The organism is Halothiobacillus sp., assembly GCF_028710545.1.
GTDB lineage: Bacteria > Pseudomonadota > Gammaproteobacteria > Halothiobacillales > Halothiobacillaceae > Halothiobacillus.
Genome location: NZ_JAQTTX010000014.1, coordinates 1 through 56,691 on the forward strand (window position 1 = coordinate 1; position 56,691 = coordinate 56,691).

Below are 56,691 nucleotides of genomic sequence, written 5' to 3' on the forward strand. Positions count from 1 at the left end.
CCTGTGCCCGAAGAAATGCGGCCTTGTGCGGATCGACCCGAGGTAGCTTCTTATGACCCAGCAGCACCCCATCGACTGGGGAACGGTGGCCACGCTCAATGTAGTCTCGATATTCTCGCAACTGGGGCAGTTCGGTATCGGGTTCGTGGTGCTGCCGGTTTGGCTGGCGCAGCACGGGCTCAATGCCACCGAGCTTGGGATTCTTGTCTCGGCGCAATGGCTGGGCATGTTGTTGGGGCTTGCCATCGCACCCCGGCTGAATGTCCTCTTCGGCCATGCGAAGGTCATTGCCATGGGTTTGCTGGTGGCGATGGTCGCGTTTGCGCTGATGTTGAGCTTGGGGCAATCCGCCTGGCTGCCCGCGGTGGTGCTGATCGGATTGGGCACGGGGCTGCGCTGGATTGGTCTGGAACCCTGGCTGTACGGGATTGCCCCCACGCAGGGTCGGGGGCGTTTGGTCGGTTTTCACGAGACCATGATCGGGATCGCGCCCATCGTGGCCCCGCTTATGACCAATTGGGTTGGTATTGAAGGGACAGGGCCGTTGGTGCTGGGCTTGGTGTTCACTGGCATGGCCTTTATCCCACTTGCATTTGCAGGCGTGGCGCCGAAGGCCAAGCTGGCGCAGGTCAAGCGCGCCCCGGGTCAGGGCCCGTCGCCGCGCAATTTCATTCTGGCCTTGGGTTTGGCAACCGCGGCCATTGGTGGTATCACAGAAGCGGCATTCTCGGGCCTGTTCCCCATTTTCGGCGCGGGGCGTGATCTGGGCGCAGACCAGATGGTCAGCCTGTTGACCTATTTCGGGTTGGGCGGGTTGCTGCTGCAATATCTCATGGGCTGGCTTGCCGACCATCGAGGCCTGGTATTCGCGGTGTTGGTGAATGCAGGCATGACCATCCTGATGGCGATTGTGACCAGTTTTCCGCTGGGATTCACCGGTCTTGCCGTCACGTTCTTTGTGATGGGCGGCACGATCACGGGTTATCTGACGTTAGCGATAGTGGCTTCGACCAAAGCCGGTCACGGGGAGTTGTCGGTCAATGTCCGGCTCATTTCCATGGCCTATACCGCCAGCGCCATTTTCGGGCCGCTGCTTGCGGGTTTCGCCATGAAATCCTCCACCAGCGAGGCACTGATCTGGCTGGTGGGCGCTCTGGGCGTGACCTTGTGTGGCTACGTGCTGATTCAGTCGCGACGGCGTGTCTTGCCGGATCGGTTACCCGACGCCTGAGTGCCGTTGAGCGTCATTCGTCGCGGGATGTGATGACGTTTGCTGATCGCATCGGTTAGTTTGCCGTCAACGTCGTCAGGCAGTCGTCGAGCACCGTGAGCAGTGTGTCGATATCCGCCGGACGTGTTTCGGGACAGACCAGCATCATGTTGTGGAACGGGGTCAGCAGCACGCCGCGATTGAGCAGGTAGAGGTGGATGGCATGTTCCAGTTCGTCCTGCTGTGCTGCGCGCGCTTCTCGGGCATTGACCGGAGCGGTCGGGCAGAACTGCAATTCAAGTCGTGCGCCGATCCGGGTGATGCACCACGGCAGGGCATGACGTTCCAGCAAGGCAGTCAATCCTTGTTCGAGGGTCGCGGCCAGCGTCAGCATGTGTTCGTAGGCCGCGGGTGTGGCGACCTCGGTGAGTGTGGCATGCAGGGCCGCGAGGGTCAACATGTTGCCGGACAAGGTCGTGCCGATACCGGAGTGACCGGGTGGCGCCGCGTCCTTGGCCGCTTGCATGCGTTTGGCCAATGCCGCGCCAAAGCCGTAGGCCGCCGCGGGCAATCCGCCGGCAATCGGTTTGCCGAAGACGATGAAATCCGGCTCGACACCGGCATTGCGCGCCCAGCCGCCGCGTCCACTGGAAATGGTGTGGGTCTCGTCCAGAATCAGCAGTGTGCCATACCGCGCGGTCAGTTCGCGTAGGCTGGCGATGAACCCGGGCTGGGCCGGAACCATGCCGCAGTTGGTGAGCGCGGGTTCGGTGAGCAGGCAGGCGATTTCCCCGGTGGCGAGTTCGCGTTCTACAGCCGCCAGATCGTTGAAATCCACCGCCACGGTATTAAGGCCGAGATCGACCGTTTGCCCGAGTAAGCTGGCCCTGCTGACGGTTTGGTTGACCGTCTTCCCATCCTCGATCACACAATCAACCAGGGTGTCGTCCACCGTGCCGTGATAGCACCCATCGAATACCAGCAGTTTGGTTCGCCCGGTGACCGCCCGCGCCCAACGCAGCACAAAGCGGTTGGCGTCGGTCGCGGTGGTCGCCAGTTGCCAGTAGGGCAGGCCGAACTGATCGGCCAGCGCCGCACCGACATCCGGTGTGTTTACACCGGGCAGCATGGTGGTGAAGCCGCGCCGCGCCTGTGCTTGCAGCGCGCGGGCCACTGGTTCTGGGCTATGACCGAACATCGCCCCGGTATCGCCGAGGCAAAAATCCGTGTAATCGATACCGTCAGCACAGGTGAAGTGCGCACCCTGTGCTTCACGCACGAACAGGGGCGTGGGGGTGCCCCAGTCGTTCATCCAGTGCATGGGCACGCCGTACAGGAAATGTTTGTGCGCTTCCTCGGCCAGTCGCACCGACGTGGGATGCCGTTGCAGGAATTGCTGGCGCTCGCTTTTCAGCAGGCGTTCGGCATGGGCAATCAGGGCGTCGTTGGTCGAATGCATGTCGGGCCTTTATCGGGGGCAAATGGCCCCATCTATTTGTGCAAAATGGCCCTGTCGATTGGACCAATGTCTGGGTTAGTATCCTACCGAAATCAACGCGCTTGATAATAAATTTTTGATAAAAACCCTGTTCGACGCCGTTCGGACAGGGTGGGAAAAAAGTGTGCCGCATAAGCGGTAGCGCGTGCGCTATTTGTGATTGATCTGAATGGAGTGACGCCATGAATCATACGTTTGCCTATTTGTCTGCCGGCGGGTTCCTCGGGTTGCCGATTACGCCGGATGCGCCGCCCTCCTCCGAGTCGGGCAAACCCTTTGCCATGGCCGGTGTAACCTGGGATTGCAGCGTGACCAATCACCCCGGTTCGCGACTCGGGCCCGGCGCGATTCGTCAGGCCAGCCGGATGCTGTGTGATGCGACCCACCCGCTGTTCGATACCTCGCCGCTGGATGAACTGGTCGATCTGGGCGATTTGCTGCTTCCCAACACGAGTCTGGAAACCATGCGCGCTGCGTTGATGCCGCAGGTAAACGCACTGCTGGATCGGCATGAAATGGTCTGGCTCGGCGGTGACCATTCGATCACCTTGCCGTTGTTGCGTGCCTATCGTGCGCATTTCGGCCAGCCGTTGGCCTGCATCCATTTCGATGCGCACTGCGATACCTGGACGGACCATTTCGGCGAGCCTTCAGGGCATGGCACCTGGGTGTATGAGGCCTTCAAAGAAGGGCTGGTCATACCGGAAGCCTTTGTTCAGGTTGGCATTCGTTCATCTGGCGTGCGCGAGGCGCGCGAATTCGTCAACGATCAGGGCGGTCGCATTTATACCGCCCGCGAATTACGTGGCCGCGATGGTGCCGGTTTGCAGGATGTCATCGATGAGGTGCGGGCACGTCTGGCGCAGAACGGAAATCCGCCGGTCTATCTGTCCTTCGATATCGATGTCTTCGATCCGGCCTTCGCGCCGGGTACGGGCACGCCGGAGCCGGGCGGCCTGACCACCGCGCAGGCCATGACCCTGCTGGAGGGCTGGCACGATCTTAATTGGGTGGGCATGGATCTTGTCGAAGTCGCCCCGCCGTACGATCACGCCGAGCTGACCAGCAATGCCGCATCGACCATGATCTGGACCTGGCTCTGCGGTCGTCTGGCCGCGCGCGCCTCAACTTGAACGGAATCCACTATGCTCGCCTGCGAACAAAAACTGATTCAGAACGCCTATTACACCGCCAGTGCCAACGCTCATCCGGGCTACCCGCCACTGGATGGCGATGCCGCAGCGGATGTGTGCATTGTCGGTGGGGGGCTCGCCGGGTTGTCTGCGGCCATCGAGCTGGCGGATCGCGGCTATTCGGTCATCGTGCTGGAAGCCCAAACCGTCGGTTGGGGCGCAAGTGGCCGCAACGGCGGGCAGATCATCTCGGGCCTCGCCTGCGATCAATCGGTAATCGAAAAGGCATTGGGGCTTGAAGCCGCTCAACAGGCATGGGATATCACCATCGAGGCGCTCGATTTGGTGCGCGAACGAGTCAAGCGGTTCGATATTGACTGCGATCTTGTCGATGGTTTTCTCGGTGTGGCCGTCGGCAAGCGCAAAGGCGCCGCCCTGCGAGACTGGTTTGAGACCATGGCGCAGCGTTACCACTACGATTCTGACGCCGAATTAATCGAACCGGATGCCCTGAATCAGTGGATCGATAGTCCGCGCTTTCATAGCGGCTATTACGATCGTCGTTCGGGGCATCTGCATCCGCTCAACTACACGCTGGGCCTGGCGCGCGCGGCGCACAGTCTGGGTGTGCGGATCTGCGAACACACACCGGTGCGCACGATGACCAGGGGCGAGCCTGCCGTGCTGAATACGGACAAGGGCAGCGTCACGGCGCGTTATGTCGTACTGGCGGGTAACATGTACCTACCCGAAGTATCACCGAAATTGGCGCCTTCGCTCGCAAGTCGAATCATGCCCGTGGGTACCTATATCGTCGGCACCGAACCCTTGGACCCGGAATTGGTTTCACGCCTGATTCCCACCAAGTCAGCGGTTTGCGATACCAATGTCGTGCTCGATTACTTCCGGTTCTCCGCGGACAACCGGATGTTGTTTGGCGGCCGGGTCAGCTACAGCACCATGACGCCGCCCAACCTCAAGCAAGACATGCACAAGCGGATGCAGCAGGTTTTCCCCCAGCTGGCAGATGCCAAGGTGGAATACGCCTGGGGCGGGTTTGTGGACATCACCATGAACCGAGCGCCGGACTTCGGCCGAATAGCGCCGAACGTGTTCTATCTGCAAGGTTTCTCCGGTCATGGCGTGGCGCTCACCGGCATGGCGGGCAAGCTCGTCGCCGAAGCCATCAGCGGTCAGGCGGAGCGACTCGATCTGATGGCGCGCATTCCGCACCACGATTTTTTCGGCGGCAAGCTGTTGCGAACACCAGCGCTCGTTCTAGGCATGGCGTGGTATCGACTGCGCGACGCGCTGGGTTAAACGCGCCGCACTACATTAATTGCTCAATGCCGCCTGAATCACATCGGCAAGGATGCGGCCATAGGTCGTGATGCGATCCGTGGCGGCATAGGCATAGCCGATAATCAGCCCTTTCTCGCGCTTGTCTCCCACGCTGTAATGGGATAACGGATAAACGCGCAGGCCTTGTTCTGCGGCCAATTCGGCAACGCGCACATCGTCACAGGTCGGGGGGAGTTCCACCACCAGATGCAGTCCGGAGCCAGCGGGCGGCAGGCGAGCGCCGACGTTGGTCACAGGAGCCAATGCTTTTTGCAGCAGGTAGCGCCGTTCCTTGTACAGTTGCCGTAGTCGGCGGATATGCGTTGAGAAATGGCCTTCTTCGATAAAGTCGGCCAACGCCGCCTGAATCACGACCTGACCGGGGCGTTGCAGTTCATACAGCCCGCGCTTGAAGCGTTCCGCCAAATCGGGCGGCACCACGATGTAACCCAGTTTGATGCCGGGATACATCACCTTGGAAAAGGTACCCATATAGAGCACGCAGCCGCTTTGATCCATGCCTTGCAGTGAGGAGAGCGGCCGTCCCTCGAAGCGAAATTCGCTGTCGTAATCATCTTCGAGAATCCAGGCTCCTCGGCTGGCAGCGTAATCCAGAAGCAGGCGACGACGTCCATAACTCATGGCAACGCCCTTGGGGTATTGGTGGGATGGCGTGGTATAGATCAGACGCGGTGGATTTCGAAAATCGGTGTTACTTGGTGCCATTCCTTCATCATCCACGGCAACAGGGTGAAGTGTCAGGCCGTTGACCTCCAGAACGCGTCGCGCGCCCCAGTAGCAGGGATTCTCAACCCATACGCGGTCCCCGTAATCGGTGAGCATGCGGGCGCACAGGTCGATGGATTGCTGTGTGCCCGAGGTGATCAGCACCTGTTCCACCGTCAAGTTGACGGTGCGGGACATGCGCAGATAGTTGGCAATGGCGTGCCGGAGCGGCAAATGGCCACCGGCATGGCCATAGTCCAGAAAGGCGGGCTGCGGATCGCGCCATTGGCGGTTGAGCAGGCGGCGCCAGATCTGGGTCGGGAAGGCGGAGAAATCATCCTCCCCGGGCGTAAAAGGCTGCACTTCATAACTGGGTTGATCCGACGGCCCTGCCGCGATAGTGCCCCGTTTGGAGAGACTGGTTGTATTCCTTGCCGTTTCGGTTTGCGGTGTCGCGCCGGATTCCTGTGTTGTGACAAAGCTCTCCGGTAACGTGGCGGCAACGCGGGTACCACTACCGATCTGCGACACGACATAACCTTCTTCATGTAGTTGTTCGAATGCGGCCAGCAGCGTGTTTCGGGACAGGCCGAGTTCTTCCGCCAGGCTGCGTGTGGACGGCAATCGGGCGCCGGGCGTGAGATGCTGCGTGGCAATGGCGCGCCTTATGGCTTCGTAGACACGGCGATGTGTCGGCATCCGGGGCGGGAATCGCCCTTGTTTGAGCTCGGTGAGCAACCATTCCGAAATGGTTAAAGATTCCACGGCCCGTCTCCTCGTTTAAAGTGGTTCCATGCAGAACAAGCAAATGGCTCTTGTTGGTTTGCCTTTCTGGGTTAAGAATAAACCCATTATAGATGTTTATGTGAAAATTATTTGAAAAATAAACACATATATTATTGATTTATATGTTTATTTTTAGAATATGATCTTTTGGTTTGCTTTGGTGCACACAAGGTACCATTAGACGCTTAGAATGACCGGTCAGTACCAATTAAGAGAGTGTCGGATAAATGATTTACCGCAGTAAACCGGTTGTTCTGATGGCCGCGGATATGAGACAAATCGACGGTCAAACATTTCATGCCGTCGGTCATAAGTATGTTGCGGCGGTTGCCGGGGCGGCGCAAGCGGTGCCGCTGGCGATCCCTGCGCTGGGTTCGGACAGTGAACTTGAAGCCTTGATTGCATTGGCCGATGGCATCCTGTTGCCGGGCGCGGTATCCAATGTGCACCCATCCCATTTTGATGAAGACGTGCTGGACCCATCCCTGCCGCTTGATCCGGCGCGTGACAGCACGACCCTACGGTTAATCAAAGCGGCCGTGGCGGCGGGCGTTCCCCTGTTGGGGATTTGTCGCGGGTTCCAGGAAATCAACGTGGCGTTTGGCGGCAGCCTGTACCAGGCCGTTCATGACACCGAAGGATTTGCCGATCATCGGGAAGTCGATAGCACGCTGCCGGAAGCGCAGTATGGCCCCCGGCACCTGGTTTCGACCGTGCCCGGCGGTCTGCTGGCCGGGATTACGGGATGCGGCGAGTTCATGGTCAATTCGCTGCACGGCCAGGGCATCGCGCGGCTTGGCTCGGGATTGGTCGCCGAGGCTTATGCACCCGACGGGCTGATCGAGGCGATCCGTATTTCCGATGCGAAAGCATTCGCGCTGGCGGTGCAGTGGCACCCGGAATGGGATGTACTGAACAACCCGCCTTACTTGTCGATATTTCGCGCTTTTGGCACAGCCTGTCGTGAACGCGCTGCGTCACGCGGTGCCGAGTGATAAAACGGATAAAACGGAGAACGATATGATTGAGCGTAAAGACTTTTCTCACAAGGATATGGACCAGTGGCTGGCCGCTCACAATGTCACGGAAATCGAGTGTCTTGTTCCCGATCTCACTGGCGTGGCGCGCGGCAAGATCCTACCGCGGGAAAAATTCACCGCTGAGCGTGCCATGCGTCTCCCCGAAGCGGTTCTGGGTGTGACGGTGACCGGTGAATCACCTGAAAACCGGCCGGCTTACGACAATGTGTTCGGCTTTACCGACAAGGACATGGTGCTGGTTCCCGACCCCGGTACGGTTCGTTTGGTGCCCTGGGCGGTTGATCCCACGGCCCAGGTGATCATGGATTGCCTGTTCCACGATGGCACCCCGGTGGACTTTGCGCCACGCAATGTGTTGCGCAAGGTAACCGAGCTGTACAAAAGCATGGGCTGGTCGCCGATTGTGGCCCCCGAGCTGGAGTTTTACCTGCTGGCGCGAAATACCGATCCCAACCAACCGCTGGTGCCGCCGATCGGCCGCAGTGGCCGCGCTGAAACCAGCCGTCAGTTGTACAGCATCGATGCGGTGAATGAATTCGATCCGCTGTTCGAGGAAATCTACGAGTACTGCGACATCATGGGGCTGGAACTCGATACGCTGATTCACGAGTTCGGTGCCGGGCAGATGGAAATCAATTTCCTGCACGACGACCCCATGGTTCTTGCCGACAAGGTGTTCTTCTTCAAGCGCACGCTGCGCGAAGCGGCACTGCGTCACAACATGTATGCCACCTTCATGGCCAAGCCGATGGCCAACGAGCCCGGCTCGGCAATGCATATCCATCAGAGCGTGCTCGATACCGGAACCGGCCAGAATATTTTCAGCAATCCGGATGGTAGCGAATCCCCGTTGTTCCTGAATTACATCGCGGGCCTGCAAAAATACCTGCCCTCAGCCATGGCGTTGCTTGCCCCTTACGTGAATTCGTACCGCCGCATCGTGCGCGGTGGCGCCGCCCCCATCAACATCGAATGGGGTTACGACAACCGTACCGTCGGTATCCGGGTGCCCCATTCCGGGCCGGAAGCGCGCCGCGTCGAGAACCGGGTCGTGGGTGCCGATGCCAACCCTTATCTGGCTATGGCGGTCACGCTTGCCTGTGGTTATCTCGGCATTGTCGAGAAATTACAGCCAAGCGACGTGACAACCGGCAGTGCCTATGACTCGAACTATCAATTGCCCCGAGAGCTTTCGGAGGCTCTGCGCCAATTGGATGCATCCAAACCGCTGCGTGAAGTGCTAGGCGACAGCTTTATCGATGTTTATGTGGCGGTTAAAGAAACCGAATACGAAGAATTCATGCGTGTCATCAGCCCGTGGGAACGCGAGCATCTGTTGATGCACGTTTGATTTGAACAAAATGAAACAGAATCAAAACGAGGAGAACACCATGTTGGCTACGACCCGTGCAAAGACCGATGAAATCCAAGCACTGGATTCGGCACATTACATGCATCCCTTTACGAACCATAAAACGTTGGCGAGTAAAGGGGCGAGGGTAATCACCCGTGGCGAAGGTGTTTATATCTGGGATTCAGAAGGCAACGAAATTTTCGATGGCATGTCCGGATTGTGGTGTGTCAACGTGGGCTACGGCCGCAAGGAACTGGTTGATGCCGCAGCGCAGCAGATGCAGGTGCTGCCGTACTACAACAGCTTTTTCCAGACGACCAACGAGCCAGCGGCCAAATTGGCAAGGCGAATTGTCAGCCTGGCCGGGGAGCGATTCTCCCATGTATTTTTCAGCTCTTCCGGATCGGAATCGAATGACACAAATGTGCGCATGGTGCGCCATTATTGGGCAACGCTTGGTCACCCGGAGCGCAATGTCATCATCAGCCGGAACAACGCCTATCACGGCTCGACGGTGTGTGGCGCCTCGCTCGGCGGCATGGCGGGCATGCATGCTCAGGGTGGCTTGCCTGTTCCGGGCATCGTGCACATTGAACAGCCTTATCATTTCGGGCTTGCGCCGAATCAGGACAAGGATGCCTTCGGTATCGAAGCAGCTGGTTGGCTGGAGCAGAAGATTCTGGAAGTGGGCCCGGAAAAAGTCGCCGCTTTCATCGGCGAGCCGGTGCAGGGAGCCGGTGGCGTGATCATCCCACCAAAAACCTACTGGCCCGAGATTCAGCGAATCTGCGACAAGTACGGGATTCTGCTGATCTGTGACGAAGTCATCTGCGGCTTCGGTCGGTTGGGTGCGTGGTTCAGCTCGGAAATGATGGGTGCGAAACCGGATCTGATTACCTTTGCCAAGGGTGTGACTTCAGGGTATATCCCGCTCGGCGGCGTCGTGGTCGGCAAGCGCGTGGCCGAGGTGCTGATCGAGCAAGGCGGAGAGTTCAATCACGGCTATACCTACTCCGGGCACCCTGTCGCCTGTGCCGTGGCGATGGCCAATCTGGATATTATCGAACGCGAGGGCCTGGTGGCGCGGGTTCACGATGAAACCGGTCCTTATCTCGCCGAGCGGTTTGCCGAATTGTCCGACCACCCGTTGGTCGCCGCGCCTGAGACGTTCGGCATGGTTGGCGGATTCGAATTGATGAAGGACAAGGCCAAACACCAGTCCTTCGATGCATCGCTGGAAGTTGGCATGATCTGTCGCGATCACTGCTTTGCCAACGGGCTGATCATGCGTGCGGTGGGCGATCGGATGATCATCGCGCCGCCATTGGTGTGTACCAAGTCGGACATTGACGAACTGATTAAGCGGGTGCGCATCTGTCTGGATGCCACCCTCAAGGACATACAGTCGCGAGGCTGGATGGATGCAGCGCACTCGGCCAAAGTGACTGCATGAGCGGCAACGCTTGTAAACGGTTTGCAGAAGGTGTGCCGGCAACGGTCGCCGAATGTGACCCTTTGTTGGATGTGCTTGTGTTGGATTTATTTGTTTTGGACGTATTTTTTCGAACTTGCCAATGACCCTAAGGAGAACTTCGCATGAAATCAGTGTTCAAGAAACAATTGCTCGGCGGCATGATCGCCGTCGCATTTACCGCCGGGCTGGTTCCAGTCGCAGGCGCGGCAGAGGAGAAGGTCCTCAATATCTACAACTGGTCGGATTACATTGCCCCGGACACCATCAAGAACTTTGAAAAGGAAACCGGCATCAAGGTCAATTACGACAACTACGACAGCAATGAAACACTCCACGCGAAGCTTGTTGCCGGTCATACCGGTTATGACATCGTTGTGCCCTCAGCCAACTGGGCCGAGCTGCAAATAAAAGGCGGGCTGTTCCAGAAAATCGACAAGAGCAAAGTACCGAATCTGGTCCACCTCAACCCGGCCATTCAGAAACAGCTGGCGGTGGTCGACCCGGGCAACCAGTACCTCGTCAACTGGCTGTGGGGCTACACCACGGTGGGTATCAATGTCGACAAGGTCAAGGCAGCACTGGGTGACACGCCGATGCCCAAAAGCGCATGGGATCTGATCTTCGATCCGAAGTATGCGAGCAAACTCAAGTCCTGCGGTATTTCCGTGCTGGATTCGGCCTATGAAGTGCTACCGGCTGCCCTGCATTCAATGAACTTGCCGCCATTTAGCAACAACAAGGCCGATTACGAGGCAGCGTTCAAAAAAATCGAGAAGATTCGCCCGTATATCAAGCTGTTCTCATCTTCCAGCTACATTGACGATCTGGCGAATGGCTCATTGTGTGTTTCCCTCGGCTGGTCCGGCGACATGAGCCAGTCCGCGCAGCGTGCGATCGACAGCAAGAACGGTCAGAAAATCGAGGTCCTGATTCCAGAAAACGGTGGCCTAGCGTTCTTCGACAGCATGGCGATTCCAAAAGACGCGCCGCACCCGGAAAATGCATACAAGTGGATGAATTACATCCTGCAACCGAAGGTGGATGCCTCTCTGACCAACGAGGTTCTGTACGCGAACCCCAACAAGGACTCCCTGCCGTTTGTTACTCCTGATGTCGCCAACAATAAGTCCGTGTTCCTCTCCGATGCGGATTTGGCGAAACTGGTCACACCCAAGGCCGTCAATAGCGACACCCGTCGTCTGATGACTCGTCTGTACACCAAGTTCAAGACAGGTTCTTAATGTTCCTACACTCTGTCCGTTCAGCACGGGCGGAGTGCTTTTCTACCCAAGTGGATAGTTTGGCGGCTCGTTCGGCAGCCAGTTAGACTTGCCGGTTGGTTAGAAAAGTTGAATCTCATGAGGAGATAGGTATGGCATCGGTAACGGCCACTACAGATCGAGAAGTGTTATTGAAGATCGATGGCGTCAGCAAGATATTCGACGGTGTCGTCAAGGCCGTGGACAATGTTTCCCTGTCTGTGAAAAAAGGCGAAATCTTTGCCCTGGTGGGTAGCTCGGGCTGCGGCAAGTCGACCTTGCTGCGGATGCTGGCCGGGTTTGAAACCCCGACGAGTGGGCGTATCTATCTCTCCGGTCAGGACATCACTGATCTGACGCCCTATGAGCGTCCGGTCAACATGATGTTCCAGTCCTATGCGCTGTTCCCGCACCTGAACGTTTGGGACAACGTGGCGTTCGGCCTGCGGCGCGATGGCCTGAAAGGCGCCGAACTCGCCGAGCGCGTGGACGCCATGCTCAGCCTTGTGCAGTTGTCCAAATACGGCAAGCGCAAGCCGCATCAACTCTCTGGCGGTCAGCAACAGCGGGTGGCGTTGGCACGAAGTCTGGCCAAGCGGCCCACGCTCTTGCTGCTCGACGAACCGCTGGGCGCGCTCGACAAGAAACTGCGCGAAACCACCCAGCTCGAATTGGTCAACATCATCGAACAGGTCGGCGTGACCTGCGTCCTGGTCACGCATGATCAGGAAGAAGCCATGACCATGGCCTCGCATATTGCCGTTATGGACGAGGGGTACTTCCTGCAAGTGGGTACGCCCGATGAAATCTACGAGACGCCCAACAGCCGGTTTGTCGCCGGTTTCGTGGGCAACGTGAATATTTTCGAAGGCAAGGTCGATGAAGACGAGCCCGATCACATCACCGTGATCTGCCCCGAATGCACGCATTATGTGGGGCATGGCATTACCGGTACATCCGGGATGCGTGTGGCGGTCGCGCTGCGGCCGGAAAAAATCCAGCTTTCGTCGGTGCAACCGAACAAGAACCATAACTGGTGCGCGGGCGAGGTGGTCGAAATCGCCTATCTCGGGCCGCATACGACCTATCACCTCAAACTCAAGACGGGCATGGTGCTCAAGGTTCAGCAGCCCAATCTGACCCGCAAAATGGCGGACGACCTGACCTGGGGGGATCATGTGTTCGCGCATTGGACCCGTGATGCCATGGTTGTGCTGACAGAATAAGGAGGGCCCGATCATGAGAAAGCAATCCATCATGCCTCGTCTGCGACGGCTGTTCACCGTTCGCAATCTGGTGATCGGCATCCCGATGATCTGGCTGTTTGCCCTGGCCGCAGCCCCCTTGTTGCTGGTGCTGAATATCAGCCTGGCGCATATGGAAGTGACTTCGGTGTCCAGCCTGTGGCACTGGGCCGATAATGAGCTGACCCTGAAATTCAATTTCGGCAACTACCTGTATCTGGGTGAGGATTCGCTCTATTTCGACACCTATGTCTCCTCGCTGAAATTCGCGGCGCTGACGACGCTGTACTGTCTGATCGTGGGCTACCCGTTCGCGTACTTCATCTCGCGGGCGCCAGAGCATCTGCGCACGATGCTGCTCATGCTGGTCATGCTGCCCTTCTGGACCTCGTTCCTACTGCGCATCTATGCGTGGAAAGCCCTGCTGGCCGATAACGGCGTTGTGAACAACGGGTTGATGGGTCTGGGTGTGATTGCCTCCCCGATCCACATGATGCACACCTCGTTTTCGCTCACCATCGGCATGGTGTACGCCTATCTGCCGTTCATGGTGCTGCCGCTGTACGCAACGCTCGTGAAACTGGATGGCCGCATGCTCGAAGCGGCGGCCGATCTCGGGGCCAGTCCGTTCAAGACCTTCTGGCTGGTCACGGTGCCGCTGACCAAGCGCGGCATCATTGCGGGCTCGCTACTCGTGTTCATCCCGGCGTTCGGCGAGTACGTGATCCCCGAACTGCTCGGTGGCCCAAGAACACTCATGATTGCCCGCGTCCTGTGGGATGAGTTCTTCAGCAACAACGATTGGCCCATGGCCTCTGCCGTCACCATCGTGATGATCCTGCTCATTCTTGTGCCCATGGCCCTGTTCAATCGTTACAACGATGAAACCAGACTGGGAGAGAAGTCATGAGAAACATGTTTGGCCGATCGCTGTTTGGTCGCAGCTGGCTGATCGCCGTATTCATCTTTCTGTATATCCCGATCGTCACGCTGGTGGTGTACTCGTTCAACGATTCACGGCTGAGCACGGTCTGGACCGGCTTCACCTTCAAATGGTATGTGGATGCATCGCACGACCGTGAGTTGATCGACGGCTTGATCATCTCGCTCAAGCTGGCATTCATGAGCGCCACCCTGTCGGTGATCTTCGGCACGTTCACGGCCTTTGTGCTGGTGCGGTACGGGCGCTTCAAGGGGCGTGGGCTTTTAACCTCTATGGCCAACGCGCCGCTGGTCATGCCGGATGTCATCGTGGGTATTTCGCTGCTGCTCATGCTGGTGGCCCTGCAGAAGTGGTTGGGCTTTCCCGAGCGCGGCATTGGCACGATTCTGTTGGGGCATGCCCTGATCGGTACCTCGTTTGCGACCGTGGTGATCATTTCAAGGCTGCGCGAAATCGATCTTCGGCTCGAAGAAGCCGCAATGGATCTGGGCTGCAAGCCCTTTCAGGTGTTCTGGCTGGTCACCCTGCCCTTGATCGCATCCGCACTGGTTTCGGCCTTCCTGCTCACGTTCACCCTGTCGTTCGATGACGTGGTGATCGCAGCCTTCCTGTCCGGGCCGGGATCGACCACGCTGCCGCTTGTGATCTTCTCGCGGGCACGCTTGGGGCTCGATCCCTCCATCAATGCCGTCGCCACCGTCATCATCGTGGTCGTCAGCATCGGGGTCATTGCCTCCAGCCTGTACCAACTTCGGGCGGAACGTCGACGACAGCGCGAAGTTGCCGATGCGTATGCCCAAGGAAAGAGTTAAGGGAAAGGGTCAAGGGAAAGGGTCAAGGGAAAGGGTCAAGGGAAAGGGTCAAGCGAAAAGGTTAATCGGGCCGAGATTGAATGTTGACTGGATAGGCTGATAGGGCTCGCGCCAAGCGAATCAAATCCCCCCTGCCCCCCTTTTTCAAAGGGGGGGAAGTCAGCCCTTTTGAACGAATGCGCATCCCCCTTTGTAAAAGGGGGAACGAGGGGGATTTAAAGCTGCCACGATCTGATGTCTACTCAAATCAAACCCAACAGTACACTAGGCTTTCCACCAAATCTGGAGAATTTATGTCTATCCAACTCAAATATCCGGCACTCCTCAAACAAGGCGTTGCCTGGTTGGCGGGTACATGGGTCGGTGCTGATTCCGGCGCGACCCTGACGGTGACAAACCCGGCCACGGCGCAACCGATTGCCACAGTGCCCCTGATGGGGCGGATCGAAACGGAGCGTGCGATTGCCGCCGCAGCCACTGCACAAAAAGAATGGCGTGCCTTGACGGCCAAGGATCGCGCCGCACGTTTGAAGGCCTGGTTCGTGCTGATCATGCAACATCAGGAAGATTTGGCGCGGATTCTGACCGCAGAGCAGGGCAAGCCCTTGGCCGAAGCGCGCGGTGAAATCGCGTACGGCGCCAGCTTTATCGAATGGTTCGCCGAAGAAGCCAAGCGGGTGTACGGCGAAGTGATTCCGGCACCGCAGGGCGATCGTCGATTGCTGGTGTTGAAGCAACCGATCGGGGTGACGGCGGCCATCACGCCCTGGAACTTCCCGACCGCGATGATCACCCGCAAGGTCGGCCCGGCGCTGGCGGCCGGTTGCGCCATGATCGTCAAGCCCGCCGAGCAGACCCCGTTGTCCGCTCTGGCACTGGCCGTGCTGGCCGAAGAGGCCGGCATTCCCGGCGGCGTGTTCCAGGTCATTACCGGCGATCCGCGGGAAATCGGTGGCGCCATCTGCGACAGCCCGGTGGTGACCAAGCTGTCCTTCACCGGCTCGACCGAAGTGGGCCGCATCCTGATGCGTCAGAGCGCGGACACCATCAAGAAGCTGTCGCTGGAACTGGGCGGCAACGCGCCGTTCATCGTATTCGACGATGCGGATCTGGATGCGGCCGTGGACGGCGCCATCGCCAGCAAATACCGCAATGCGGGCCAGACCTGCGTCTGCGCCAACCGGCTGTTCGTGCAGGATGGCGTGTTCGATGTATTCGCTCAGAAACTGGCTGCTCGCGTGGCCGAGTTGCAAGTCGGTGATGGCTTCACGGATGGCATCATGCAAGGCCCGTTGATCGACGAAGCGGCGCTGGCCAAGGTGGAAAATCACGTTGGCGATGCGATTGCCAAGGGTGCCCGTCTGGTCTCGGGCGGCAAGCGCCATGCGTTGGGCGGTACATTTTACGAGCCGACCGTGCTGGCGGATGTGAGCCCGGATGCGCTGATGTTCCGCGAAGAAACCTTCGGCCCGGTCGCGCCGTTATTCCGCTTCAAGACCGACGAGGAAGTGGTTGAGCTCGCCAACCGGACCGAATTCGGCCTAGCTTCGTACTTCTACAGCCGGGATATCGGGCGCATCTGGCGCGTGGCGGAAGCGCTCGAATACGGCATGGTCGGCGTCAACACCGGCATCATCTCGAATGAAGTGGCACCCTTTGGCGGGGTCAAACAGTCGGGTCTGGGGCGTGAAGGTTCCCACCACGGCATCGACGAGTATCTGGAAATCAAATACGTCGCCATGGCCGGGCTATAAGCACGCTTGGTGAGAAACAGGGCCGCGCCACAGTTCGGCCAGCACAGCAAAAAAGCACAGCAAAAAACACGGTAAACAGGGGTGATGAAATGAACACGATTGATTGGCATGCCCGGGCGGCGGCGCTCACGATGGACGGTCGCGCCTGGATCAACGGTCAGCGCGTCGATGCCGCCGATGGCAGCACCTTCGAGTGTCTGTCGCCGGTGGACGGCCGCAAACTGGCAGACGTGGCGCGCTGCAAGGTGGCAGATGTCGATCGGGCGGTTGCGGCAGCGCGTGAAGCCTTCGAAGATCGGCGCTGGGCCGGTCTGTCGCCGCGAGCGCGCAAAACGATCCTGATCCGTTTCGCCGATCTGGTTATGGCTAACCGTGAAGAACTGGCATTGCTGGAAACGCTGGATATGGGCAAACCCATCTCGGCCAGCATGAACACCGATGTGCCCGCTACGGCGAATACCCTGCGCTGGTACGGTGAAGCCATCGACAAGGTCTACGACGAGATCGCGCCGACCAACGACCGCACCCTGGCCCTGATTACCCGCGAACCCATGGGCGTGGTTGCGGCCATTGTGCCGTGGAATTATCCCATGCTGATGGCTTCCTGGAAGATTGCACCGGCGCTGGCTGCAGGCAACAGCGTGATCCTCAAGCCCTCGGAAAAATCGCCGTTGACCGCCTTACGCCTGGGTGAACTGGCACTGGAAGCGGGCATCCCGGCTGGCGTGCTCAACGTGCTGCCGGGCTTTGGCCCCGAGGCCGGTTCACCGCTGGCTCTGCATAGGGATATCGACTGCATCGCCTTTACCGGCTCGACCGCGGTGGGCAAGAAAATCCAGGTCATGGCGGGCGAGAGCAATCTCAAGCGCGCCTGGTGCGAATTGGGGGGCAAGTCACCCAATATCGTGTTTGCCGATTGCCCCGATCTGGATCGTGCCGTGGCCGCCGCGGCCGGTTCGATCTTCTACAACCAGGGCGAAAGCTGCAACGCCCCGTCGCGCCTGCTGGTCGAGCGTTCCATCCGCGATGAATTCGTCGAGAAACTCAAGCAGTACTCGCCCAAGCACATGCCGGGCGACCCGCTCGATCCCAACACGACAATGGGTGCGCTGGTCGACCAGATGCAGATGGATAACGTGCTCAAATACATCGAAGCGGGCAAAAGCCAAGGCGCGACCTTGTGCTGCGGTGGCGAGCGCGTCCGCACGGAAACCGGCGGCTTCTATGTGTCGCCGACCATTTTCGACGGCGTGACCAATGAAATGATCATTGCCAGCGAGGAAATCTTCGGCCCCGTGCTGTCGATCATCACCTTCGATTCGCAGGAAGAAGCAATCCGAATCGCCAATGACACCAGCTACGGCCTGGCCGCAGCCGTCTGGACGCGGGATATTTCACGGGCGCATCTTGTGGCCCGTGCCCTGCGCGCCGGGACCGTGCACGTCAACTGCTACGACGAAGACGACATCACCGTGCCGTTCGGTGGCTTCAAGCAATCCGGCAACGGTCGCGACAAGTCGCTGCACGCACTCGAAAAATACACCGAACTCAAAACCACGTGGATCAGCCTCGCCTGATACGGCGAGCAAGGAACAGCGACATGACCGCCCATGCAATGACAAACAACGCCACAACAACCGCGCCATCCGATCAATCCAGGAATGCCGATCTGCAAGCACGCCGGCTGGCCGCCACCCCGCGTGGCGTCGGCGTGATGGCCGGTTTCTACATCGACCGCGCGCAGAACGCCGAAGTGTGGGACGTGGAAGGCAATCGTTATATCGATTTCGCCGGCGGTATCGCCGTGCTCAATACCGGCCATCGTCATCCGGCGCTGGTTGCGGCCATCGAGGAGCAACTCAAGCGCTTCACGCACACCTGCTATCAGGTGTTGCCCTATGAAAGCTACGTGAGTCTGGCCGAACGCATCAACGCGCTGGTGCCCGGCGATTTCGCCAAAAAGACGGCCTTCTTCTCCAGCGGCGCGGAAGCGGTGGAAAACGCCGTCAAGATCGCCCGTTCCAGCACCGTCCGACCGGGCATTATCGCGTTCTCGGGTGGCTTTCATGGCCGCACGATGATGGGCTGCGCCCTGACCGGCAAGGTGGTGCCCTACAAGGTCGGTTTCGGGCCGTTTCCTGCCGAGGTCTACCACCTGCCGTTCCCTATGGAAGTGCATGGCGTCACTGTCGAGGACTCGCTGCACGCGCTGCAAACCCTGTTCAAGGCCGCTATCGAACCGAGCCGAGTGGCAGCCATCATCATCGAGCCGGTTCAGGGCGAGGGCGGTTTTTATATTGCGCCACCAGCGCTGTTGCGGGGTTTGCGCGAGGTCTGCGACGAGCACGGCATCCTGCTGATTTTCGACGAAGTGCAGACCGGCTTCGGCCGTACCGGCAAGTTGTTCGCCACCGAGCATTACGACGTCCTGCCGGACATCGTGACCCTGGCCAAGAGCATGGCGGGCGGCATGACCCTGTCTGCGGTGTGCGGCAAGGCCGAGGTGATGGATGCACCGGCACCGGGCGGTCTTGGTGGCACCTACGCCGGTAATCCGCTGGCGATTGCCGCTGCGCACGCCGTGATCGACGTTATGGAACAGGAAAAACTGGTCGAACGTTCCAATCTGTTGGGTGAAAAACTGATGGCGCGTCTGAAGGCCGCGCAAACCATCGTGCCTGCTTTGAAGGAAGTCCGCGGACTGGGTTCGATGGTTGCGGCCGAGTTTTTCGACCCGGCTACCGGCGCGCCTTCGGCCGATGCCGTCAAACGCGTCCAGCAGGCGGCGTTGGAAGAAGGCCTGATCCTGCTCACCTGCGGCGTTTATGCCAATGTGATCCGCTTCCTCTACCCGCTGACCACCGAAGATGCGGTATTCGATGAGGCACTGGATATTCTCGACCGGGCACTGGCCAAGGCCTGATCATGAGTACCTCAGAATGGGACAAGGCGGACATTGCCGCGGCCAAACAGCACATGGCGGCGGCCGGCGTGCATACGGTCATCGCGCAGTTTGTGGACATCCACGGCGCGGTGAAGGCTACCTACATCCCGCTCGCCCATCTCGACGACATCGTCTCTCCGGGGGCGGGATTCGGCTCGCCTTCCATTAACGGGACAGGACTACCGCGACACGGTCCTCGGGCAGAGTTTTATGGTCAGGGCGATCTGGCCACGTTGCAGGCAATGCCCTGGATGCCGGGCTATGCCCGCATCGCCTGCGACGGGGTGGTGCTCGACGAACCGTACAGTCGTTGTTCTCGCCATCTGCTCAAACGGCAGATGGCGCGTTTGGCTGAACGGGGCTGGACGCTCAATGTCGGCATCGAACCCGAGTTCTGCCTGTTCCATCAGGATGCGGCGGGCCGACCGATTCCGGCCGATGCGGCGGATGCGCTGGACAAGCCGTCCTACGATTTCAAGGCGATGGCGCGTGTCAGCGATGTGCTGCGCCGACTGGAGCAAGGGCTGGACGCCTGCGGTTTCGATGTGTTCCAGATCGATCACGAGGATGCCAGCGGGCAGTACGAACTCAACTACCATTACAGCGACGCGCTGACGGCAGCCGACCGTTTCGTTCTGTTCAAGATGGCGGCACATCACATCGCCGAGGATGCGGGCTTAATCTTTACGATGATGCCCAAGCCCTTTGCCGACCGTCCCGGCAACGGGCTGCATATGCACTTGTCACTGCAGGACAACGAGGGTCGGGCGGTCATAGCCGACGCGTCGGATTCGCATGGTCTTTCCGACATCGGCCGCCAGTGCGTGGCGGGTTTGCTGGCGCACTGCCCGGCGTTGACCGCCTTCCACGCCCCCACCGTGAACTCGTACAAACGATTGGTGGTGGGGCGTTCGCTGTCCGGCACGAGTTGGGCACCGGCACACATTGCCTGGGGCGACAACAATCGCACCACCGTGGTGCGAACGACTGGCGGGCGGCTTGAATTCCGCCTGACCGATGGCAGTTGCAACCTCTATCTGGCGCTGGCTTCGGCCATTGCCGCCATGCTTGATGGGGTGGCGCGAAACATGATGCCGCCTGCGCCGGTTGATGAAGACATGTACGAATGGCCCCAGTCCCGTTTTGCCGAGCGCGGGGTGGCGACCCTGCCGCAAACCCTCGGACAGGCGCTGGATGCGCTGGCCGCGGACACGACGCTGGGTTCGGCCGTCGGCGATGACCTCGTGGCCGGGTTTATTGAAACCATGCGCAGTGAGTGGATCGAGTACTGCCGCTCAGTCAGCGACTGGGAATACCGGCGTTATCTGACCTGGCCCTAATGGATAAGAAAGAGTCTGTGCTCTCGATTTATCTATCCGTCCACTATCTGTTAGTCCAACATCTTCTAGTCTTGGGCACTCGGTAGCGGCGCACTGGGCAGATCCTTCGGCCCCGGCCACAATAGCGCCGCAAACACGGCAATCGTTGCGCCGATGAAGGATTCACTGAATCGCAATGCCGCATTGCCGATCGGATTCAGGGAAGGGTCGATGCTGGTGATGACCATGATCACGACCACCGTGATTGCCGCCAGACGGGCGTGATCGGGAATCCGAGCGACATGGCACAGGAGCACCGTCACGAAGATGGATGCGGCCATGCCGAACGGGCTGAACGGCAGGAAGGAAAGATAAATGGCGCTGATGATCGCGCCGATAAGTGAGCCGAATATCCGCAGCGACGCCGACGACCAGGTATCGCGCCGCGTTGCCTGCAATACCACGATGCCCGAAACCGCAGACCAGAGTGCGCCCATGCTTGCCGAGGGCGCATGAAATAGTTCGGTAAAATAAAAACCAGCCAGATAGGACGCGACAGACACCAGGGTGGTTTGAGCCGCAATCCGGCCTGAGGCTAAAGCAGTCATGAGCAGATACCTCAGTGCTGAGCGGAAAAGGGTTGGTCTGATCCCGCACGATGTGGGCAACGGCTCAGCACGTCCCATCATATCGCCGCGGGCTCGTTTCAATAAGCGGGAATGCCAAAAAAGCGCCGCCCACCCGAGATAGTGCTCGGGATGGACGGCATGCATTCCCGCTTACTTCATCGTCGGTAGGACAAATTCAGCGGCAAGCTGAGTTCCTGAGGGCCAGCGCGTCGTTGTGGTCTTGATGCGGGTGTAGAAACGCACGCCTTCAGGGCCATAGATGTGGTGATCGCCGAACAGCGAGCGTTTCCAGCCGCCGAAGCTGTGGAAGGCAATCGGCACTGGGATCGGCACGTTCACCCCTACCATGCCCGCCTGCACGCGGCGGGAAAACGCACGCGCCACACCGCCGTCGCGGGTGAAGATGGCCGTGCCGTTGCCGTACTCGTGGTCGTTGACCAGTTTCAGTGCGGTTTCGAAATCGCTGACGTGCATGACGGACAGCACGGGGCCGAAAATTTCTTCCTTGTAGATGGTCATGTCTGACGTGACATGATCGAACAGGCAAGGGCCGATGAAGAACCCGTTGTCAAAGCCAGGGAGTTTGAAGCCACGGCCATCCACCACGAGTTTGGCTCCTTCCGCCACACCGGAGTCCACATAGGATTTGACCTTCGCATAATGCTGCGGCGTAACGAGCGGGCCCATGTCGGCGTTTTCATCCAGCCCCTGACCGACGCGAATGCTGCGCGCCTTCTCGGCGAGTTTGTCCACCAGCGCTTCGCCGACACCACCCACGGCAACCGCCACGGTGATGGCCATGCAGCGTTCGCCCGCCGAACCGAAGCCCGCACCGATCAGCGCGTCGGCAACCTGATCGAGATCCGCATCGGGCATGACCACGAGGTGGTTCTTCGCACCGCCCAAGGCCTGCACCCGTTTCCCGTTCGCCGTGCCGGTGGTGTAGATATATTCCGCGATGGGCGTTGAGCCGACAAAGCTGATTGCCTGCACGCGTTTGTCGGTCAGCAAGGTATCCACGGCCAGTTTGTCGCCCTGAACCACGTTGAACACACCGCCCGGCAGCCCCGCCTGGGTGAGCAGGTCGGCCAGCATCAGGCTGGCGCCGGGGTCGCGCTCCGACGGCTTGAGGACGAAGGTGTTGCCGGTCGCCAGCGCCATCGGGATCATCCACAGTGGCACCATGACCGGAAAGTTGAACGGCGTGATGCCCGCCACGACGCCGAGTGGCTGGCGCAGGCTGTGGGTATCGATGCCGGTACCCACCTGATCGCTGAACTCGCCTTTGAGCAGGTGGGGCATGCCGCAGGCGAACTCGACCACTTCAAGACCTCGGGTAATTTCACCGTGCGCATCGCTGAGGGTCTTGCCGTGTTCCAGCGTGATCGCGCGCGCCAATGCCCCGCTGTTTTTCTCAAGCAATTCCCGGAACGTGAACATGATCCGTGCACGCTTGAGTGGCGAGGTTGCAGACCACGCCGGGAAGGCTTCGGCCGCCGCCGAGATGGCGTGCTGAACTTCCGATTCCGTGGCGAAACGAACCTGTGCCTGAACCGCGCCGGTAGCGGGGTTGAACACATCGCCTTTTTGCTCGCCGTTGCCCGCGATGTGTTGACCATCAATGTAGTGGCCGATCATCGGCAGGGTGTGTTCCGGCGAGGTCATGCGGTGTGCTCCAAAATGAGGTGTTGTTGTTGAATTTCTTGTTGATGCGCGGCCCATTGCTGCTCGTTCTTGAGGTAGCGGGTCGGGTCCAGTCCGGCTTCACCCTCGGCGGCCAGCGTGGTGAGCGCTTCGCCGATGGTGCTGAAAATACGGGTGATTTCGTCTTTCTCGATGGTGAGGGGTGGCGAAATGGCGAGGATGTCGCCGGTATAGCGCACCAGCACGCCCATCTCGTAGCACTTGAGATAGGCTGCGAACGCAGCCGCGCCGGGTTTGCCCGGAATTGGTTCCAGTTCAATGCCCGCCACAAGCCCGATGTTGCGGATGTCCTTGACGAACGGCAGGCCTTTTAGGCTATGTGCTGCTTCTTCGAAGTGTGCGCTCAGGCCCGCGGCCCGGTCTTCGAGTTTTTCGCTGGCGAAGATATCCAGTGTGGCAAGCGCCGCGGCGCAGGCGACCGGGTGTGCGCTGTAGGTGTAGCCATGTGGCAGCTCGATGCCACCGGCCGGGCTGTTGGCCATGAAGGCATCGTAAATGTCGCGTTTGACGGCGACGGCACCCATCGGCACCGCGCCGTTGGTCAATGCTTTGGCGCAGGTGAGGATGTCCGGCACCACGCCGAAATAATCCGCGGCGAACTTGGTGCCGAGGCGGCCGAAACCGGTGATGACCTCGTCAAAAATCAGCAGGATGCCGTGCTTGTCGCAAATCTCGCGCAGGCGCTTGAGGTAGCCAACCGGCGGAAGTAGCACACCCGCTGAGCCTTGCATCGGTTCCACGATCAGCGCGGCGATGGTGGCCGGATCGTGCAGGGTTGTGATGCGTTGTTCGAATTCATCGGCCAGTGCGATGCCACCATCTTGCGGCAGGCCGCGCGTAAAGGCATTGCGGCCGATATCCAGCGTATGACGGATGTGATCGATCCCGGCCAAGCTGTTGCCGAACGCCTTACGGTTGCCCGCGATACCGCCCACGGCGATGCCGCCGAAATTGACGCCGTGGTAACCGCGCTCGCGACCGATCAGCTTGTTGCGCAAGGGGTTGCCGGTCACGCGGTGGTACGCCAGTGCGATTTTCAGCGCCGTGTCGGCAGACTCCGAACCGGAGCCGGTGAAGAAAATACGATCCAGACCGGGCGGCATATATTGGGCCAGACGCTCGGCGGCCTCAAAAGCCAACGGGTGGCTGTTCTGGAATGCGGGTGCGTAGTCCAGCGTGCGTAATTGGTTTGCCACGCTGCTGGCGATTTCCTCGCGGCCATGCCCGGCGGCGACGCACCACAGCCCGGCCGTGCCGTCGAGCAGTCTGCGGTCGTCAATGGTGGTGTAGTAGTTGCCTTTTGCTGCATTGAACAGGCGCGGCATGCTTTTGAACTGCCGGTTTGCGGTGAACGGCAGCCAGTAATGATCGAGGTTGGGCAGGTCGGACACGGTTGATTCCTCGGTTGAAGATGAGGCGAGTGTCGGGGTGTTCATTATCTGCCGTCAAGACTGTATTTTTATCTATTTAACTGGCTGATTTTATTGCTCTGTTATGGTGTATTGTTATTGGATTATTAACACGCATAACAGCCTCATGGCACGGCGGGGAAATGTATGGAACAAGACGTCGGTTTTCGGCTTCGATTGGTGCGGTTGCGGCATCAATTGTCGCAGCGCGCATTGGCCAAAAGAACGGGGGTGGCGCACGCCACCATTTCACTGATCGAGTCGGGGCGGACCAGCCCGTCGGTGAGCGCACTCAAGCGAATTCTGGCGGGGATTCCGATGACGTTGGGCGAATTCTTCTCCGACGAGTTGCCACCTGCCGAGAGCGAAATTTTCTACCGCGCTGGAGAACTGACCGAGATCAGTGGCGGGGAAGGCATTTCCTATCGCCAGATCGGTTCGGCCCGGGCGGGTCATGCGCTGCAAATTTTGTTCGAACACTACGACGTGGGCGCGGATACCGGCTTGAACATGCTTTATCACGAAGGCGAGGAAGGCGGAGTCATTCTCTCCGGTCAGCTGGAGGTGACGGTGGGCGAGGCGACGCGCGTGCTCAAACCGGGTGATGCCTATTACTTCAACAGTCGGCAGCCGCACCGCTTTCGCAATGTCGGCAAAGAGCCCTGCACGCTCGTCAGTTCGTGCAGCCCGCCTTCGTTCTGAGGGTTCAGGTGGGCCTTCAACCCCAACGCACACGCGCGCTTCATCTTATGTCTTATATAAGACAACATAGACTTGCCCGAACAGGGTGATGTATTATTTTTCGCCATGATAATGAAGCAGCAGACCCCCAGTTTCTTGCCCTTGTATGAGCAGATCAAGCGGCTGATTACCCGGAGCCTTTCTGAAGGAGAGTGGACGCCCGGCGCCATGATTCCCAGCGAAATGGCGCTGGCGCGGCGCTATGAGGTCAGTCAGGGCACGGTGCGCAAGGCAATCAATGAACTGGTGGCCGAGAACATGCTGGTTCGACGTCAGGGCAGAGGCACCTTTGTGGCGACCCATGCCGATGACGGCACGACCTACCGCTTTCTGCATTTACGCAATCTGGCGGGCGAGCAGGCTTATCCGCAAAGCAGTTTTATCGGTTTTGGTCGAGGCAAGGCCGATGCGGCGGTGGCCAAGCGATTGGGCATTCGCAGCGGCAGCGCGTTGGTGCAGATTCAGCGGGTGCTGACTTTGTCGGGCAAGGCGGTGGTGTATGACGACATCCGCCTGCCCGCTGCCCTGCTGAAAGGCATTTCCAGTGCCATGGTCGAAGAGCACGTGAATGCGCATAAGGGCACGCTGTATTCGCTGTATGAAACGCAGTACCAGATTCGCATCATTTCGGCGGAAGAGCGCATTCGCGCCGCGCTCGCCGATGAGCGTGTGGCCGATCTGCTGGGCGTGGCCGTGGGTGCGCCTTTGCTGTGCATCGAGCGGGTGGCGTTCACCTACAAGAACCAGCCGGTGGAATGGCGCATGAGTTATGTGAATACCGAACACCACTATTATTTCGACGAACTGAATTAGGCCCGCTATGCACAACCCGACGCCTCGTGCCGCTCATTTTCCAGATCGCCAGAAGACGGCCTCCTCCGGGATGGTTGTCTTGGGGTTGATTATGCGGACGGGAGAATAATCGTGGCAGACAGTCGACCGGTTTCCCTCAATCTGCTCAAGATCAGGCTGCCTCTGCCGGGCATCGTATCGATCCTGCACCGCATCAGCGGCGCGTTTTTGTTCCTGCTGCTGCCGGTTCTGCTGTATGTCCTGAATCTGTCGTTGGGTTCGGCCGAAGGGTTCGCAGAAGTGCAGTCCTGGTTCCATTCGCCCGTGGCGAAGCTCGCATTGCTGGTCGTCGTCTGGGCCTATCTGCATCATTTCTGTATGGGGCTGCGGTATCTGGCGCTGGACCTGGATATCGGTGTCCATCTGGCACAGGCGCGGCTCACCGCGAAGCTTGTGCTCGTCGTCAGCTTGGCGCTCACGCTGCTGATCGGGGTGTTGATATGGTGAGTCGAGTACCCAGCGGCGCGCGCTACGGCATCAAGGATTGGTTGGCGCAGCGGCTGACGGCCGTCGTCATGGTTCTGTACACCCTGTTCATGACCGGGTACCTGTTGTGGCATCCCGTATCAAATTTCGCCGACTGGCAAATGCTGTTCCATAGTTTGCCCGTTCGCCTGTTCAGCCTGATTTTTCTACTGAGCTTGTTTGTTCACGCCTGGTTGGGCATGCGGGATATTTTCATGGATTACGTTCACCCCACGTTGATCCGGCTTGGCCTGCACACACTCGTGATTCTGGCGCTTGTGGCCTATACCGCGTGGGCCGTGCAGATTTTATGGAGCCACTCATGAGCTCCGGTATGACTATGGATAAAAGAACATTCGATGCGGTAATCATCGGCGGAGGCGGCGCGGGCCTGCGCGCGGCGTTGCAGCTTGCCGAATCGGGTATCAAGGTGGCTGTGGTCTCCAAGGTGTATCCCACCCGCTCGCACACGGTTTCAGCCCAGGGCGGCATCGCTGCCAGTCTCGGCAATGTGAGTGCGGATAACTGGCACTGGCATATGTACGACACGGTCAAGGGCTCGGATTATCTGGGCGATCAGGACGCCATCGAATTCATGTGCCGCAACGCCAACGAGGCGGTGATCGAACTGGAGCATTACGGCATGCCGTTCGACCGTCTGGATAACGGCAAGATCTACCAGCGCCCGTTCGGCGGCATGACTCAGGAATATGGCGGCCCGCCAGCGGTGCGAACCTGCTCGGTGGCCGATCGCACTGGGCACGCCATGCTCCATACGTTGTATCAGCGCAATATCGCCGCCCGTACCCATTTTTTTGAAGAATACTTCGCGATTGATCTCGTTATGGATGAACAGGGCCATGCCTTGGGTGTGGTGGCGTTGGGCATCGAATCTGGCGAACCGGTATTGATCGAGGCGCGCGCCACCCTGCTCGCGACCGGCGGTGCGGGACGGATTTTCTCGGCCACCACCAATGCCCTGATTAATACGGGTGATGGCCTCGGGATGGCACTGCGCGCCGGCATTCCGCTCGAAGACATGGAGTTCTGGCAATTTCACCCCACCGGGATTCATGGTGCGGGCGTGCTGGTGACCGAAGGGGTGCGCGGCGAAGGTGGTTATCTGGTGAACAAGCACGGCGAGCGCTTTATGGAGCGCTACGCGCCCAATGCCAAGGACCTTGCCAGCCGGGATGTCGTCTCCCGCGCCATGGCGGTGGAGATTTTTGAAGGACGAGGCTGCGGCGAACAGGGCGACCACGTGCTGCTCAAGCTCGATCACCTCGGCCCGGAAGTCATTCATCAGCGCCTACCTGGAATCAGCGAACTGGCAAAAAAATTCGCCCATGTCGATCCGGCCAAGGATCCAATTCCCGTCGTGCCCACCGTGCATTACATGATGGGCGGTATTCCGACCGACTTGCATGGCCGCGTGGTAAAGCCATCGGCTGACGGCACGCAGACTGCGGTTCCCGGCCTCTACGCCATTGGCGAATGCGCCTGCGTATCGGTGCATGGTGCCAACCGTCTGGGCAGTAACTCCCTGCTCGATCTGATCGTCTTTGGGCGCGCTGCCGGTAACGACGTGATTGCTTATTGCCGTGAAAACCCGTCGGCGCGTGCTGTTCCATCGGCTTCCTTGGAACGCATCTCGGCGCGCATGGCGCGTTGGGAAAGAAAGGGCGAGGGCATCACCGTGGCGCAATTGCGTGACGAAATGCGCAAGACGATGCTAGCGCATTGCGGTGTATTCCGCACGGAAGCCGTCTTGCAGGAAGGTGTCCGAAAAATGCAGGAAATAGCGGCGAAATTACCCGATGTGGTGCTGCGCGATCACAGCAAGTTATTCAACACGGGCCGCATCGAGGCGCTGGAGCTTGAGAACCTGGTGGCGGTGGCACTGGCGACGATGATTTCTGCGGCCGCGCGTAAGGAGAGCCGTGGCGCACATGCCCGCGATGATTTCCCCGAACGCAACGATGCCGAATGGATGAAGCACTCGCTCTATTTCGCCGAGGGCCACCGGCTCGACTACAAGCCGGTACGCCAGCAGCCACTGACCGTGGATGCCTTTCAACCCAAGCCACGTGTTTATTAGCAGGATTCCGCCATGCGCTTTTCCATCTACCGCTATAACCCCGACACCGACGCCAAGCCCTACATGCAGGACTACGAGCTGGATATCGAGCCGGAGGGCAAGATGCTGCTCGACGCCATCCTGATGATCAAGGAACAGGATGAGACGCTGAGCGTGCGCTGTTCCTGTCGCGAGGGCGTGTGTGGTTCGGATGGCATGAACATCAACGGCAGGAATGGTCTGGCCTGCGTAACGCCCTTAAGCGAATTGAAGCAGCCGATCATGCTGCGTCCGCTGTCCGGTTTGCCGGTCATCCGCGATCTGGTTGTGGATATGAGCCAGTTCCTCGACCACTACCGATCCGTCAAACCCTACCTCATCAATAAGGACGAGCCGGGTCAGGATACCGAACGCCTGCAATCGCCCGAAGATCGGGCCAAGCTCGATGGCCTGTACGAGTGCATTTTGTGCGCCTGCTGCACCACCGCCTGCCCCTCGTTCTGGTGGAACCCGGACAAGTTCGTCGGCCCAGCCGGGCTGCTGCAAGCGTATCGGTTCATCGCCGATAGTCGCGATCAGGCACTCACCGAACGCCTGGACGATCTGGAAGACCCGTACCGGCTGTTTCGTTGTCACAGCATCATGAACTGCGTGGATGTTTGCCCGAAAGAACTCAACCCCACACAGGCGATCGGCAAGATCAAATCATTGCTGGTAAAGCGGACGGTATGACCGCCGTGATTGCAGAGGAGGACATCAATCGCATCCGTTGGCACTGCCGTCGCGGCATGCTCGAACTCGATATGGTGCTGGCCCGTTTTCTGGAAGAACACATCGATCGTCTTACCGCGCCACAATGGCAGGAATTCGAGCGGCTCGTCGGTCTGGAAGATCAGGCGCTATGGCAGCGTATTACCGCCACTTCTGCCATGGATTCCGATGTCGAGCGTCTGTTACGCGGCTGTATTGTCTGTTGAGATAGGAACAGGATAATGCACGCACCCGCGCCATTCTGCGCTTCGACTTCCCATGAGTCGCCTGCCGTGACCGGAGGCCGCTCATGTCGAGCGATCAACTGACCCGGTGCATGCAGGCCGAGGCGCAAGCGCGAGGTTTCACGCTGGATGCCGCCCAATTGACCGCCTGTTCCGTTCTGCATACCGTGTATGAACAGTGCGTAAAGCGATCATCAACTTTTCCTCCCGTACCGTTGTTGCGCCGATTGCTGCGAAGCGCCCCCGCTCTCACGCCCGTCAAAGGGGTTTATCTGCATGGCGGTGTCGGGCGCGGCAAGAGTTTTGTGATGAACGCCTTCTTTTCCTGTATGCCGCTGGAACAGAAGCAACGCATACACTTCCATCGCTTTATGGCGGATGTCCACGCACGGCTTACTGAACTAAAAGGGTGCGAGAACCCTTTGATGCGGATTGCTCGGGACATCGCCCGCGGTGTCCGGTTGCTCTGTCTGGACGAATTCCATATTGCCGACATCACCGATGCCATGCTGATTCGCGGGCTCATGCAAGGTCTGTTCGATCACGGTGTCGCAGTGGTTATCACATCCAATACGCCACCGGATGATCTCTACCGCAACGGCCTGCAACGCGAACAATTCCTGCCCACCATCGCGCTGCTCAAGGAAAACATGGCGATGGTGCCATTCGATAGCGATGTGGATTACCGTCTCGCCTTCGACCCGCAATCCGCCGATATCTCGGCCCTACCCGAAGCGTTCACGGCGATGGCAGAAGATGGTGTTGATCAGCAGATATCGCTTGAAATAGCAGGGCGTGCCATTACCGCAAGATGTCTGGCCGATGGCGCAGCCTGGTTCGATTTCCACGAATTGTGTACCGGCGCGCGCGGCAAGGCCGATTACATCGAATTGGCCAATCGTTTTCACACGATCTGTCTTTCCGGCGTGCCTCGGTTCGATCAACACTCGCCCGCGCAGGCACGCAGGTTCATGTGGTTAATTGATGAGTTTTACGATCGCGGCATTAAATTGATTTTCCCCGAGGGGATCCCCGCCGTTCATTTTGACCATGCAGGCATACTTGATGGCGCGTTCGCGCGCGTTCTGAGCCGACTGGTAGAAATGCAATCCCCCCACTTCTCCAACAGGGCCGAAGACTGACCGGGAGCAATGTTATTTGACCCTATCCATGCCGATGCGATGCCTATTCGTGCAGAGGCTCCGTAAGCGCCCCAAGGATCAAGGCTTGATCACGGGCTTGTGTTTTAGAGTGACCACAACCGACACAGTGAATTGGCGCTTTGATTCCAGTGCCCGCAGATTTTTGATCGCCGTTCGGGTGTTCGTTTCGACGGTACTCGATTAGATCGCATATATGAAAACATCGTGACAGTCTTGGCGTGGTTTGTCGTTTAAAGGCCACAACGGTTGCACTATCTTCGGGCCTTCGCGACAAGGGTGGCGCACAAATTTGGTGCGTCAGTATGGGCTCATAATTTGTTCAGGATTGATTTTTATTTAAAAAACAGATGGATATGTAGTTGGCATGGTTCCTGTTAAAGCTAGCTGGCAACTCGCACAATCTCAATTTTATGAGGAATGGATCCATGAATAAATTCAAAATGACCCTGATCGCTTCATCTGTAGTCGCTTCATTGTCTGCTTTCTCCGTGCCCACTTATGCCGCCGACGCGCCAGCAGTAAGCGTATCGGGTAGCGCTGCCATTGTGAGCGATTACCGCTATCGTGGCATGTCGCAAACCTACAAAAAACCAGCAGTACAGGTCGGAGTCGACTTGGGATTGCCGGCTGGCTTCTACGCGGGTTTCTGGGGTTCGAGTATTTCTAACGATGCTTTGTTCAACACGAGTCTGGTTGGTTTAGAGTCTGATTTTTTCGGCGGGTACACTTATACAGTCAACGATGATTTGTCATTCGACGCGGGCGTTCTCTATGTTTATTACCCGACCACCACGGGTAATTCCGGCATCAATACAACCGAGTTGCACATTGCGGCATCCTATAAATGGTTGACGGCTCAATACAACATCAACACGTCCAAATACTACGGCATGTACGACAGTAAGGGCACTTCCTACATCCAACTGGATGCTCATTACCCTCTGACCGACAAATTGACTTTGGATGCCCATGTGGGGCACCAAATGTTTAAGGGTTCGCAACTGGACGGTACAAGCAACAGCGATAACAACTATACCGATTGGTCATTGGGCGCCACCTACTCCTTGCCACAAGACTGGGCGGTGAGCCTTGCCTATGTCGACTCGAATGTAAAAGAATCATTTGATACAGCGACAGCGAGCGATGGCTCAACGAAATTTCTTGGTGGTCCAACCGCCGTCCTTAGCGTCACCAAGAGCTTCTAATACCGCGCCAAATATCTGAGAGGTTTGTATGAAACTGGTTACAGCAATCATTAAACCGTTCAAGCTCGATGATGTGCGTGAAGCACTGTCTACCATCGGCGTGAAAGGGATCACGATGACTGAAGTCAAAGGCTTCGGTCGTCAAAAGGGGCATACCGAGCTGTATCGCGGCGCGGAATATGTGGTCGACTTTTTACCTAAGGTGAAACTGGAAATGGTCGTGGACGATGTAACGGTCGAGCCCGTGATCGATGCCATTACCAAGGCGGCGAGCACCGGCAAGATTGGTGACGGCAAGATTTTTGTCTCCACCATTGAAGAGGCTATCCGTATTCGCACCGGTGAAACCGGCCCAGAAGCGCTTTAAGGAGCAGGTAACATGAGTAATTTTAAAATCAAGCCTGGTTTCGGGCTGGGCATGCTGGCGATTATCGGCCTGCTGATGTCAACTGGTGCCTCGGCAGAAGATGCCAAACCCGTTCTGGATGCGGGTAATACGGCATGGATGCTGACATCCACGGCACTGGTTCTGTTGATGACCATCCCTGGCGTTGCCCTGTTCTACGGCGGTATGGTTCGTCGCAAGAATCTGCTGTCCGTAGCTGCTGCGACGTTTGCAACGACAGCTTTGATCAGCGTGATCTGGGCAGTGGTGGGTTACTCGCTGGCCTTCAAGGGCAGCGGCGCCTACGTGGGTGACTTAAGCGCCCTCTTCCTCAAAGGCATGGGCTACGACAGCTTGAGCGGCACCATTCCGGAAAGTGTCTTCATGACCTTCCAGATGACCTTCGCCATCATCACGCCTGCATTGATTATCGGTGCGATCGTCGAGCGTATGAAGTTCTCTGCTCTGCTGATTTTCCTGGGTCTATGGTCCATCCTCGTTTACTCGCCTATTGCGCACATGGTGTGGGGCGGTGGCTGGCTCGCGGGCGACGGTATCCAGGATTTTGCCGGCGGCACCGTGGTACACATCAATGCGGGTGTAGCTGGTCTGGTCGCTGCGCTGGTGCTCGGCAAGCGTAAAGGCTACGGCACAGAAGCCATGCCACCGGTCAACCTCGTGTACACCATGGCTGGTGCTGCCCTGCTGTGGGTTGGTTGGTTCGGTTTCAACGCCGGTTCTGAACTGGCTGCCGACGGCAAAGCGGGTATGGCCATGGCCGTTACCCAAATCGCCACGGCTGTCGCTGCAATGGCCTGGATGGTGACCGAGTGGATCCTGCGCGGCAAACCAACCCTGCTGGGTATGGCTTCTGGTGCGGTTGCGGGCTTGGTCGCCATCACGCCTGCCTCTGGTTTCGTCGGCCCGATGGGCGCCTTCGTGATCGGTATTGCCGCCGGTATCATCCCGTTCCTCGCTGCGGTATATCTCAAGCGCATGCTGGGCTATGACGACTCACTGGATGCCTTTGGTGTCCACGCTGTCGGCGGTGTCGTCGGTGCCTTGCTGACCGGTATCTTCTCTGCGGCCGCCTTCGGCGGCGCTGGCCTGAACGATGCAGCCCATGGCAGCATTTTCGCTCAGTTCATGATCCAGCTCAAAGGTGTTGGTTTCACCATCATCTACGATGCGGTGGTTACCTTCATCATCCTGATGGTCCTGAAAGTAACGATCGGCCTGCGCGTCACTGAAGAACAAGAAGCCGAAGGTCTGGATATCAACCAGCATGGTGAGCGGGTTTAATTCGCCTTGAATTAATACCGATCCCTTCGGATAGATGAAAAACACCCGCGAAAGCGGGTGTTTTTGTTTGTGCGCCGTCGTGTAATCAGCGCACCAGATCAGCCTCGATTGTCTGGCGAAGTTCAGCGCCGGCCATTTGCTCGATCAGCATAAGGGCAAAGTCCATGGCCGCGCCCGGGCTTCGACCGGTAATCAGCTTGCCATCGACTTCCACCGGGTTGTCGGTGACGGTTGCGCCTTGCTGTTCTGTTGCTGTTAATGCTCCCGGGTAATGCGTGATCCGTTTGTCCTTGATCAGGCCAGCCTTCGCCAACACTTTGGGTGCGGCGCACAACGCGGCAACCCAACGGCCTGCCGCGGCTTGAGCCTTGAGCAGTTGGATCACTCTTGGGTCGGCGGCCAGATTGTCTGTGCCGGGTTGTCCACCCGGCATTACGACGAGATCGAACACACTCTGTTTCTCGAGTAAGGCGAGGTTGCCATCGGTGACGATCCGGGTCCCGCGAGTACCAGTTACTTCATCTTCACGCAGGCTGATGATGGCAACCTGAAATTTTGCACGGCGCAGCAGATCGATTACGGTCACGGCCTCAAGATCTTCGAAACCCGGCGCCAACAGGATCATAGCCTTAATAGACATCTCTTTACTCCATTTGGATTGGACGGATGAGCCCCTGCAACGAGGCAAAAAATTCGGCCCGCCTAAATTACATTTTGGCGGGCCGAAAATAAATAGCCAGAAACATTATGTGTCAGACAATGACCATTCGGTTTGAATGTTCGACATCCGGACTTACTTTGTGGATTCCCGATCTCGATGCGCCACGATGGACATGCCCTTGAGCAGATTGAGCGCCTCGTAGAGCTGATAATCGGTTTCTACCAATGGTTTACCGTCGGTGTTGATTATCTGCTTGATCGGCTGGGCAGCCGGTTTTTGATCTGGTTTGGTGGGGTTGCTGATGTGACCGGCCAGATCGGCTTCCTTGATGGAGAAAACCTTGTCGATATCGGACACCTTGAGCTGATGCACTTCGACATCCGGCTTGATGCCCTCACCCTGAATCGAGCGGCCCGACGGCGTGAAGTAGCGGGCCGTGGTCAGGCGCAGCGCGCCACCATTGGTCAATGGCATGATGGACTGAACCGAGCCCTTGCCGAAGGTGCGTTCACCGGCAATCAATGCCCGGCTGTCATCTTGCAGCGCACCGGCAACGATTTCCGACGCCGACGCCGAGCCGCCGTTCACCAGCACCACGATGGGCGCGCCGTTTAGCATGTCGCCCTCATGCGCCTTGAAACTCATCTGGGCATCTTCGACGCGCCCCTTGGTATATACGATCAAACCCTTGTTGACGAAGGTGTCCACCACGCCGACGGCAGCCTGTAGTACGCCGCCGGGGTTGTTGCGCAGATCCAGCACCAGACCCTTGAGTGGTTTGTTGTCGTTGTCCTTGATCAGTTGATTGAGCGCATCATGCAGTTGCTCGGTCGTGTCGGACTGGAATTGGGCGATGCGCACGTAACCGAAGTTCGGATCGAGCATACGGGCCTTGACTGACTTGACATTGATAATGGCGCGTTCGAGTGTGACGTCAAACGGCTTTTCGACGCCATCGCGAACCAGCGTGAGCGTGATTTTCGTTCCCGGATCACCGCGCATCTGTTTCACTGCTTTCTCTAGGTCAAGACCCTGGGTGAACTCACCATTGATCTTGACGATCCTGTCGCCGGCCTTGATACCGGCTTTTTGGGCCGGAGTATCGTCGATTGGCGAGATGACGGTGATCACCTTGTCCTTCATGCCGACCTGCAATCCCAGGCCACCGAATTTGCCTGTTGTGGTTTCCTTGAGATCCTTGAACTCGGCCTTGTCGAGATAATTCGAATGGGGGTCGAGGCGATCGATCATGCCGCGAATCGCATTGTCCATCAGGGTCTTGTCGGTGACCGGATCAACGTAGTCCGCCTTCACGCGTGTCAAAACATCGGTGAATGTGCGCAATTCGTTCAGCGGAATGGCAGAGTCAGTGGCCTGATCCTTGTCTGCAAGCGCGTTAACGGCAATCGCCACAGAAAACCCGAAAACGGCGGCGACGCCGAGGGCAGAAGTTTTACGTAACCACTGAGCCATAATAATTTTTACTCCAAACTAAAACCAACCGGGCGCGACATCAAACGTGATGGTTCGCACAATCCATTCCCATATATACAGAAAACCATGCCTGAGACTGCTGAACGGGTCATGCGTTCAACCGCGTGCAAGCCAGGTTCGCAAAAGCATAGCAAGCTTTTTGTTCCAGAGGCGGCCAAAACCCAATTTTGTCATCCGGCGAAACATTACCAACTACCGCTTGAGTGCGCGATAGGGAGCCCAGCGGAGCGGGTTGATGGTGTCATTCCCTTTGCGTACTTCGAAGTAAATCCCCGTTTCGTGGCCTTCGATCTGCCCGCTTAGGCCCAGTACCGTCCCTCTTTGGACATTCATGCCGGTATGCACCTTAAGTTCACTGTTGTGGGCGTACAGCGACAAGTACCCATTGGCGTGCCTGAGAATCACCAGATTGCCCCAGCCTTTCATGCTGTCGGCAAAGACAACCTTGCCCGATGCGACGGACCGAACCGGCGTACCCGTGGGGGCGGCAAACAGGATGCCCTGTGAGCGCATTTCACCCTCGGCGATGGGCGCGCCATAGCTGCGAACAATGCGCCCGGTAATAGGAATGCCACCGTGGGTGACTTCGCCCGAGGCGGACGATTGGCTCGAACGTTCGTCCGTGTCGTCTGCCGGGGGGGCTGATTGTCGCTGATGGGCCTCTAAACGACGGCGATCCTGCTCTGCCCGATCCTTTGCCGCTTGAGCGTTCAGGGCGGCAATCCGGTTATCCAGTTCTTTTTTCTGCGCAAGCAGTTCAGCCAGTCGACGGGACTGCGTGTCGGCGCGTTGGCTGAGTGTCTGCAGCAACTGATTCTGCTTGGCCAGTTGATCCCGATGCGCCGCCATGTTTGCGGCCAGTTGCATTTCGGCCTGGTTCAGTTCGGCTTGTGTTTTTTCAAGCGCTTTTTTGTTCTCTTCTTGCGCCTGCTCGGTATGTTTTAGCGCTTTGAGCTGTCCGATTGATTGCGCGACCAGCGTTTTGATGTAGTACAGGTAACGCTCGGAGATCAGGGCATCATCATGTGACAGCAGTGTGGATATCGGCGCCTGGTTGCCCAGCAGGTAGGCCATGCCGAGGCTGTCGTCAATCTGTGCCTTGAGGTGTTCTATTTCATCGGCAAGTCGGGTGGTTTGTTTTTCCAGATCGGAACGCTGTGCTTCGATGGCCTCGATGCGGTCTTCGATATCGTTTTGTGCTTTTTCGGTCTGATCCAGTTGAGCCTGAGTGGCCTTAAGCTGATTTTTGATTTCATCCTGAGCCGCGCGTGTCTTGTCCAGCGCGGATTTTTGCTGGTCGATGGCCTGTTTCAACTTGCCGGGGCTGTCGGCATGGGCGTTATGGTCGGGAGTGCAAACCAGCCAGAGAAACAAGGGGACAAGGTAAATGAATGCGCGCGTTCTGACCCGGAATGAGCATGTTCCCCGGTGACGTGGCGGTAATTTAAATCGGAAAAAATAAGGCATTGCTTGGGTTATTGCTCAAAATGGCGTTAAATTTCCAATTTTCCACGACAGAAGCATCGAAAATAGTTAGTATGCTTTCAATAACAGGTTGTTGGCTACCGTTTGAGTCGCCCCATAGCGGGTCAGTTGAATTCCAAAGCGCCGCCAGTCTGGTAGCATAACGAAAAATGAAACTTTTTTTGCCGGGAACTGCGAATGAACCTTGAAATGAATGAGTGTGGCACTGAACGTTTGATGGCCCGGACGGAAGATATCGACCGGGCTTCGCGTTCACTCAAGGCGATGTCGCATCCCTTGCGCTTGAAGATTCTATGTGTGTTGGGTGATCGTGAACTGCATGTTCAGCAAATCGTCGATGCGGTCGGCACGACCCAGAGTAATATTTCCCAACATCTGGCTATTCTTCGCGACAAAGGTATTCTGGCCTCCCGCAAAGACGCCAACCGCGTGTTCTATCGGGTATCCGATGCCCGCACACTCCGTTTGATCAGCATGATGCAGGAAGTGTTTTGCCCCTTTAATTGATATGCAAGCGTGCGCCAGAAGGCTTTGGTGCGCGCGTTCCGATTCCGAGGTTTTTGACATGACGACTGATCGTATCGTCCGCACCATGGCGGGCTTGATGATTCTCCTCTCGTTGATATTGGCTCATCTTACCGGGCAAGCCGATCTCGCGAAGCCAAGCTGGCTGTGGTTGACCGCGTTTGTTGGCCTGAACCTGTTCCAGAGCGGCATTACCCGTTTTTGCCCGATGGATTCGATTCTGGTCAAGCTGGGCGTGCGTCGCGCTCAATAACCGGCCTTGACTGGCTTTTGCACGCTTCGAGTTCTGTTTTAAGGGTTAATGATGCACGAATATATCGACTTTCTGGTGCGGCACTGGATCTTGTCTCTGGCTGCAGTGGTGCTGATCATCCTGCTCCTGGGTAATGAAATGACGCGGGGTCTGCAAAAATTCCGCGACATGAGCGCCGCCGAGTTTGCCCGTCTGATCGGTCGGGAGAACGTGTTGCTGATCGATGTGCGTGAAACAGATGAGTTCCGTGGTGAGCATATCAAGGGCGCACGGCATGTCGCGTTGGGCACCCTGGCGAGCAAATTGCCGGAATTAGAAAAGCACAAGAACGATCAAATTCTGCTGTATTGCCGTTCCGGTAATCGATCGGCCTCGGCAGCCAACATGTTTGTGAAGGCGGGTTTTACGCAAGTGGGCCATCTTGCCGGGGGTATTACGGCGTGGAAGGCCGAAAAATTTCCCGTTGTGCGCAAATAGCATCGGATGTGTCTTTGTGAGTGAGCCGACAGGAATTTCACCAGAAACGTCGTCAGACGCCCCCGTCATCGAGATCTATCTCAGCGCCTTTTGCCCTTATTGCCATTTCGCCAAACGGCTCCTGAAAGAGCAAGGTCTTGAGTTTTCACCGATTTCAGTGGATTTTCATTCTGACCGTCGCGCAGAAATGGAGCAACGTTCCGGGCGCGAAACCGTACCGCAGATCTTCATCGGCCAGACCCATGTGGGTGGCTATGACGATCTTGCCGCACTCGTCCGTGCCGGAAAATTGCCCGCCCTACTGGAAAACGAACGCAACCGCCCCCACATTCAGCCCGATGTACAAGAATAATCCTGAATTGACGGAGTAAGGCGATGAGCGAAACTTCTTCCCTACATGTTGTTTGCCCCCAATGTGACGCGGTGAACCGCATTCCTGGCGAGCGTGTCGGCAGTGGTCACTGCGGCAAGTGTGGTGCCGAGCTTTTTTCGGGCCAGCCCATCACGCTGACCGATCAGAATTTCGCGCGCCACATCAGCCGCAATGATTTGCCGGTATTGGTGGATTTCTGGGCGACGTGGTGCGGCCCCTGCCAGATGATGGCCCCCGTGTTCGCTCAGTTGGCCGGTCGGCAGAAAGCCAAGTTGCGGGTCGGTAAGCTGGAAACGGAACAGGCGCCGCAAACAGCCGCGCGTTTCGGTATTCGCAGCATTCCGACCCTGGTCCTGTTCCGCGGTGGACAGGAAGTGGCGCGCACGTCCGGTGCCATGCCGTTGCAGGCTTTAGAAAGCTGGCTGCAACAGCAGGGCGCGCTCTAATTCTGAAATTTCATTTGTCATCCGGTTGGCATAACGATCGGGTATAACGGTTTTTTTATCACATGCATAGGGAGTTGTTTCCATGGCCGAACAGACCAATAACGATCACGCCGCCACGCAAGATGGGGCAGTAGAGCAGCAATTTGCGATTCAGAAGATTTATCTGAAGGACGTGTCGTTCGAATCCCCGCAGGCGCCGGACATTTTCGTGGCGACAGAGTGGTCCCCCGAGGTCAATATTCAGGTCGCCAACAACGCGCGCAAGCTCGGTGAGGGTGTGTTCGAAACCGCGCTGACCATCACGGCCACGGCTGTCCACAACGAAGAAACCATCTACCTGGCCGAAGTGCAATATGCGGGGATCTTTACCGTGGCCGGTTTCGATGATGAAAATACACAGCAGATTCTGGGTGCGTACTGCCCCAACCTGTTGCAGCCTTATATCCGCGAAACGGTTTCCGATCTGGTGATGAAAGGCGGCTTCCCGCAACTTGTCTTGCAGCCGATCAATTTCGATCAACTGTATGCGCAGCATCTGCAGGAACAGCTCGAACAGGCGCAGGGTCGCCCGCAGTAAGGGCTTGCAATGAGCGCGCAGGTGTCGATCGCGGTACTGGGCGCAGGTTCCTGGGGTACCGCGCTGGCCATTGTGTTGGCCAGGAACGGGCACAATGTCTCCCTCTGGGCGCGCGATTCAGGGTTGGCCGAGCGCAGCCAGCAGGATCGTGTAAATGCCCGCTATTTGCCGGATTGCCCTTTTCCCGCATCCTTGCAGATCACCACTGATCTTCCGCGCGCGTTGAACGCGGCCGAGCAGGTCTGGTTGGTGTTGCCGACCAAGGTGCTGGCCGATTTTCTAAGTGACCACGCCTCGCAGTTTCCTCATGATGCCATCGTCGTGAACGCGTCCAAGGGTTTTGAGCAGGGTACCGGGCGGCAAATCAGTCAGATGGTGTCCTCCTGCCTTCCCGAACACCCTTTTGTCGCGGTATCCGGCCCGACCTTCGCGCATGAAGTGGCCACGGCAAAACCCTCCGCCATTACCGTGGCCAGCGTGCACGCACAAGCGGCTGAACGTATCGCCGCCACGCTGCGCAATCCAACCCTGCGTACCTATCCCACCGACGATGTCATCGGCGTCGAAATTGCCGGTGGACTGAAAAACGTGCTCGCCATCGCGGCGGGTGTGGCCGATGGCTTTGGTTTTGGTGCCAATGCCCGGGCGGCATTGATAACCCGGGGGTTAGCGGAGTTGATGCGCCTTGGCGCGGCAGCGGGCGCCAAACCGGAAACGTTCATGGGCTTGGCGGGCGTGGGCGATCTGGTGCTGACCTGTACGGACGATCAGTCGCGCAATCGCCGCTTCGGCCTGAAGTTGGCACAGGGATATACCCGTGAAGAGGCCGTGGCGGCCATCGGCCAGTCCGTCGAAGGAATCGGCGCGGCCGCCGAAGGCGAGCGTCTTGCCGCGCGTTACCAAGTCGACATGCCGATTGTGCATGCGGTGCATCAGGTGCTCTACGAAGGGGTTCTGGCGCGGGAGGCCGTCAGCCAGATTCTGGCGCGTGAACCCCGCCATCAGGAGATTTGATTGTGCCTAGTTCAAGGCAAAGGGTTCAGGCCAAGCACAAATAACGTGCCATTCTCGACCCGAAACTGCACATCAAATTCAAACAACGGGCAACCATAAACCCGCTCGGGATCGTCATGGAAAGCCGGTCGTGGATCAAGCGACAGGGTTTGCGTGATCACCAGACGCTGATGGTCGGTGAGCCGGAGCGCTTCATCATCCGGCAGCGTGGACCAATCCACCCGCAACCGCTCGGGTTCGTTCTGCGCAAATCCGCTGTGTGAATCTGGCGGGCAGTCGGTGAATGCGATATGCGGCTTGATGTCGATGATCGGCGTGCCGTCGAGCAAATCCAGTCCGCCGACACGAATTCGCACCCGGCCGGCATGTTGTTCGACCGCGAGCAAACGCACCAAGGAAAGCCCCAAGGGATTAGGGCGCGCGGGCGAACGCGTGGCGAAGACACCGAGACGGGCATTGCCGCCCAATCGCGGCGGTCGCACGCTGGACACCGGTTGGTGTGGTCGATCATGCACCTGCCAGATCAACCACAGATGCGTGTATTGCTCGATTCCCGCCCAAGCCTCGGCGCGATGCCAGGGTGCGTGTGGCGCGATCCAGCCGATGGCATCAGGCACCAGTCCCGATTGCCGTGGTATACCGAAGCGACTCTTGAACGGACTATCAATCGTCGCGATGGGGGTGAGTTCAAGGGTAGGTGATGTCATGGCCGGTCGGTATCCGTCGCCCCGGCAAAATCCAGTTGCCGCCAGACTTCGTAAACGGCAATGGCCACGGTGTTCGATAGATTCAAGCTGCGTGAGCCTGCTTGCATGGGCAGGCGAAGGCGGGAACCGGGTTCAAACTCGGCCAATATTTCAGGCGGCAGGCCCCGGGTTTCCGGCCCGAAAACCAGCACGTCGCCCGCTTCAAACCGGGTGCGGTGAAACGGGGTGCCCCCCTTGGTGGTGAGTGCGAACAGCCGACGCCCACTCAATGCCGCGCGTAAAGCGGCCCAGTTCGCATGGACGGTCACTTCTGCAAACTCGTGATAATCGAGACCGGCGCGCCGCAGTGCCTTGCTTTCCATCGAAAAACCCAATGGCTCGACCAGATGCAGCCGCGCGCCCGTATTGGCGCACAGGCGGATGATGTTGCCGGTGTTGGGCGGAATTTCCGGTTCAAATAAAACAATGTCGATCATGGGGCGGGTATCTTGTGTTTTCTCAGAAAACGCCATCCTGACGTTTTCTGAGGACGAAAATCAAAATTTAAATTTTTTGATTTTCTCCATAAACAATCACGTGCGTGTTTGTTTGTGGCGGCACTTCCCTGTGCCACTAGGAATCTCAGATTAAATCAGAGATTCCTGGTGCCTGTGGCAAAATGTCGTCCAATTATTGCTTTTTAGATTGGGGATCGAGGCACATATGAAAGTTTTAGTCATTGGTGGTGGCGGTCGGGAACATGCACTGGCGTGGAAGCTGGCGCAGTCGCCGCGCGTATCCAGGGTGTTTGTTGCCCCGGGTAATCCGGGAACAGCGGCCGAGGCTAAGTGTGAAAACGTCTCGATTGCCGCAACCGACATTGCCGAACTGCTTGCCTTTGCCGGTCGTGAAAAAATCGACCTGACCGTGGTCGGACCGGAAGCACCCTTGGTTCTAGGCATTGTCGACAGCTTCCGTGATGCCGGTCTGCCGATTTTCGGACCATCCAGACAAGCGGCTCAGCTCGAAGGGTCAAAGGCATTCAGCAAGGATTTTCTGGCTCGCCATCGTATTCCTACAGCCGCCTATCGCGTGTTTACCGAAGCGGCACCGGCCATTGATTATGTGCGCGAACACGGCGCGCCGATCGTGGTCAAGGCCGACGGTCTGGCCGCGGGTAAAGGCGTGATCGTTGCCCAGAGCGTGGCAGAAGCTGAGGCAGCCGTTAACGATATGCTGGGCGGGCAATTTGGTGAAGCAGGCGCGCGTGTCGTGGTCGAGTCTTTTCTGAGCGGCGAGGAAGCCAGCTTCATCGTGATGGTCGATGGCAGCAATATCCTGCCGATGGCAACCAGTCAGGATCACAAGGCGCGCGACCGCGGCGACACCGGCCCGAATACCGGTGGCATGGGTGCCTACTCTCCGGCGCCGGTCGTCACCCCGCAAATCGCCGAAGTGGTGATGGAAACGATCATCGAGCCTACCGTCAAGGGCATGGCGCTCGATGGCATCCCCTATACCGGTTTCCTGTATGCCGGCCTGATGATCGATGACCAGGGCCGACCCAGTGTGCTGGAGTTCAACTGTCGCTTTGGTGATCCCGAAACCCAGCCCATCATGCTGCGGCTTGATAGTGATCTGGTCGATCTGCTGGAAGCGGGCATCGAAGGTTCCCTGGATAAAGTGCAGTGCAAGTGGAATCAGCAAACGGCGATTGGCGTGGTCATGGCGGCGCACGGCTATCCCACTGACGTGCGAACCGGCGATGTGATCCGAGGGTTGGATGCCGTACCGGGCAACGTGAAGGTATTCCAGGCCGGTACGCGCGCCGAGGGCCAAGACGTGGTGACCGCCGGAGGGCGCGTGCTGTGTGTCACGGCTCTGGGCGACACGGTGCGCGCAGCCCAAAAGGCTGCCTATGCGGGCGTCAAGGCGATTGACTTTGATGGTGGATTCTATCGCGACGATATCGGCTGGCGGGCCGTTCGGCGTGAAACGCAGGTTACAAACCGTAACAAGTAAGAAAGCAGCGCGACACACCTTTGGTTGATATTAGCTGGGTTGATTGAGCATCAATCCCAGTCATCCCATCAACCAGAGGAATTAACCGTGAACAACGCGTATCGTGCTCCGCTCATTGCCCTTATTTTTACCGCAGCCACTTTGACCGCCTGCGGCGGCGGATCAACAACGTCGGCAGCTATAGCCCAGCCTGATCAAACTACTTCGGGCGTAACGGCGGCAAAAGCACCGACTGAATCGTACATTTCCTATCTTGCGACCAATTACGCGGCGTATAGCGAAACGGGTACCTCGCATTCACCGGCGGCCAGCTTTGATGATGCGAACATGAGCGTTCGTTGGGCAATTTCCACGCAAACCACCGAACAAGCCAATAATCTCAAAAGCCATATCGAATTTATGGAAAATGCGATTTTGAGCGGACAAAACCCGCGCGCCTGGGACAAACTGTTCCTGATGGATGCGTATATGGATCAAGGACATACCTACACCACAACGATTTCGGTCAATGGCACCACGGTCGTGATTGATAAAATCGCAAAATCCGCCTGCGCCTATGAGCTGATAAAAACCCATGCCCAAGGTGTGGGTGGATGGTTTTTCCACGGCGATATCCAGGTGAGTTTCAGTAACTTGGCCGATCAGATTATCGCCTTGCCTGCCTGCGATGCCGAGCGTGATGGTTTGAACGCGTATATCGCAGCAAACCAAACCGCGCTGCCCAAAGGGATCACCTTGATTCAGCCGCAATAACGCAGCGGATACAGGCCATAAAAAACCCCGCGCATGGCGGGGTTTTATGCTGCTGGCGGGGATTAGCCGCGCCGCATGGAATCGTAGAACTCGTTGTTGGTCTTCGTTTTCAGGAGTTTGTCCAGCAGGAACTCCATGGATTCAAGCTCGCTCATCGGGTGCAGGAACTTGCGCAGAATCCACATCTTCTGGAGTTCTTCCGCATCCGTCAGCAACTCTTCGCGGCGGGTGCCCGAACGGTTGATGTTGATGGCAGGATAAACGCGCTTCTCGGCAATCCGGCGATCGAGGTGCAGCTCCATGTTGCCGGTGCCCTTGAATTCTTCGTAGATGACTTCATCCATCTTCGAGCCGGTATCGATCAGCGCGGTGGCCAGAATGGTGAGCGAGCCGCCTTCTTCGATATTACGGGCCGCACCGAAAAAGCGTTTGGGGCGATGCAGGGCGTTGGCATCCACACCGCCGGTGAGCACTTTGCCCGATGAAGGGACAACGGTGTTGTAGGCGCGCGCCAGACGGGTGATGGAGTCGAGCAGGATGACCACATCGCGCTTGTGCTCGACCAGTCGCTTGGCCTTTTCGATGACCATCTCCGCAACCTGCACATGGCGGGTGGCAGGCTCGTCGAAGGTGGACGCCACGACTTCGCCGCGCACGGTGCGCTGCATTTCGGTGACTTCTTCCGGGCGCTCGTCGATCAGCAGTACGATCAGATCGCACTCGGGATGATTGGCGCTGATGCTCTGGGCAATGTTCTGCAGCAGCATCGTTTTACCGGCCTTGGGTGGCGCCACAATCAAGCCGCGCTGACCTTTACCGACCGGCGATACGATATCGATGATGCGTGCGGTCAGATCTTCGGTCGAACCGTTACCGCGCTCCATCCGCATCCGCTGGTTGGCATGCAGGGGCGTCAGGTTTTCGAACAGCACCTTGCCCTTGGCCATATTCGGTGGTTCAAAGTTGATGGTGTCGATCTTGAGCAGGGCGAAATACCGCTCGCCGTCTTTCGGTGACCGTACGGTACCGGCAATGGTGTCGCCGGTTTGCAGGTTGAATCGCCGAATTTGCGAGGGTGAGACATACACGTCCGCAGGCCCGGCCAGATAGGAGCTATCGGCCCCACGCAGGAATCCGAAGCCATCGGGCAGAATTTCGAGTACCCCATCGCCGAAGATGGATTCGCCCGTCTTGGCGTGGGCTTTGAGCAATGCAAAGATCACGTCGTGTTTACGGGTGCGGGCAATGTTTTCAATGCCCATGGATTCTGCCATGGCCAGAAGATCGGCAACGGGTTTTGCTTTGAGTTCGGTGAGATTCATCGGTTTGGATTGATTCAGCTATGAATTTAAGCTTGGGAAAGCTTGAGTGAGGGAAGGGTCTTGTTTGGCGGAACCGCCGACGGAACGCGAAAATGATCGCAACTTGGAAATTTATTGCCCGATTTTGGCACAGTTCCGACCCGATGCCAACAGGCAGAGCCGAAACCAGGCCGAATCACTTAAGGCTTACAGTGCGCCGTCAATGAAAGCAGTGAGCTGTGATTTGGATACGGCGCCGACTTTGGTGCCTTCCACCTTGCCGTTTTTGAACAGCATCAGTGTCGGGATGCCCCGAATGGCATGCTGACGAGGTGTTTCCGGATTTTCATCGATATTGAGTTTGGCAACCTTGATCTTGCCTTCGTATTGCTCCGCTACCTCATCGAGGATCGGGGCGATCATCCGGCATGGGCCGCACCATTCTGCCCAGTAATCCACCAGCACCGGCAGGTCGCTTTTCAGGACTTCTTGGTCAAAATTACTGTCGTTAACATAGGCGATTTTGTCGCTCACGGTGATACTCCTTGGTGTCAATGATTGCCCACGAATATAGATCATGGATGCGCCATGGACGATAATTGTTCATGGGGTGAAGTTGCTTTGCAAGTTTTAACTGCAATTTTCTTCCGATGTTTTTCGTCATTTTCCCACATTTGAGATAGCGCACATGACCCTAACCGAACTGAGATACGTGGTGGCCGTGGCGCGCGAACGCCATTTTGGCCGGGCTGCGGCGGCGTGTTTTGTGAGTCAGCCCACCTTGAGCGTCGGCGTAAAGCGCATTGAGGAAGCGTTGGCTGTACAGATTTTCGAGCGCGCAAGTCGCACGGAATTACGCATTACTTCGCGCGGCGAAGCCATCATCGAGCAGGCCACGCGAATACTCCAGGAGGTTGAGCAGCTCCAGGCGATTGCCGATGCCGCCAAGGATCCACTGGTCGGCACCTTTAGAATCGGACTGATTTACACGATCGGGCCGTATCTGTTGCCTTCATTGATTCCGGCGTTGCATAAACGTGCACCGCGCATGCCGATCGAGATCGTCGAAGGGTTTACCCATGATCTTGTCTATCAATTGCAACAGGGGGCGCTGGATGCCGTGGTGTTGTCGTTGCCTTTCCTGGCATCGAAGCTGGATGTGCGCCCGGTGTACCGTGAACCGTTCACCGTGGCGGTGCCAAGTGATCATCCTTTGTCCTCGGCACTCAAAGTTTCGGCAGAAACTCTGGCAGAGCAGGATCTGTTGCTGCTGGGGCAGGGGCACTGTTTCCGGGAACAGGTGTTAAGCATGTGCCCGGAATGCGCGCAGACACCCAATACCGGTCGTTTGCAGAAAACACTGGAGGGCGGCTCCCTGGAAACCATGCGTATGATGGTCGCTTCCGGTGCAGGAATTACCGTCCTGCCGTGTTCATCCAATATCTCACAAGGCGGAAATGCGGGTGATTTGATCCGCTACCTCGAGTTCACCGAGCCCGTGCCTTATCGGGACGTGGCTGTGGCCAGCCGCAACCGTTTTGCACGCAGCGCGGCGGTGGATTTGCTCTGCGAAATGATCCGGGCGCATATTCCGGCCTGCTGCACTGCTATTTGACGTATCTCAATCCAGAACCACGACCTGTTCGGCTTGAGGCCCTTTGCGACCTTGACCGATGTGGTATTCGACTTTCTGGCCTTCGACGAGTCGCAGGGTCGAGCCGTCACCGACCGCGCGGAAATGGACGAACAGATCTTCGCCGTTTTCGCGCACGATAAAGCCGAAGCCCTTGTCGGTGTTGAACCATTTGACGTGCCCGACTTCGCGAACGGGCGCCGCTTCGGCGGATTTTTCGTTGCCGGAAACGGATTTGCGCGGCAGCAGACCGCTCAAAAGAATAACGATGAAGATAATGGCGGCGGTTGCGACAAAACGCAGCAGATTGGATTCAATGAGTTGGGCGGATTGGATTTGGGTGATGGCGAGGGCCGTGATTAAAGCCGCGCCGAGGGCGACAAGCGTAGAAAAAATTCGAGATTCGGTCAGTGTGTTCATTCTTTCCTGTATGTTTGAAGTGATTGATGGTGTTTTGCTATTCGTACGAATCAGGCGTAAACCCGCAGGTTCGGCGGGGTAGTTCATTCAGGCGAGGGCGTCGGTTGACGGTTTGCCGAAGGACCGATCATTTTGCACGAAAGTGGGTGCTCATTAAAGAGCCCGGCCAAAGTGGTTCAGTAGCTATGGGGCTTGCCGAAAAGGTCTGCCCGAAGGTTGGTCGTATGATTTAGGGAAGCGCTGATTTATTCAGTGCGTCCCGCTTGGGGCAGGATGCCCCAACACGAACAAAGACGTAAGTCTTTGATTCGTGAGCGCCATTGCGGGCGTGTACCGCGATGAGCGCGCTGATTTATTCCAAGGATGGAATAAATCAGCATTTACTTAGGGTGATGGCGCATCTGTGTCGGCGGCCTCTATCAGGCTGTTTTTTCACAATTATTTTTTTGAATTATGGAGTTTTGCTCGATTTTGGCCCCGCTTGCGCGTAAAATTCGGCCAGTCCGATTCGACTGGTCGGCAAGCAATGTTTGATTCCTGCTCGTTTTTCCGGAGAGCTTCGTGCGATATCCCGACGTTTTTGATGTGATTGTTGTTGGTGGCGGCCATGCCGGGACCGAGGCCGCGCTGGCGGCTGCCCGCATGGGCGCGAATACGCTGCTCGTCAGCCACAATATCGAAACGCTCGGGCAAATGAGCTGCAATCCGGCCATCGGCGGTATCGGCAAGGGCCATCTGGTGCGGGAAATCGACGCCTTGGGCGGCGCGATGGCGTTGGCGGCTGACCGGGGCGGGATTCAGTTCCGCACCCTCAATGCCCGCAAAGGCCCCGCCGTTCGCGCCACCCGCGCGCAGGCAGACCGCATCCTCTACAAGGCAGCCATCCGGCAGATGCTCGAAAACCAACCGAATCTCATGCTGTTCCAGCAGGCAGTCGATGACCTGCTGCTCGAAGGCGACCGGGTCACGGGTATTCGAACTCAGGCCGGTATCGAATTCACCGGCAAGACGGTCGTTTTGACGGCGGGCACCTTCTTGGCCGGGCAGATTCATATCGGCATGAACAATTATCAGGGCGGGCGCGCGGGTGATCCTCCGGCTCAGCGGCTGGCCGATCGCCTGCGCGAGCTGTCTCTGGGTGTCGGTCGGCTCAAGACCGGTACGCCGCCGCGCATCGACATCCGTTCGATTGATTTGTCTGTCATGCAGGTCCAGCCAGGCGATACGCCGGAGCCGGTATTCTCCTTCATGGGATCGGTCAAGGATCATCCACAGCAGGTCGATTGTTACATCACCCATACCAACGAGCGGACGCACGAAATCATTCGCGGTGGCCTGGATCGCTCCCCCATGTTCACGGGTGTGATCGAAGGGGTGGGGCCGCGTTACTGCCCATCTATCGAGGATAAAATCCACCGTTTTGCCGATAAGGACTCCCATCAGGTGTTCGTCGAGCCGGAAGGACTGACCACGAACGAAATCTATCCGAACGGGATTTCAACCAGCCTGCCGTTTGATATTCAGCTGGCCTATGTGCGCTCGATCCGAGGTTTCGAGCGTGCGGTCATCACCCGCCCCGGTTATGCCATCGAGTACGATTTTTTCGACCCGCGCGGCCTGAAGCCCACGCTGGAAACCCGCGCTATCGAGGGGCTGTTCTTTGCCGGGCAGATCAATGGCACGACCGGTTACGAAGAAGCCGGTGCCCAGGGTTTGATGGCTGGCGCCAATGCAGCGGCACAGGTGTTAGGGCGTGATCCGTTGACACTTCGCCGTGACGAGGCCTATGCCGGTGTGATGATCGACGATCTGATCACGCAAGGTACGCTTGAGCCCTACCGCATGTTCACCAGTCGGGCCGAATATCGCCTGATGTTGCGCGAAGACAATGCCGATCAACGTTTGACGCCGATCGGCCATGCGCTGGGTCTGGTGGATGAGGCGCGCTGGCGTGCGTTCAACGAAAAAATGGAAGCCATCGCGCGCGAGCAGGCGCGACTCGGTGCGCTCTGGGTTCATCCCGATCACCCCGATGTGTCCCTTTTGCCCGGTGTGATCAGTCGTGGCGTCAATGCGCTGGATCTGTTGCGTCGTCCGGAAATGGATTACCAGCAGTTGGCCCAGGTGCCCAGCCTGGCTCCGGAATCACCCCTGCCCGCTGCCGTGACCGAGCAGATTGAAATCGAAGCAAAATATGCAGGTTACGTCGATCGTCAGAAAGACGAGGTCAGCCGTTCCGTGAAGCAGGAAACGCAGGTTTTGCCGGACGATCTCGACTACAGCCAGATCTATGGACTTTCCAACGAAGTGCGCAGCAAGCTTGAAGCGCAGCGGCCGAGCACTTTGGGTCAGGCGGGACGCATTCCCGGCGTCACGCCGGCGGCCATCTCTTTGTTGCAGGTTCATCTCAAGCGTCGAAGCCTGCTGGCGGCATCGGCTTGATTGCATTGTCGTCTGATAACGAGATGGTCATGCGCTATGCCGGGCAAATCGAGCAGGGCGTGCAAACGATGGGGCAGGAGATAGCCCCTCGCAGTGCGCAGCGTATTTCGGCCTATATTCATTTGCTGGCTAAGTGGAATCGAACCTACAACCTGACGGCCGTGCGCAATCTTGAGGACATGCGCGTGCGTCATGTGCTGGATGCGTTGGCCGTGCGCCCTTGGGTGAAGTCGGCGGGGCGTTTGGTCGATGTCGGCAGCGGCCCCGGCATTCCGGGTATCCTGTTGGCGCTGGCCGATGAAACGCTAGGCGTGACACTTATCGATTCCAACCTGAAAATGACCCGATTCGCTGAAGCGGCCGTGCGCGAACTGGCGATCGAAAATGTGACCGTGCTGCGTTCACGGGTCGAAGAAGTGCCCGCTTCATCGTTCGATCAGGCCATATCGCGAGCGTTTGCATCCACGGCAGATTTTCTGCGCCTGACCGACCATCTCGTGCGCCCTGGAGGCGAGTGGCTTGCGATGAAAGGGCGTCTTGATGAGCGCGAGCAGCAAGCCGTTGCGGATGGTTTCATCTGTCGGGAAACCATCCCGCTGTCTGTTCCCGCACTGGATGCGGCGCGTCATTTACTGATCTATCAACGAGAGGCGCAATTATGAGCTGGACGCTCGCCATCACCAATCAAAAAGGCGGTGTGGGCAAGACCACCACCGCGGTCAATCTGGCGGCCGCACTGCAATCCATCGGGCGGCGCGTGCTCATGATCGACCTGGACCCGCAAGGCAACGCCACCGTCAGCGCAGGGCAGGATAAATCCGGTCTTGCGCTAACCATGGCCGATGTTTTGCTGGATGAAGCATCCATCTCTGATGTCATTATCAGAAGCGAGCCCGCGGGATTTGATCTATTGTCGGCCAATATCGAGCTGGCGGGTGCCGAATTCCAGCTCGTCAGCCGGATCGGGCGCGAAATGAAGCTCCGGCGTGCATTGGCGCCCCTGCTGACAAACTACGATTTCGTGCTGATCGACTGCCCGCCCGCCCTCAACACCCTGACGATCAATGCCCTTGTGGCCTCCGACGATGTGCTCATTCCGGTTCAGTGCGAATACTTTGCGCTGGAGGGCCTAAGTTCGCTGCTGGAAACGATCGAGCAGGTGCGAATGGCCTTGCAGCCTGCCTTGGGCGTGGCAGGTGTGCTCCGTACTTTGTATGACGCCCGCAATCTGTTGGCGCAGCAGGTTTCCGAACAGTTGCAGGCCCATTTTGGTGATCAGTTGTTTCGCACGCTCATTCCGCGCAATGTGCGTCTGGCTGAGGCGCCCAGCCATGGCCTGCCCGCCTTGTATTATGACCGCGGCTCGGCAGGCGCCCAGGCGTACACCGATTTAGCGCATGAATTGGTCGAGCGCGCCGAACAACGCGCCGGGCAATAGTCTCAATATCAACGGATTCGAGAATGGATAGCATCAGATGACAGTCAAAAAGAAAGGATTGGGCAGAGGGCTGGACGCTTTGCTGCGTTCGAGTGAAGCAAAGGACGATCCCGGCGCGCAACTGCGCGACGTTTCGCTTGAGTTGATACACCCCAGTCCGTTTCAGCCGCGCAAGCATTTTGATGAAGATGCGTTGCGCAGTCTCGCCGATTCGATCCGGGCGCAAGGGCTTATTGCGCCCGTGGTGCTGCGTCGTCGTTCGGGCGAATATGAACTGATCGCCGGCGAACGTCGTTGGCGTGCCGCGCAATTGGCCGGATTGCAGCAAATCCCCGCCATTGTTCGGGATATCGACGACCATCAGGCGGCCGCACTCGCCCTGATAGAAAATCTTCAGCGCGAAGATCTCGATCCCATCGAACAGGCCGAAGCCATGCGGCGACTGATCAAGGAATTTGAGATGACGCACCAGCAGGTCGCCGATATTCTCGGTATTTCGCGTCCGGTCGTGTCCAATGCCCTGCGCCTGCTCGATCTGGCCGAACCGGTGCGGCAACTCCTGCAGAACAAGCAACTGGACGCCGGGCACGCCAGGGCATTGGCCGGGTTGCCGATGGCGCAACAGCCGATGCTCGCAGAAAAAATCGTGGCCAAGGCACTGACGGTTCGTCAGGTCGAAGGCATGGTGCGAAAATTGAACGAGTCGGCCTTGAATCCACCCGAGCCAATCCCTGCCGATCCGGATACGGCATTATTGCTGCGCCAGATTTCAGATGCGCTGGGTGTGCAGGTCGATCTGGTGCAGAATGCGCGCGGCGGCGGTCGGCTCAAACTTCGTTTCGACCAGCCCGGGCAATTGGATCGCATTCTTAACCGCCTCCTGCAAGAGCAGGGTTGATGGCGAGGTGAATTTTAGGGAGGCTCTGATTTATTCAGTGCTTCCCGCTTGGGGCAGGATGCCCTAACACGAACAAAGACGTAAGTCTTTGATTCGTGGGAGCCATCGCGGGCGTGTACCGCGATGAGCGAGCTGATTTGTTCCATGGATGGAATAAATCAGCATTTACTTAGTGAAGCTCTGAATAATTACATCCTGTAATTTTCAGAGGGCGAAAATCAAAAAATGTGATTTTTGATTTCTTCATGAACGATCATTTGTGTGCTTGTTCGTGGCAGCACACCCTTGTGCCGCACGGAATCTCTGATTTAATCAGAGGTTCCTTAGCCTTTTTCATTCAGTTAGCCATGCCAACAGTTGTTGGCGCCTGAATATGCCGTTAAACTAGCCGCCGAATTTTGGCCGTCAGAAACAGAGAAGCGTCATGGCCGATCAAAAACAAGGGGCTAAGCCCGAGAGCGCGAAGCAGGAAGGCTATCTTGCCATTCGGCTGCGTGGCCTGATGAATGTTGGTGCCGGTAATGTATTTGCTTCAACCGTCATCGCGGGCTTGCTGCTCGGCTTTCTTGTGGATCGCTGGCTCGACATAGCGCCCATTGCCATGTTGCTCGGCGGCCTTTTGGGTTTTATTGGCGGTATGCGCAATGCGCATCGGCTCATGCAGGCAGGTTCACGTGACCGCAATGTCTGATGGCATCGCCCGGCGGGGTCGAGTGGTACTGAGTGCCCAGCTCGTTGTGGGCGCGGTTTCAGCGGGCCTGGCCTTCGTGTATGCGGGGCGTGATTCGTTTTATGGGGTGGTCGGTGGCTCGTTGATTGCCGTAACCCTGATGCTTGTGCTGGGGTATACCATGCGCAAGGCAAGTGAACTGGCGGTTGAATCACCGCAGACCAGCATGAATGTGATGTATGTCGGTGCGGTGGTTCGGTTTGTTCTGGTACTCGTATTATTCGGCATCGCGCTGGGCGGGTTGAAGTTGTCGGCCCTGTATACGGTTGCGGGCTTTGTCATCGTGATGATCGTGGGTGTGTTGGCCTCGCGCGGGCGTGATTCCGGCAGGCCCGTGAGCAAAACGGATTGATACAAATAGATTTAAACTTGGATTGAGGAGACTCGTGTGGCTACAGAAAATACCGGCGGCTCGGTTGAGTATATCCAGCATCACTTGACCAACCTATCGGTGGGTCAAGGTTTCTGGCAACTGAATATCGATACCCTGATCTTCAGTTTCCTGTTAGGTGGTTTGATTCTGTTCGTTGCCATGAAAATTGGCCAGAATCTGCGCACGGAGACGCCCGGCCGCTTTCAGAATGCTGTCGAAGGCATTCTTGAGTTCGTGGATAATCAGGTCAAGGATTCATTCGGTGGCAAGGCGCCTGCACTGATCGCACCACTGGCACTGACCATCCTGATCTGGGTCTGGCTCATGAACTTTATGGACTTGATTCCAATAGACCTGCTGCCAGCCATTGCGCATGGTCTGGGTGTTCCTCATCTGAAAGTGGTTCCCACTACTGACCTGAATACGCCACTGGCCATGGCGCTCGTCGTGTTCATGCTTACGGTTTACTACAACCTGAAAGTGAAAGGTTTTGGCGGTTACATCAAGATGTTTCTGTTCCACCCTTTCGGCAAGTTCTTCATTCCGGTCAACATCATCATGACGCTGATCGAAGAGCTGGCCAAGCCAATCAGTCTGGGTCTGCGACTGTTTGGCAACATGTTCGCCGGCGAGCTGGTATTCATGCTGATTGCCTTGCTGACACTGGGCGCGACGGTTAGCGCCAGTCTGCTGATCTGGTTCCCGCTGCAAGTGGTGCTTGATCTGGCGTGGTTGATCTTCCACATCCTCGTGATATCTTTGCAGGCCTTTATCTTCATGGTGTTGACCATCGTGTATCTGGGCATGGCGCATATTGACGCGGATTCGCACTAATTTTTGTTTTTTGTTTCGTTTTTTAACTGTTCGACTGAGGAGAATGTAAATGACCCCTGATATGCTCGCGACAATTTATGCCTACACAGCAGTAGGCGTTGGTGTGATTCTGGCTGCGGCCGGTTTGGGATCTGCCATTGGCTGGGGCTTGATCTGCTCCAAAACGCTGGAAGGCATCGCACGTCAGCCTGAAATGCGTCCTCAATTGATGACAAACATGTTCATCTTCGCGGGCCTGATGGAATCATTCCCATTCATCATTCTGGCCTTCGCCATGTGGTTCCTGTTCGCCAACCCGTTCGTTGGTGCACTGAAATCTGCGATTGGTGCAATGTAATTCGTCCGGGCCGGATCCACATGGCCGGGGCTTGCCCTGGCCGTTCGGCTGAGGGCCCAACCCATGAAACTGCAACAATCGAGGTTATGCTGTGAACATTAATATCACACTGGTTGCTCAAATTATCGCCTTCGTGGTGCTGGTTTGGCTGGTCAGCAAATACCTCTGGACGCCGCTTTCCGCATTGATGGAAGCGCGTCGCCAGAAGATTGCCGACGGTCTTTCCGCCTCCGAGCGTGGCAAGCATGAGCTCAAGCTCGCGCAAGAGCGTTCGGCCGAAATGCTGCGCGAAACGAAGGAAAAAGCGAACGATATCGTGGCTCAAGCCAATTCGCGCGCCAATCAGATTCTTGAAGATGCCCGTGTCAATGCGAAAGCAGAAGCAGAGCGCATCGTGGCTCAGGCATCGGCTGAGATCGATCGCGAAGTAAATCGCGCCAAAGAGGCCCTGCGTACTCAGGTATCTGCAATTGCAGTTACCGGTGCCGAACGCATTCTGAAGCGTGAAGTGACAAACAAGGATCACGAAGCGGCTCTGGCTGATCTGATTGCGCACATTTAAGGATATAGAGGTAATCGTATGTCCGAAAATATCCAAGTGGCACAATCCTACGCCAAGGCCATTCATGAGCTTTGCTCGACACCCGCTGTAGCGGATGTCTGGTCCAAAAATCTCGCGTTCCTGGCGCAAGTCGTTCAGAACCCGGATATGGATCGGTTTCTTGCGGACATTTCCCGTCCTTCCGAAGAGCGTACCCGGGGTTTTCTGGCCGTGGTTTCCAGCGAGCTGGATCCGCAGGCCATCAACCTCGTGCGTTTGTTGGGCGAAAATGGTCGGCTGGCGATCCTACCGGAGATCGCAGATCAGTTTGAGCTGCTGCGTGCACAGGCTGAGCAGCGGATGACGGCAACCGTCGTATCTGCTTATCCCCTGACTGAAAGCGAAATCAACAACATTAAATCGGCGCTCAACAAGCGATTGAATCGTACGATTGACCTGATTACCGAAACGGACGACTCGCTGATTGCGGGTGCGATTATTCGTGCGGGTGATTTGGTGATCGACGGTTCCATGCGCGGCGGTATCCAAAAACTTGCCACTCAATTGAGCCGCTAAGGAGATCATATGATCAATCCCTCTGAAATTAGTAGTCTGATCAAGCAACGCATTGAGAATTTTGATCAAAGTGCGGATGCGCAAACCGTAGGTACCATCGTTTCTGTCAGCGACGGTATTCTGCGAATTCACGGCCTTAACGACGTGATGCTCGGTGAAATGGTCGAGTTGCCGGGCGGCGGCTTTGCCGTTGCGATGAACCTTGAGCGCGATTCTGTTGGCGCCATCGTTCTGGGTGGTTACGACCACCTGCGTGAAGGCGATCAAGTCAAATGCACCCAACGCATTCTCGAAGTGCCGGTAGGTAAAGAACTGCTGGGCCGGGTGGTGAACACACTGGGTCAACCCATCGATGGCAAAGGCGATATCAACGCGAAGATGACTGCGCCCATAGAGAAAATCGCACCGGGCGTTATCGAGCGTCAAAGCGTTGACCAGCCGCTGCTGACCGGTATCAAGGCGTTGGACGCCATGGTTCCAATCGGTCGCGGCCAGCGTGAGTTGATCATTGGCGACCGCCAGACCGGTAAGACTGCCGTGGCGATCGACACCATCATCAACCAGAAAGGCAAGGGTGTCTTCTGCGTTTACGTGGCGATTGGCCAGAAAGCCTCTTCAATTGCGAACGTTGTGCGCAA

Annotated in this window: 59 protein-coding genes (1 of these 59 only partly in view); 46 read left to right on the top strand and 13 right to left on the bottom strand. The window is 57.5% G+C overall.

All coding sequences use genetic code 11. The annotated features are described in order from the left end of the window. The first annotated feature begins 52 nt into the window (after nt 1-52). A complete protein-coding gene (locus tag PHD44_RS04120; protein WP_300188335.1) occupies nt 53-1,231 on the top strand; it encodes an MFS transporter in 1,179 nt (392 codons plus the stop codon). Nucleotides 1,232-1,286: 55 nt separating this feature from the next. Here the strand turns inward: PHD44_RS04120 and PHD44_RS04125 are convergent, their stop codons facing one another. Further along, complete coding sequence (locus PHD44_RS04125) at nt 1,287-2,669, bottom strand: aspartate aminotransferase family protein (RefSeq protein ID WP_300188337.1); 1,383 nt, start codon at nt 2,667-2,669, stop codon at nt 1,287-1,289. A gap of 221 nt (nt 2,670-2,890) precedes the next feature. Between PHD44_RS04125 and speB the strand changes: the two genes are divergently transcribed. Together speB and PHD44_RS04135 are read left to right on the top strand one after the other, a co-directional pair. Continuing rightward, the gene (speB, locus tag PHD44_RS04130) at nt 2,891-3,841 is read left to right on the top strand and encodes an agmatinase (protein WP_300188339.1); all 951 of its coding nucleotides are present in this window, start codon (nt 2,891-2,893) and stop codon (nt 3,839-3,841) included. Between the two features lie 12 nt (nt 3,842-3,853). Then, a complete protein-coding gene (locus tag PHD44_RS04135) occupies nt 3,854-5,161 on the top strand; it encodes an FAD-binding oxidoreductase (RefSeq protein WP_300188341.1) in 1,308 nt (435 codons plus the stop codon). A gap of 15 nt (nt 5,162-5,176) precedes the next feature. On the opposite strand, the gene PHD44_RS04140 is transcribed toward PHD44_RS04135, so the two are convergent. Next, nucleotides 5,177-6,673, bottom strand: a complete 1,497-nt coding sequence (locus PHD44_RS04140; RefSeq protein ID WP_300188343.1) for a PLP-dependent aminotransferase family protein — start codon at nt 6,671-6,673, stop codon at nt 5,177-5,179. A gap of 248 nt (nt 6,674-6,921) precedes the next feature. Between PHD44_RS04140 and PHD44_RS04145 the strand changes: the two genes are divergently transcribed. The 11 genes from PHD44_RS04145 (at nt 6,922) to glnT (ending at nt 20,858) form a co-directional block, all read left to right on the top strand. After that, nucleotides 6,922-7,689 (top strand): gamma-glutamyl-gamma-aminobutyrate hydrolase family protein, encoded by a 768-nt coding sequence (locus PHD44_RS04145; RefSeq protein WP_300188345.1) that lies wholly within the window; start codon nt 6,922-6,924, stop codon nt 7,687-7,689. Nucleotides 7,690-7,714: 25 nt separating this feature from the next. Beyond that, nucleotides 7,715-9,085: a glutamine synthetase family protein gene (locus PHD44_RS04150; RefSeq protein WP_300188346.1), complete on the top strand. Its 1,371-nt coding sequence runs from the start codon at nt 7,715-7,717 to the stop codon at nt 9,083-9,085. A gap of 10 nt (nt 9,086-9,095) precedes the next feature. Then, nucleotides 9,096-10,541: an aspartate aminotransferase family protein gene (locus PHD44_RS04155; protein WP_300188347.1), complete on the top strand. Its 1,446-nt coding sequence runs from the start codon at nt 9,096-9,098 to the stop codon at nt 10,539-10,541. Between the two features lie 143 nt (nt 10,542-10,684). Then, complete coding sequence (locus PHD44_RS04160) at nt 10,685-11,803, top strand: polyamine ABC transporter substrate-binding protein (RefSeq protein WP_300188349.1); 1,119 nt, start codon at nt 10,685-10,687, stop codon at nt 11,801-11,803. A gap of 131 nt (nt 11,804-11,934) precedes the next feature. After that, nucleotides 11,935-13,047: a polyamine ABC transporter ATP-binding protein gene (locus tag PHD44_RS04165; RefSeq protein ID WP_300188350.1), complete on the top strand. Its 1,113-nt coding sequence runs from the start codon at nt 11,935-11,937 to the stop codon at nt 13,045-13,047. Nucleotides 13,048-13,060: 13 nt separating this feature from the next. Beyond that, nucleotides 13,061-13,975 carry an ABC transporter permease subunit gene (locus PHD44_RS04170; protein WP_300188352.1) on the top strand — a complete coding sequence of 305 codons (915 nt, stop codon included), beginning with the start codon at nt 13,061-13,063 and terminating at the stop codon, nt 13,973-13,975. Then, a complete protein-coding gene (locus PHD44_RS04175) occupies nt 13,972-14,820 on the top strand; it encodes an ABC transporter permease (protein WP_300188354.1) in 849 nt (282 codons plus the stop codon). The genes PHD44_RS04170 and PHD44_RS04175 overlap by 4 nt, the downstream gene beginning before the upstream one ends. A 293-nt stretch (nt 14,821-15,113) precedes the next feature. Next, nucleotides 15,114-16,574, top strand: a complete 1,461-nt coding sequence (locus PHD44_RS04180) for an NAD-dependent succinate-semialdehyde dehydrogenase (RefSeq protein ID WP_367182003.1) — start codon at nt 15,114-15,116, stop codon at nt 16,572-16,574. 89 nt (nt 16,575-16,663) lie between these two features. After that, nucleotides 16,664-18,151, top strand: a complete 1,488-nt coding sequence (locus PHD44_RS04185) for an aldehyde dehydrogenase (RefSeq protein WP_300188356.1) — start codon at nt 16,664-16,666, stop codon at nt 18,149-18,151. A 23-nt stretch (nt 18,152-18,174) separates the two neighbouring features. Continuing rightward, on the top strand, nt 18,175-19,497 hold the full coding sequence (gabT, locus tag PHD44_RS04190) for a 4-aminobutyrate--2-oxoglutarate transaminase (RefSeq protein ID WP_300188358.1): 1,323 nt from the start codon (nt 18,175-18,177) through the stop codon (nt 19,495-19,497). Between the two features lie 2 nt (nt 19,498-19,499). Beyond that, nucleotides 19,500-20,858, top strand: a complete 1,359-nt coding sequence (gene glnT, locus PHD44_RS04195; protein ID WP_300188360.1) for a type III glutamate--ammonia ligase — start codon at nt 19,500-19,502, stop codon at nt 20,856-20,858. Between the two features lie 65 nt (nt 20,859-20,923). Here glnT and PHD44_RS04200 read toward each other — a convergent pair whose 3' ends face one another. From PHD44_RS04200 to PHD44_RS04210, 3 genes are all read right to left on the bottom strand, one after another. Beyond that, nucleotides 20,924-21,445 (bottom strand): FUSC family protein, encoded by a 522-nt coding sequence (locus tag PHD44_RS04200; protein WP_300188362.1) that lies wholly within the window; start codon nt 21,443-21,445, stop codon nt 20,924-20,926. A gap of 171 nt (nt 21,446-21,616) precedes the next feature. Next, nucleotides 21,617-23,131 (bottom strand): CoA-acylating methylmalonate-semialdehyde dehydrogenase, encoded by a 1,515-nt coding sequence (locus PHD44_RS04205; RefSeq protein ID WP_300188364.1) that lies wholly within the window; start codon nt 23,129-23,131, stop codon nt 21,617-21,619. Beyond that, a complete protein-coding gene (locus PHD44_RS04210; protein WP_300188366.1) occupies nt 23,128-24,606 on the bottom strand; it encodes an aspartate aminotransferase family protein in 1,479 nt (492 codons plus the stop codon). Before PHD44_RS04210 ends, PHD44_RS04205 begins: the two co-directional genes overlap by 4 nt. 120 nt (nt 24,607-24,726) lie before the next feature. Here PHD44_RS04210 and PHD44_RS04215 point away from each other — a divergent pair, with 120 nt between their 5' ends. The 11 genes from PHD44_RS04215 (at nt 24,727) to PHD44_RS04265 (ending at nt 33,764) form a co-directional block, all read left to right on the top strand. Continuing rightward, nucleotides 24,727-25,281 carry a cupin domain-containing protein gene (locus PHD44_RS04215; protein ID WP_300188368.1) on the top strand — a complete coding sequence of 185 codons (555 nt, stop codon included), beginning with the start codon at nt 24,727-24,729 and terminating at the stop codon, nt 25,279-25,281. Between the two features lie 111 nt (nt 25,282-25,392). Beyond that, entirely contained in the window at nt 25,393-26,133 is a 741-nt protein-coding gene (locus tag PHD44_RS04220) for a GntR family transcriptional regulator (protein WP_300188370.1), read from the top strand. 111 nt (nt 26,134-26,244) lie between these two features. After that, on the top strand, nt 26,245-26,619 hold the full coding sequence (gene sdhC / locus PHD44_RS04225) for a succinate dehydrogenase, cytochrome b556 subunit (RefSeq protein ID WP_300188372.1): 375 nt from the start codon (nt 26,245-26,247) through the stop codon (nt 26,617-26,619). Then, nucleotides 26,613-26,963 (top strand): succinate dehydrogenase, hydrophobic membrane anchor protein, encoded by a 351-nt coding sequence (sdhD, locus tag PHD44_RS04230; RefSeq protein WP_300188374.1) that lies wholly within the window; start codon nt 26,613-26,615, stop codon nt 26,961-26,963. Before sdhC ends, sdhD begins: the two co-directional genes overlap by 7 nt. An 8-nt stretch (nt 26,964-26,971) precedes the next feature. Then, nucleotides 26,972-28,735, top strand: coding sequence for a succinate dehydrogenase flavoprotein subunit (gene sdhA, locus PHD44_RS04235; protein ID WP_300188376.1), 1,764 nt, complete (start codon nt 26,972-26,974; stop codon nt 28,733-28,735). Nucleotides 28,736-28,747: 12 nt separating this feature from the next. Beyond that, nucleotides 28,748-29,446: a succinate dehydrogenase iron-sulfur subunit gene (locus PHD44_RS04240; protein ID WP_300188378.1), complete on the top strand. Its 699-nt coding sequence runs from the start codon at nt 28,748-28,750 to the stop codon at nt 29,444-29,446. Then, nucleotides 29,443-29,691 carry a succinate dehydrogenase assembly factor 2 gene (locus PHD44_RS04245; RefSeq protein WP_300188380.1) on the top strand — a complete coding sequence of 83 codons (249 nt, stop codon included), beginning with the start codon at nt 29,443-29,445 and terminating at the stop codon, nt 29,689-29,691. Before PHD44_RS04240 ends, PHD44_RS04245 begins: the two co-directional genes overlap by 4 nt. A gap of 83 nt (nt 29,692-29,774) precedes the next feature. After that, on the top strand, nt 29,775-30,851 hold the full coding sequence (gene zapE, locus PHD44_RS04250) for a cell division protein ZapE (RefSeq protein ID WP_300188382.1): 1,077 nt from the start codon (nt 29,775-29,777) through the stop codon (nt 30,849-30,851). 446 nt (nt 30,852-31,297) lie between these two features. After that, nucleotides 31,298-32,077 carry a TorF family putative porin gene (locus tag PHD44_RS04255; RefSeq protein ID WP_300188384.1) on the top strand — a complete coding sequence of 260 codons (780 nt, stop codon included), beginning with the start codon at nt 31,298-31,300 and terminating at the stop codon, nt 32,075-32,077. A gap of 28 nt (nt 32,078-32,105) precedes the next feature. Continuing rightward, entirely contained in the window at nt 32,106-32,444 is a 339-nt protein-coding gene (locus PHD44_RS04260) for a P-II family nitrogen regulator (protein WP_298218745.1), read from the top strand. Nucleotides 32,445-32,456: 12 nt separating this feature from the next. Then, entirely contained in the window at nt 32,457-33,764 is a 1,308-nt protein-coding gene (locus PHD44_RS04265) for an ammonium transporter (protein ID WP_300188386.1), read from the top strand. Between the two features lie 85 nt (nt 33,765-33,849). On the opposite strand, the gene PHD44_RS04270 is transcribed toward PHD44_RS04265, so the two are convergent. From PHD44_RS04270 to PHD44_RS04280, 3 genes are all read right to left on the bottom strand, one after another. Further along, nucleotides 33,850-34,404, bottom strand: coding sequence for a DJ-1 family glyoxalase III (locus tag PHD44_RS04270; protein WP_300188388.1), 555 nt, complete (start codon nt 34,402-34,404; stop codon nt 33,850-33,852). Between the two features lie 153 nt (nt 34,405-34,557). After that, nucleotides 34,558-35,898, bottom strand: a complete 1,341-nt coding sequence (locus PHD44_RS04275) for a S41 family peptidase (RefSeq protein ID WP_300188390.1) — start codon at nt 35,896-35,898, stop codon at nt 34,558-34,560. A 213-nt stretch (nt 35,899-36,111) separates the two neighbouring features. Next, nucleotides 36,112-37,293, bottom strand: coding sequence for a peptidoglycan DD-metalloendopeptidase family protein (locus PHD44_RS04280; protein WP_300188392.1), 1,182 nt, complete (start codon nt 37,291-37,293; stop codon nt 36,112-36,114). Between the two features lie 288 nt (nt 37,294-37,581). On the opposite strand from PHD44_RS04280, the gene PHD44_RS04285 reads away from it, so the two are divergent. The 7 genes from PHD44_RS04285 to PHD44_RS04315 all read left to right on the top strand — a co-directional run bounded on the left by PHD44_RS04285 (nt 37,582) and on the right by PHD44_RS04315 (nt 41,069). Next, nucleotides 37,582-37,911 (top strand): helix-turn-helix transcriptional regulator, encoded by a 330-nt coding sequence (locus tag PHD44_RS04285; protein WP_300188394.1) that lies wholly within the window; start codon nt 37,582-37,584, stop codon nt 37,909-37,911. 58 nt (nt 37,912-37,969) lie between these two features. Further along, entirely contained in the window at nt 37,970-38,182 is a 213-nt protein-coding gene (locus tag PHD44_RS04290) for a DUF2892 domain-containing protein (protein WP_300188396.1), read from the top strand. Between the two features lie 51 nt (nt 38,183-38,233). After that, nucleotides 38,234-38,659 (top strand): rhodanese-like domain-containing protein, encoded by a 426-nt coding sequence (locus PHD44_RS04295; RefSeq protein ID WP_300188397.1) that lies wholly within the window; start codon nt 38,234-38,236, stop codon nt 38,657-38,659. 34 nt (nt 38,660-38,693) lie between these two features. Then, a complete protein-coding gene (gene grxC / locus PHD44_RS04300) occupies nt 38,694-39,011 on the top strand; it encodes a glutaredoxin 3 (RefSeq protein ID WP_300188438.1) in 318 nt (105 codons plus the stop codon). A gap of 23 nt (nt 39,012-39,034) precedes the next feature. Then, entirely contained in the window at nt 39,035-39,478 is a 444-nt protein-coding gene (gene trxC / locus PHD44_RS04305; protein ID WP_300188398.1) for a thioredoxin TrxC, read from the top strand. An 82-nt stretch (nt 39,479-39,560) separates the two neighbouring features. After that, nucleotides 39,561-40,055, top strand: coding sequence for a protein-export chaperone SecB (gene secB, locus PHD44_RS04310; protein ID WP_298220373.1), 495 nt, complete (start codon nt 39,561-39,563; stop codon nt 40,053-40,055). Between the two features lie 21 nt (nt 40,056-40,076). Continuing rightward, a complete protein-coding gene (locus PHD44_RS04315; protein WP_300188399.1) occupies nt 40,077-41,069 on the top strand; it encodes an NAD(P)H-dependent glycerol-3-phosphate dehydrogenase in 993 nt (330 codons plus the stop codon). Between the two features lie 11 nt (nt 41,070-41,080). Here the strand turns inward: PHD44_RS04315 and tsaA are convergent, their stop codons facing one another. Further along, a complete protein-coding gene (gene tsaA / locus PHD44_RS04320; RefSeq protein ID WP_300188400.1) occupies nt 41,081-41,776 on the bottom strand; it encodes a tRNA (N6-threonylcarbamoyladenosine(37)-N6)-methyltransferase TrmO in 696 nt (231 codons plus the stop codon). Then, complete coding sequence (gene trmL, locus PHD44_RS04325) at nt 41,773-42,252, bottom strand: tRNA (uridine(34)/cytosine(34)/5-carboxymethylaminomethyluridine(34)-2'-O)-methyltransferase TrmL (RefSeq protein WP_300188402.1); 480 nt, start codon at nt 42,250-42,252, stop codon at nt 41,773-41,775. Before trmL ends, tsaA begins: the two co-directional genes overlap by 4 nt. Nucleotides 42,253-42,478: 226 nt before the next feature. On the opposite strand from trmL, the gene purD reads away from it, so the two are divergent. Both purD and PHD44_RS04335 read left to right on the top strand, forming a co-directional pair. Then, complete coding sequence (purD, locus tag PHD44_RS04330; RefSeq protein WP_300188404.1) at nt 42,479-43,777, top strand: phosphoribosylamine--glycine ligase; 1,299 nt, start codon at nt 42,479-42,481, stop codon at nt 43,775-43,777. Nucleotides 43,778-43,864: 87 nt separating this feature from the next. After that, nucleotides 43,865-44,530 (top strand): hypothetical protein, encoded by a 666-nt coding sequence (locus tag PHD44_RS04335; RefSeq protein ID WP_300188405.1) that lies wholly within the window; start codon nt 43,865-43,867, stop codon nt 44,528-44,530. A 62-nt stretch (nt 44,531-44,592) separates the two neighbouring features. Here the strand turns inward: PHD44_RS04335 and rho are convergent, their stop codons facing one another. Further along, nucleotides 44,593-45,852 (bottom strand): transcription termination factor Rho, encoded by a 1,260-nt coding sequence (rho, locus tag PHD44_RS04340; RefSeq protein ID WP_300188406.1) that lies wholly within the window; start codon nt 45,850-45,852, stop codon nt 44,593-44,595. Nucleotides 45,853-46,038: 186 nt separating this feature from the next. Further along, the gene (trxA, locus tag PHD44_RS04345) at nt 46,039-46,365 is read right to left on the bottom strand and encodes a thioredoxin TrxA (RefSeq protein WP_300188408.1); all 327 of its coding nucleotides are present in this window, start codon (nt 46,363-46,365) and stop codon (nt 46,039-46,041) included. A gap of 154 nt (nt 46,366-46,519) precedes the next feature. On the opposite strand from trxA, the gene PHD44_RS04350 reads away from it, so the two are divergent. Further along, entirely contained in the window at nt 46,520-47,446 is a 927-nt protein-coding gene (locus PHD44_RS04350) for a hydrogen peroxide-inducible genes activator (protein WP_300188410.1), read from the top strand. A 6-nt stretch (nt 47,447-47,452) separates the two neighbouring features. Here the strand turns inward: PHD44_RS04350 and PHD44_RS04355 are convergent, their stop codons facing one another. Further along, nucleotides 47,453-47,710: a cold-shock protein gene (locus PHD44_RS04355; protein ID WP_300188440.1), complete on the bottom strand. Its 258-nt coding sequence runs from the start codon at nt 47,708-47,710 to the stop codon at nt 47,453-47,455. A gap of 735 nt (nt 47,711-48,445) precedes the next feature. Here PHD44_RS04355 and mnmG point away from each other — a divergent pair. The 11 genes from mnmG to atpA all read left to right on the top strand — a co-directional run. Further along, nucleotides 48,446-50,326 (top strand): tRNA uridine-5-carboxymethylaminomethyl(34) synthesis enzyme MnmG, encoded by a 1,881-nt coding sequence (gene mnmG / locus PHD44_RS04360; RefSeq protein ID WP_300188412.1) that lies wholly within the window; start codon nt 48,446-48,448, stop codon nt 50,324-50,326. After that, nucleotides 50,323-50,988 (top strand): 16S rRNA (guanine(527)-N(7))-methyltransferase RsmG, encoded by a 666-nt coding sequence (rsmG, locus tag PHD44_RS04365; RefSeq protein ID WP_300188414.1) that lies wholly within the window; start codon nt 50,323-50,325, stop codon nt 50,986-50,988. The genes mnmG and rsmG overlap by 4 nt, the downstream gene beginning before the upstream one ends. Then, on the top strand, nt 50,985-51,764 hold the full coding sequence (locus tag PHD44_RS04370; protein WP_300188416.1) for an AAA family ATPase: 780 nt from the start codon (nt 50,985-50,987) through the stop codon (nt 51,762-51,764). The genes rsmG and PHD44_RS04370 overlap by 4 nt, the downstream gene beginning before the upstream one ends. A gap of 37 nt (nt 51,765-51,801) precedes the next feature. Next, the gene (locus tag PHD44_RS04375; protein WP_300188418.1) at nt 51,802-52,662 is read left to right on the top strand and encodes a ParB/RepB/Spo0J family partition protein; all 861 of its coding nucleotides are present in this window, start codon (nt 51,802-51,804) and stop codon (nt 52,660-52,662) included. A 424-nt stretch (nt 52,663-53,086) separates the two neighbouring features. Then, a complete protein-coding gene (locus PHD44_RS04380; RefSeq protein ID WP_300188420.1) occupies nt 53,087-53,353 on the top strand; it encodes an AtpZ/AtpI family protein in 267 nt (88 codons plus the stop codon). Beyond that, nucleotides 53,346-53,744, top strand: a complete 399-nt coding sequence (locus PHD44_RS04385; protein WP_300188422.1) for an ATP synthase subunit I — start codon at nt 53,346-53,348, stop codon at nt 53,742-53,744. The genes PHD44_RS04380 and PHD44_RS04385 overlap by 8 nt, the downstream gene beginning before the upstream one ends. Before the next feature lie 36 nt (nt 53,745-53,780). Next, complete coding sequence (gene atpB / locus PHD44_RS04390; RefSeq protein ID WP_300188424.1) at nt 53,781-54,599, top strand: F0F1 ATP synthase subunit A; 819 nt, start codon at nt 53,781-53,783, stop codon at nt 54,597-54,599. A 49-nt stretch (nt 54,600-54,648) separates the two neighbouring features. After that, nucleotides 54,649-54,936 (top strand): F0F1 ATP synthase subunit C, encoded by a 288-nt coding sequence (gene atpE, locus PHD44_RS04395; protein ID WP_300188426.1) that lies wholly within the window; start codon nt 54,649-54,651, stop codon nt 54,934-54,936. 91 nt (nt 54,937-55,027) lie between these two features. Then, on the top strand, nt 55,028-55,498 hold the full coding sequence (locus PHD44_RS04400) for a F0F1 ATP synthase subunit B (RefSeq protein ID WP_300188428.1): 471 nt from the start codon (nt 55,028-55,030) through the stop codon (nt 55,496-55,498). An 18-nt stretch (nt 55,499-55,516) separates the two neighbouring features. Continuing rightward, nucleotides 55,517-56,053, top strand: a complete 537-nt coding sequence (locus PHD44_RS04405; protein ID WP_300188430.1) for a F0F1 ATP synthase subunit delta — start codon at nt 55,517-55,519, stop codon at nt 56,051-56,053. Between the two features lie 9 nt (nt 56,054-56,062). After that, on the top strand, nt 56,063-56,691 hold the beginning of the coding sequence (gene atpA, locus PHD44_RS04410) for a F0F1 ATP synthase subunit alpha (RefSeq protein ID WP_300188432.1). The gene runs 910 nt beyond the window's last position; only the first 629 of its 1,539 coding nucleotides appear in the window; it begins with the start codon at nt 56,063-56,065; its stop codon lies beyond the right edge, outside the window.

Excerpts from the sequence above, each read along its gene's own strand:
- glnT (WP_300188360.1), top strand. The coding sequence starts at position 19,500 with ATGAGTACCTCAGAATGGGACAAGGCGGACATTGCCGCGGCCAAACAG.
- zapE (WP_300188382.1), top strand. The coding sequence starts at position 29,775 with ATGTCGAGCGATCAACTGACCCGGTGCATGCAGGCCGAGGCGCAAGCG.
- PHD44_RS04205 (WP_300188364.1), bottom strand. The coding sequence starts at position 23,131 with ATGACCTCGCCGGAACACACCCTGCCGATGATCGGCCACTACATTGAT.
- PHD44_RS04135 (WP_300188341.1), top strand. The coding sequence starts at position 3,854 with ATGCTCGCCTGCGAACAAAAACTGATTCAGAACGCCTATTACACCGCC.
- PHD44_RS04270 (WP_300188388.1), bottom strand. The coding sequence starts at position 34,404 with ATGTCTATTAAGGCTATGATCCTGTTGGCGCCGGGTTTCGAAGATCTT.
- PHD44_RS04200 (WP_300188362.1), bottom strand. The coding sequence starts at position 21,445 with ATGACTGCTTTAGCCTCAGGCCGGATTGCGGCTCAAACCACCCTGGTG.
- trxC (WP_300188398.1), top strand. The coding sequence starts at position 39,035 with ATGAGCGAAACTTCTTCCCTACATGTTGTTTGCCCCCAATGTGACGCG.
- rho (WP_300188406.1), bottom strand. The coding sequence starts at position 45,852 with ATGAATCTCACCGAACTCAAAGCAAAACCCGTTGCCGATCTTCTGGCC.
- PHD44_RS04165 (WP_300188350.1), top strand. The coding sequence starts at position 11,935 with ATGGCATCGGTAACGGCCACTACAGATCGAGAAGTGTTATTGAAGATC.
- PHD44_RS04175 (WP_300188354.1), top strand. The coding sequence starts at position 13,972 with ATGAGAAACATGTTTGGCCGATCGCTGTTTGGTCGCAGCTGGCTGATC.
- PHD44_RS04125 (WP_300188337.1), bottom strand. The coding sequence starts at position 2,669 with ATGCATTCGACCAACGACGCCCTGATTGCCCATGCCGAACGCCTGCTG.
- speB (WP_300188339.1), top strand. The coding sequence starts at position 2,891 with ATGAATCATACGTTTGCCTATTTGTCTGCCGGCGGGTTCCTCGGGTTG.
- PHD44_RS04185 (WP_300188356.1), top strand. The coding sequence starts at position 16,664 with ATGAACACGATTGATTGGCATGCCCGGGCGGCGGCGCTCACGATGGAC.
- PHD44_RS04295 (WP_300188397.1), top strand. The coding sequence starts at position 38,234 with ATGCACGAATATATCGACTTTCTGGTGCGGCACTGGATCTTGTCTCTG.
- PHD44_RS04375 (WP_300188418.1), top strand. The coding sequence starts at position 51,802 with ATGACAGTCAAAAAGAAAGGATTGGGCAGAGGGCTGGACGCTTTGCTG.
- sdhD (WP_300188374.1), top strand. The coding sequence starts at position 26,613 with ATGGTGAGTCGAGTACCCAGCGGCGCGCGCTACGGCATCAAGGATTGG.
- PHD44_RS04170 (WP_300188352.1), top strand. The coding sequence starts at position 13,061 with ATGAGAAAGCAATCCATCATGCCTCGTCTGCGACGGCTGTTCACCGTT.
- PHD44_RS04290 (WP_300188396.1), top strand. The coding sequence starts at position 37,970 with ATGACGACTGATCGTATCGTCCGCACCATGGCGGGCTTGATGATTCTC.
- PHD44_RS04255 (WP_300188384.1), top strand. The coding sequence starts at position 31,298 with ATGAATAAATTCAAAATGACCCTGATCGCTTCATCTGTAGTCGCTTCA.
- sdhA (WP_300188376.1), top strand. The coding sequence starts at position 26,972 with ATGACTATGGATAAAAGAACATTCGATGCGGTAATCATCGGCGGAGGC.
- PHD44_RS04260 (WP_298218745.1), top strand. The coding sequence starts at position 32,106 with ATGAAACTGGTTACAGCAATCATTAAACCGTTCAAGCTCGATGATGTG.
- PHD44_RS04385 (WP_300188422.1), top strand. The coding sequence starts at position 53,346 with ATGTCTGATGGCATCGCCCGGCGGGGTCGAGTGGTACTGAGTGCCCAG.
- PHD44_RS04380 (WP_300188420.1), top strand. The coding sequence starts at position 53,087 with ATGGCCGATCAAAAACAAGGGGCTAAGCCCGAGAGCGCGAAGCAGGAA.
- PHD44_RS04180 (WP_367182003.1), top strand. The coding sequence starts at position 15,114 with ATGTCTATCCAACTCAAATATCCGGCACTCCTCAAACAAGGCGTTGCC.
- PHD44_RS04150 (WP_300188346.1), top strand. The coding sequence starts at position 7,715 with ATGATTGAGCGTAAAGACTTTTCTCACAAGGATATGGACCAGTGGCTG.
- trmL (WP_300188402.1), bottom strand. The coding sequence starts at position 42,252 with ATGATCGACATTGTTTTATTTGAACCGGAAATTCCGCCCAACACCGGC.
- PHD44_RS04405 (WP_300188430.1), top strand. The coding sequence starts at position 55,517 with ATGTCCGAAAATATCCAAGTGGCACAATCCTACGCCAAGGCCATTCAT.
- PHD44_RS04370 (WP_300188416.1), top strand. The coding sequence starts at position 50,985 with ATGAGCTGGACGCTCGCCATCACCAATCAAAAAGGCGGTGTGGGCAAG.
- PHD44_RS04220 (WP_300188370.1), top strand. The coding sequence starts at position 25,393 with ATGAAGCAGCAGACCCCCAGTTTCTTGCCCTTGTATGAGCAGATCAAG.
- PHD44_RS04245 (WP_300188380.1), top strand. The coding sequence starts at position 29,443 with ATGACCGCCGTGATTGCAGAGGAGGACATCAATCGCATCCGTTGGCAC.
- purD (WP_300188404.1), top strand. The coding sequence starts at position 42,479 with ATGAAAGTTTTAGTCATTGGTGGTGGCGGTCGGGAACATGCACTGGCG.
- PHD44_RS04350 (WP_300188410.1), top strand. The coding sequence starts at position 46,520 with ATGACCCTAACCGAACTGAGATACGTGGTGGCCGTGGCGCGCGAACGC.
- PHD44_RS04240 (WP_300188378.1), top strand. The coding sequence starts at position 28,748 with ATGCGCTTTTCCATCTACCGCTATAACCCCGACACCGACGCCAAGCCC.
- atpE (WP_300188426.1), top strand. The coding sequence starts at position 54,649 with ATGACCCCTGATATGCTCGCGACAATTTATGCCTACACAGCAGTAGGC.
- PHD44_RS04265 (WP_300188386.1), top strand. The coding sequence starts at position 32,457 with ATGAGTAATTTTAAAATCAAGCCTGGTTTCGGGCTGGGCATGCTGGCG.
- PHD44_RS04275 (WP_300188390.1), bottom strand. The coding sequence starts at position 35,898 with ATGGCTCAGTGGTTACGTAAAACTTCTGCCCTCGGCGTCGCCGCCGTT.
- PHD44_RS04155 (WP_300188347.1), top strand. The coding sequence starts at position 9,096 with ATGAAACAGAATCAAAACGAGGAGAACACCATGTTGGCTACGACCCGT.
- PHD44_RS04160 (WP_300188349.1), top strand. The coding sequence starts at position 10,685 with ATGAAATCAGTGTTCAAGAAACAATTGCTCGGCGGCATGATCGCCGTC.
- PHD44_RS04120 (WP_300188335.1), top strand. The coding sequence starts at position 53 with ATGACCCAGCAGCACCCCATCGACTGGGGAACGGTGGCCACGCTCAAT.
- PHD44_RS04215 (WP_300188368.1), top strand. The coding sequence starts at position 24,727 with ATGGAACAAGACGTCGGTTTTCGGCTTCGATTGGTGCGGTTGCGGCAT.
- gabT (WP_300188358.1), top strand. The coding sequence starts at position 18,175 with ATGACCGCCCATGCAATGACAAACAACGCCACAACAACCGCGCCATCC.
- PHD44_RS04145 (WP_300188345.1), top strand. The coding sequence starts at position 6,922 with ATGATTTACCGCAGTAAACCGGTTGTTCTGATGGCCGCGGATATGAGA.
- secB (WP_298220373.1), top strand. The coding sequence starts at position 39,561 with ATGGCCGAACAGACCAATAACGATCACGCCGCCACGCAAGATGGGGCA.
- tsaA (WP_300188400.1), bottom strand. The coding sequence starts at position 41,776 with ATGACATCACCTACCCTTGAACTCACCCCCATCGCGACGATTGATAGT.
- PHD44_RS04285 (WP_300188394.1), top strand. The coding sequence starts at position 37,582 with ATGAACCTTGAAATGAATGAGTGTGGCACTGAACGTTTGATGGCCCGG.
- PHD44_RS04210 (WP_300188366.1), bottom strand. The coding sequence starts at position 24,606 with ATGAACACCCCGACACTCGCCTCATCTTCAACCGAGGAATCAACCGTG.